Raw genomic sequence first — 56,942 nt, forward strand, 5'->3', positions numbered from 1 at the left:
CCTACGTCGCCATCAACGACCCCAAACAACGAACTCAACAAAACGTCAATCTCTCTCAAACAGGTTGACAGATACCGTTACTGCGCGAGCGTTCGTGAAAAACGCCCCTTTAGTGAGCGGGCGTTGGGGAGGTGGGGCGTCAGGGGGATGTTGCTTCGTCGATGAACCGCGGGGACAGCGCGTAGCGCAACAGCACGGCGTCGCCTAAGGGCAGTGCCGTCACCAGCCGGGCTGGCCTGAGCGAGTTCCAGGGAAAATGCCCGTCGCCGGTCAGCCTGGGCGCCCGGGAGTCACCCACGAAAAACGGCGCCACCACCAGCTGAAGCTCGTCGGCCAGCCCTTCTTCCAAGAATTGCGTGTGCACGCTTTCCCCGCCCTCCACCATGAGCCGGCCCACGCCTCTGGCATGCAGGTCCACGCTCAGCTGCGCCATCCGCACCTGCGGACCGCCGTCGACGATGGTGGCCAGCATGCCCAGACGGTTCCGCGCGTCGTCCACGTTCTCAGAGGTGCAGTAAACCAGCTTGCGGGCATCCCCCGTGGTGAAGAAGCTCGCGGACGGGTCCAGCCGGGCTGCGTTACTCACCGTGACCTTCATGGGCGACGGCGCCAGCCCCCGTTCCGCCCGTATCTCTCGCCTGCTGGGGCTGCGGACCAGCAAGCGCGGATCGTCTGCCCTGATGGTGCCGGCACCCACCATGATGGCGTCGCAGGAGGCACGCACGGCATCCACCCGGTCAAAATCTGCGTCGTTGGAGAGCAGCAACCGCTCCGCGGAGGCGTCGTTGATGTAACCATCAATGGACATGCAACAACTGAGCAGCGTGTACGGGCGCTCACGCATGGGGCTCCCCCTGCTTGTCGGGGCTGCGCACCCATCCCACAGCCAAAACGACCGCCCCCGGCACTACGGAGGCAAACGTCAAAACGCCATAGACGACGGCGGCACTGACGCCCTGCGCTGCTCCCAGGCCGGCTGCACCAAACGCCCAGGCGGCCGCACCTTCGCGGGGACCCCATCCGGCAATGTTGGCCGGCACCGACATGGCCAGCAGCACCAACACGGCCAGCGGCAGGAGTTGGCCCAGCGGAGCCGTGATGCCTGCGGTGCGGGCTGCGATCAGAAAGATGGCCGTGTAGCCTCCCACGGCTGCCACGGATGCCACCACCACCCCGGGCGCAGTGCTCCAATTAAGCACACCGCTGCGGATATCGGCGGCCGAAGCTCGCAGGGCCCGGGCCCACCACCGGGTTCCCGCCACGGAGCGCCAGTGCAGCGCGAACAGGGTTGCGGACACCACCGCCAGAAGCACCACGGCCAGGAATGCGCTGAGTTGGTGGACGGCTGATGGGAGCAGTGCAAGAAGCCCCACGGCCAGAATCAGCTGCACTGTTTGCCCTGCGGCACGCTCCCACACAACTGCCCGAAGCCCGCGGCCCGCCTGCCCCGACTCCTGGCCGTGCTTCACGCCGCGATGCACATCCCCGAGTACGCCGCCGGGAAGAACGGAATTCAGAAACTGCGATCGGTAGTAGGCGGCAATGGCGCCGCCTAGCGGAATCTCAAACCCCAGTCCCCGTGCAACCAGGCGCCAGCGCCAGGCACAGCACACGGTGGTGGCAAGGGTGATGGCTGCCGCCGCAACCAGGGCCTGCACATTGACTGCCTTGAAGCCGTCAAGGAATGGCCCGGCCCCCATTTTCCAGACCAGCGCCGCGAGCACGGCTGCCCCCGCCAGCGGCTCCAACCACCTCCATACTCCCGCCCGTCCCACCATCTCAGAACCTGTTCCTGGCTGGGGCCCTCGTGGCAAGGCGTCCCAGCGCCTCAGAAAACGTGGCAGCTGCAGATCCCCACTCGCCGACGGTTTGCCGGCTTTCGCGGGCGGCCGAGCGCAGCCTCGCCCGAAGCGCAGCGTCGCCCAGCCAGGCCCGCAGGGCAGCGGCAAGGGCAACGGGGTCATTGCTCGGCACCAGCAGCCCTGGTGCGCGGGAGCCCGTACCCAGCGCCTCCGGCACGCCCCCAACGCTCGTGGCGATCACGGGTATCCCCCGTGCCAGCGCCTCGGCCACCACCATGCCGTACGTTTCGCCCCGGGATGCCAGCACCAGCACATCCGCGGACGCGTGCTCGGCGGCCAGCTCTGTTGATGCCAGCGCGCCCAGGAATTGGACCCGGCTGGCAATGCCTCCGGCCACCGCCTGCCGGCGCAGATTTTCGGTGAAGTTCTTCTCAAGGTCCAGGGCTCCTGCGCAGCGGCACGTCCAGTCAAGGGCGGAGATGCTCACCAGGGCGTGGAGCAGGACGTCGTAGCCTTTGGCCTCGGTGACGGCAGCAACACACAGCAATGCGCCGCCGCTGGCCGTCCCATCCGCCACCGCGGCGACGTCCGCACCGGGTTCAACCACGGAAACGTGCTCCGGGGGAAGCCCATACCTCGCCACCACCTGGTTCTTGGTCCAGTGGCTGGTGGTTATGACCCCAAGGGCGCTGGACAGCACCGAACCCTCCACAGCACTGCCGAGGCCATGGCTGTCTCCTTCCGTCAGTAACATATGGACAAGAACCACCAGGCGCAGCCTGGTTGCTTGTTCCGCCAGCGCAGGTGAGCAGAGGGCGATCAGCCCATCAATCAAGACCAGGGAACCGTCGGCAAGACCATCCAGCAGGCCTGTTAGCGCGGCGTAATCAGCGGGTGCCGGGTGGGGCCAGCCTCCGGGCATCGGATGCTCCACCACCTGCCATCCCAGGACCCCCAGCCCGCGACTCATCCGCCGGTCGTAGACGTTGCCGCCGCTGGGCCGGCTCGGGCTGTCAATGCCTGCCGGGACCACAAAGTGCACTCTGGGGCGGGCCTGACGTGCTGGTGTCACAGCGGACGCTCGTAGCTGGCCCAGGCAACGTGCGACTCGTGCAGGGTGACGGCGATGCTGGCCAGCTGCAGTGCCGCCGGGCCAAAAGCGCCAGCGCGCACGCGATCCGCCAGTCTGTCGGCAATGGCCTTCGCCAGCACCTCGGTGGTCGTGTTGATTCCGGCAAACTCGGGATCGTCGTCCAAGTTGCTGTAGCCCAGCGCGGCTGCGATGGTGCGTAGTTCCGCCGCCGCCACCCCAATATCCAGCACCGTGTTGTTTTCGTCCAAGGCATCGCGCTTGAACGTGGCATCGATGATGTACGTGGCCCCGTGTAGGCGCTGGGCAGGGCCAAACGCTGCACCGCTGAAGCTGTGGGCAACCATCATGTGGTCGCGGACGTTCACACTGAACATGCGTCTCACCTACTCCTGTGCCGAAAGCGGTTGGTGGCCCACACCGTTGTAGCTGATGGTGTGGCACAGCGCCGGCAGCCGCCCGTCAGCCAGCGCCGCCATGACCTCCGGGAGCTGTGCAAAGGGCGATGTGCCCGTCAAGACTGCGTCGAAGGCCGGGTCTTTGAGCAACTCCAGGGCAAGGTCCAGCCGCTGCCCGGCGGTGCGGTTGCGCCGGCGGGACGGGGCCACGGCCCCCACCTGGCTGGAGCGGATGGCCAGCCGCAGGGAGTGGAAGTTGGCCCCGAGCGCCAGCGTCACGCCGTCGTCGCCGTACCAGCTCAGGTCCACCACCTCGCCCTCCGGGGCAAGCAGCTCAAGGGAGAGCTGGAGGCCAGCTGAGGTCCCGCTCGTGTGAAAGACAAGGTCACAACCGGCTGTGGTGTTCACGGCATCCGATGCTAGGGAGAATCCTGCCCCCATCGCTTGTGCCACGGTTTGTTTTGCCGGATCGGTGTCAACAATAGTCACCTGAATTCCCGGAATGCGGCTCAACAAGCGGGCAACACAGCAACCCACCATGCCCGCCCCCACCACGGCAATCCTGTCCCCCACCAGCGGTGCCGCGTCCCACAGCGCATTGATAGCCGTCTCCACGGTGCCGGCGAGCACAGCCCGCCTGGCAGGCACGCCGTCGGGCACCACGTGGACTGCAGGAACCGGCACAACATAGGCACTCTGATGCGGAAACAACGCGAAGACCGTGCGTCCCAACAGGGCGTCGGGGCCGGCTTCCACCACCCCCACATTGAGGTAGCCGTATTTAACCGGCCAGGGAAAATCACCCGCTTGGAAGGGCGCACGCATCAAGGTGTGCTGGCTGGCAGGAACTCCCCCGCGGTAGACCAGGGACTCACTGGCCCTGCTCACGCCCGTGAACAGGGTCCGCACCAGGACCTCCCCCGGCCCCGGCGCGGGCAGCTTTTCCGCGCGAATTTCACTACGCCCGGGCCCACAAAGCCAGAAGGCGAATGCGTCATGGTCCACAGAACTCACATCCCCGGCTCAGATCCACGGGCTATACCCGTCAATTGCACCTATCCTAATACTGTTGCGGATCTCACATTGGAGGCGCCGTGCGATGGCATCTCTTGGGCCCCATGGCCGGGCTGGTTTCCCAGCTGGCGCTGCTCGCCGTGCTGGCCAGCTCCGGCGGCCTGGGTGGCCTCGGCTGGGGCATCGGGGTGGTGTACGCCGTCACCGTGTGCGCGTTGCTGGCCAACGGCATCACCCGCCGTGGCAGTGGCGGCTTTGGCCCGGCCGACTGGATCACGCAACTCCGGGCCCTGCTAACTGGCGGAGCAGCCGCGCTCGTGGCTGATTCCTTCAGCGGGGACGTCCCAGTGGCCCTGCTGATTGTGTTTGCCGCCCTGACCATCCTCCTGGATGCCACCGATGGCTGGGTCGCCAGGCGAACAGGCACGACGTCGGCCCTTGGCGCACGTTTTGACATGGAAGTTGACGCTTTTCTCATCTTTGCGCTGAGCGTCTATGTGGCACCTTTGGTGGGTGTCTGGGTGCTCCTCATTGGCCTTGCACGGTATGCGTTTGTCGCCACTGGCTGTTTCCTGCCGTGGCTGCGGGCCAGCGCCCAGGCCCGGTACTGGTCCAAGGTGGTTGCCGTGGTCCAGGGGGTGGTCCTCACGGTGGCTGCTGCCGATGTTCTCCCCCACCCCTTGGCAGCGGCGGCCCTGCTCACCGCCCTGGTGTTGTTGGCTGAGTCCTTTGGCCGTGAAAGCTGGTGGTTGTGGCGCCACCGGAAAGAGCACGGGGGCAAGGTGGTGGTTCCGTCCGGAGTCCGGACTGCAGCTGCCATCGTGGTGATCTGGTGCGTGCTGGTTCTGCCAGCGGATCCCACTCAAATGACGCCCGTGGCTTTTGTCAGCATCCCTGCCGCCGGGCTACTGATAGTTCTTACCGCCCTGCTGTTGCCGCGCCGGTGGGGGCAGGCAGTTGCCGTTGGCTGCGGAATTTTTCTGGGGTGTTTACTCATCCTCAAAGCCCTGAACATGGCTTTTGTGGCCGTTTTTGGGCGGGCGTTTGATCCGGTCAATGACTGGTTTTATCTGGGACCGGGTGCCGACGTGCTGGGCGATTCGATTGGTCAGGCTGGCGCGCTGGCAGTTGCTGTGGCGGCAATTGCGCTTGCCGTTGCCGCACTGGTCCTGCTGCCGCTTGCGGCCCTGCGCCTGAGCCGTGCCGCGTCACACAACCGCCGCCTCTCTGCCCGCGCCGCTGCAGCCATCGGTTTTGTCTGGGTCCTGCTTGCTGTGACAGGCCTGCAATGGAGCCCGGATGTTCCGCTGGCCTCCACCAGCCCTGTGCCGCTGGTGTCCGGACAACTCCGCCAGTTGCAGCTCGACCTCGCCGACAGGAAGGACTTTGCCGCCCAAATTATCCTGGACCCGCTCGATGACGGCCCCCGTGACGGCTTGTTGGAAGGCCTGCGGGGAAAAGACGTCATGTTGGTGTTCGTAGAGAGCTACGGCCGCTCCGCCCTTTCCGACCCGGCCATCTCCCCCGGCGTGAAGGCCGCGCTGAAGGCCGGCACCAAAGAGCTGGAAGCGGCGGGCTTTTCCTCCCTCAGCGCTTTCCTTACGTCCCCCACGTTTGGCGGCGCCAGTTGGCTGGCCCATTCCACCCTGCAGTCAGGGCTTTGGGTGGACAGCCAGCAGCGCTACAACCAACTACTGACCACGGACAGAATGACCTTGAGCGGGGCGTTCTCCCAGGCCGGGTGGCGGACGGTTTTTGATGTACCGGCCAATACTCTCGATTGGCCGCAGGGCCAAGCCTTCTATCACTTCGATGCCCTCTATGACTCCAGAAATGTGGGATACCGGGGGCCGAAGTTCAGCTACGCCACCATGCCGGATCAATATGTCCTTTCGGCGTTCGCACGGTTGGAGTTGGCGAAGCAACCCCGCACACCTGTTATGGCTGAACTGGATTTGGTCTCCAGTCATACTCCGTGGACTCCGCTGCCGAGTCTGGTGCCGTGGGGCCAGGTGGGGGACGGCTCAATCTTCAACCCTATGGCTGCCCTGGGCCCAAGCCCCGAATCGGTGGTCAGCAACCCAGAGCTGGTGAAGACACTGTATGGGAAGTCGATCGAATACTCCCTGGCTGCGCTGTTTTCCTTTGTCAGAAACCACCCTGATCCGAACCTGGTGCTAATAGTGCTGGGCGACCACCAGCCCGCAGCGGCAGTGTCAGGCCAGGGCGCCAGCCACGACGTGCCCATCTCCATCATTGCCCACGACAAATCGGTCCTGGGCCGGATCTCCTCATGGGGCTGGGATGAGGGCGCCTTGCCGGATCCGTCGGCCCCGGTCATGCCCATGAGTGAGTTTCGGGACAGCTTTTTGACGGCCTACAGCCAGGGCGCCTCCGCCCCGGTCACTGGCTCGACGCCGACGCTTTCGCCTGCCGCGGTGCCAGGGGACGACGTCGTTCCATCGCCAGGCCTGCCAAGCCCAGAATGATGGCGGCAATTTCCACAGCTGCCGCGGTGAAGATGATCCAGCCGGTCCAGTGCTCGTGCACCCCAAAGAGTCCCGCCGGGGTGGTGGAAATCAGGAACGCGCCCAGCGTGGATGCCCCAAAGAGGACGGTCAGGACCAGCGGCGCCCAATGGCGCCAGAACAACAGCAGGAAGGTGATCACCACCCCGCCAGCGAAATTGACCAGCATGGCCGGTCCCACAATGGGCTCATCCTGGAACACAACAATCCATTGTTCAAGGTGAATGAGCGCTGAGACGAACACCGCCACAGCAGCCAGGATGCGAATCCACATGGCCCTTCTCCCTAATCTTTTCGGGAAGAGTTCTTTCTGAACAGGTGGGGCTGAACCGCGCCTGACTCAATTTTAGCCGCGGCGGGGCCATCCGGCGGGGCTGGGGCCATCAAGATTTTTCACTGCTTAAAGGAAAATCCCCGCACTCGCGTGAGTACGGGGATTTTCTTGCAAGCTCCTCTGACTGGACTTGAACCAGTAACCCTTCGATTAACAGTCGAATGCTCTGCCAATTGAGCTACAGAGGAATGAAGCAGATTAAATCTTAGCAGAAACAATCAGTAAAAATCAAAACCGATTATTTGTGCCTGCGCAACCATATTTTTTGTCTCCGGCCTCACAACAAGACCGGAGACAAAAAATGTTTTGGCTCCTCTGACTGGACTTGAACCAGTAACCCTTCGATTAACAGTCGAATGCTCTGCCAATTGAGCTACAGAGGATCGCGCAGGAACAACAGTAACAAACCACGGGCAGGATGTGAAATCGAGTGTTTCTTGGGGACTTAGCCGTCTCCGCGCAGCTGCCTGCGGGCTGTTTCCAACTCCATCAGCTCGCGCTGTAGAAGCTGGTAGCTCTCCGGGTCAAGGGCAGGATCCATGCGTTGCAAGGCCCCCAGGCGCTCCTCCTTGAGCCGGGTGATCTGCAGTTCAAAGAGCCTGCGCAAAATATCGCGGCAGTAGCGCATCAACGTGTCTTCCCGCGTGGCGGGCAGAGGACTCAGCGCCAACTCGGCAACCAGCGATTCCAGCTCCGGCGGAACGTTGGAGCGCACAGCCTCCAGCCACTGGGAGGAAGCCTCCGCGGACTCCCCCGCCAGGGCAATGCCCTGCTGGACGGCTTTGTAGGCCGGAACCATAAACTCGGTGGCGGCAAAATGCTGCCAGTTCCCCGCCGTCAACAGCCCGGGATGCTGCAAAACCACTTCCAGCGCCTCCCGCTCCATGCGCCCCTGGGGGTCGCGCGGATCCGGGCGCACCAGGGCAGGCCTGGCGTCTGCAGCTTGCTGCGGCTCTGCTTGGTCGTCGGCAAGCTGCCCCTGTCCCCCGTGGGATGCGGATCCGCGCTGCTGCCCGACGTCGGAACGCCCCTGCGTGTTTGGCTGCCCCTGGCCGGCGGGCTGCGCATGCGCTTGGCCGGGCGCACGCACCCCCGCCTTGGCGTCCGGCTGGCTGTGGGCCCGGCGCTCGGCCGTCTTGACGGCCCGGAGAACCTCGTTCGGGTCGGCCATGCCCAGCCAGCCTGCCAGCTCTTGGCTGTACCCCATTCGGGTGGAGCCGTCGCGGATATCTGCCACGACCGGCGCCGAGGCCCGCAGGCCGTTGACCCGTCCCTCCACCGTGCTCAAGTCAAACTTCGCGAGAGTGGTGCGGATGGCGAATTCGAACAAGGGCCTGCGCGAGCGGATCAAGGCATGAACTGCCTCATCCCCCTTGCGTTGGCGAAGCTCGCAGGGGTCCGCCCCGCTTGGCTCCACTGCCACGAAAGTTTGGGCAATAAAACGTTGGTCCTCATCGAAGGCTTTCAGGGCTGCCTTCTGGCCGGCAGCGTCGCCGTCGAAGGTGAACACCACCTCCCCGCCCGTGCCGTCGTCGGATAGCAGGCGCCGGGCCACCTTGATATGGTCGGCACCAAACGCCGTTCCACACGTGGCCACGGCCGTGTCCACACCGGCCAGGTGGCACGCCATGACGTCGGTGTAGCCCTCCACCACCACCAGCTGGCGCTTGGAGGCAATGCTCTTCTTGGCCAGGTCAATCCCGTACAGCACCTGGGACTTCTTGTAGAGGGTGGTTTCCGGGGTGTTGAGGTATTTGGGGCCCTGGTCGTCGTCAAAGAGTTTCCGGGCACCAAAACCAACAGTGTCCCCGGCAATGTCGCGGATGGGCCAGATGAGGCGGCCCCGGAAACGGTCATAGATTCCGCGATTGCCCTCGGAGAACATGCCTGTGAGCTTGAGTTCCTCCTGGGTGAAACCCTTGGCCGAAAGCTGCTTGAGCAGGGCATCCCAGCCTTGCGGGGCGAAGCCCACACCAAACCGTTCCGCGGCCTCGCGGTCAAAGCCGCGCTCGGACAAGAATGCACGGCCCGTGGCTGCGGCAGGGGTGAGCAACTGCTCACGGAAGAATTCGCCGGCGATCTTGTGTGCGTCAAGGAGGCGCTGGCGCTTGCCCACATCCTCGCGGCGCGGCCCCGTGCCGCCGTCCTCGTAGCGCAGTTCGTAGCCGATGCGGCCGGCCAATTTCTCTACAGCTTCGGAAAAGGAGATGTGATCCATCTTTTGGATGAAGGAAATCACATCGCCGCTCTCCTGGCAGCCAAAACAATGGAAATATCCCATTTGCGGGCGTACATGGAAAGACGGGCTGCGCTCATCGTGAAAAGGACAAAGTCCCTTGTATGAACCAATTCCGGCAGATTTTAAGGTGACGTAGGCGTCAACAATTTCCTTGAGGTCGGTGCGTGTTCGCACCTCGTCAATGTCTTCTCGTTTAATTAGCCCAGCCACACGGCCAGTTTACGTGAGCGCCGGCCTGCCCCTTACCTACAGCAGTGTGCGTTCGGTCCCTACCAGACGCTCGTGCAGCGCCAGGGCCGATACATCCGTTAGCGACGCGATCTGGTCGATGACCACCCGAAGCCGGGCATCGTCGTCGTCCGCGTCCCGCCAATCAGAGGCGAACATGGTCTCCAGATGGGCATCTCCCGTGGCATCAAGCACCGCCACCAGCTCGCTGAGCACATCCTGCTGGCGCTGGTAGATGGGCTGGCGGTGGTCGGTGGTCATGACGAAGGTGGTGGCCAGGCCCTTCATGACAGCAATTTCCAAGGCGGTCTCATGAGGTACGACGACGTCGGCTGCGTAGCGCGCGAGGCGGTGCGTCCCATAGATGGCCTGGGTGGCGCCCACCGCGCTCTGGCAGAAGCGGCCGATCAGCTGGCTTGTCATGTCCTTCAGGGCCGCCATGGACGCACGGCTGCCGTCAGCGTGGCGAACCCACACATCGGTGGCCTCAAGCCTCTGCAGGGCAGCATCGATCTCTGCTGTGTCCACTGTTGGCAGGTACCACTGTTGGGTGTAGCCCAGAACTCTTTTGCGCTGGTCCTGGTTGGCCAGCCATTTGAGCTGCACGTGGCCGGCCACAATGGCATCCTCCACGTCATGGACCGAGTAGGAGATGTCATCGGAGAGGTCCATGACCTGCGCCTCAATGCAGCTCTTGCCCTGGGGCGCTCCCTCCCGCAGCCAGGCGAAGACGGGAAGATCGTCGGCATAGGCGCCAAACTTGCTGGTCCGCAGGCCGTCAATCAAGGGCGCATCCGTAGCAAGCCACGGGTACTTGGACGCCGCATCCAAGGAAGCCCTGCTCAGGTTCAGGCCTGCGGAGCCGCCGGTGGAGGTGAGCACCTTGGACTCAAGCCGGGTCAAAAGGCGCAGCGTCTGCGCGTTGCCCTCGAAGCCGCCAATGGTGTGGGAGAGATCGTTCAGCACGGATTCGCCATTGTGCCCAAAGGGCGGGTGGCCAAGATCGTGCGCGAGGCAGGCGGTGTCGACAACGTCCGGGTCGCAGCCCAGCACGCGGCCAAGTTCGCGGCCAATCTGGGCCACTTCCAGGCTGTGGGTGAGGCGGGTGCGGACAAAGTCATCGGTGTCCGGGGCCACCACCTGCGTCTTGGCACCGAGGCGGCGTAGCGCGGACGAGTGCAGCACCCGGGCCCTGTCCCGCTCAAACACGGTGCGGAAACTGGTTTTTGGTGCCTCTTGCACCCACCGTTGCTCATCATGGGGCAAGTACACTGACTGCGAATCTGAGGACATGTTCCCAAGTTTAGGGCCAACTCCACCGTACTCAGGGACATTGTGCACAGGGCTGAGGGCGCTCACGTCACGCGCGCAGCAACGGTGGGGGCTGGCGGCGTGGCCAACTCGTCACGCGCGCAGCGACGGTGGGGGCTGGCGGCGGGGCTGGTGTTTTCGAAGGCGACGTAAAGGAGACCCCAAAGGCCGCCCGCGGCCGACGGGTCGGATATTCGCCGAGGAAATGCCAGCCCCGCCGCAGGGCGAAGCGCGGGCGACGCGGCGTTAGCCGCCGGAGACGTCCAGTTCTGCGCCCACGAGCTCCACTTTTTGCGAGCCGCTCAGGGTGCGCTCATTGAGCCAACCCTCGGGTAGTGCCGTGCGCTTGGGAGTGCCGGCGCGGCCACGGGGGCCCTCGGCGTCGACGCCCGGGTATGGGGAGTCCATGTCGAGCGTATCGAGCAGTCCGCGCAAAACTTCAAGGGTGGGCACTGCAGACAGTTGCGCGCGGAGCTCGCCGCCCACAACGTAGCCCTTGAAGTACCAGGCCATGTGCTTGCGGATGTCGCGCAGGGCCTTGTTTTCGTCGTCGAACGTGTCAACGAGGAGTTCTGCATGGCGGTACACAGCTGCGGAAACCTCGGCCAGCCCGGGCTTGTGCCGGGTGTCGCTGCCCTCAAAGGCCGCCATCAAATCGGCAAACAACCAGGGACGCCCCTGGCAGCCGCGGCCCACCACCACGCCGTCCACACCTGTCTGGCGGACCATGGCAATAGCATCCTCGGCGCTCCAAATGTCACCATTGCCCAACACGGGAACATCCGGCAGTGCCTCGCGCAACCGCGCAATAGCATCCCAGTCGGCTTTGCCCGAGTAGAACTGGTTGGCCGTGCGCCCGTGCAAGGCCACTGCGGCAACACCGGAGTCGCGGGCTATGCGGCCGGCTTCCAAATAGGTTAGGTGGTCATCGTCGATGCCCTTGCGCATCTTGATGGTCAAGGGGATGCCACCCTTGGAGGCCTCCCGGACAGCCGTCTGCACAATGGCGGTGAACAGATCGATCTTCCACGGCAGCGCCGCGCCGCCACCACGGCGGGTTACCTTGGCCACGGGGCAGCCAAAGTTCAAGTCAATGTGGTCCGCATGGTCTTCCTCGACCAGCATACGCACGGCCTTGCCCACTGTTTCGGGGTCCACGCCATACAGCTGAACGGAGCGAATCTTCTCATCCTCGTCATGGCTGATCAGGCGCATGGACTCGGGTGTGCGCTCCACCAGGGCACGTGAGGTGACCATTTCGGAGACAAAAACGCCACCACCGTGCTCGCGGCAGAGGCGGCGGAAGGCGGTGTTGGTGATCCCGGCCATGGGGGCAAGCACTACCGGGGTGTTCACGGTGATGTTGCCAAGTTTCAGGGGCGGGAGGTCCAGTTTGGTGTCGCTGGTGGGGATATCTGTAACAGTCACCGTTCAATTCTCTCAAATCCGTGCAAATTAAGCGCCCGCGCTCCGGCGAGCGATGCATCACCCTCGATTCCCGGGCCGCCGCCCGCTCCCGAGCGCACCGATTCCGTCCACTCCCGAGTGCGCAGATAGTGCGAGTTGCGGCGCTTGAAGTCGCAGTATCTGCGCTCTCATCTTGGCGGCCGCCCCCAGACTCGATCCCTCCTCTCAGTGAACAAGCTCACGCCGCCACGAGTAAATTCTGCCCTCACATTATTGCTAGACTGACTGGTCAGTACAAAGAATTGCGATGAACCGGATTAACCTCAACAACAACGGCTGGCCGGATCCGGAGTTCAGATTCGTAATTCGCCACGAATTCAGTTCCGTCCGGGATCAGCACGATCCCGAACGGAACACCGAAAAAATTGCCTCACACGAAGGAACCCCTGTGCAGATTCACGCCAACAACCTTGCGCTGTCAGCAGGCCGCGGCCCTGTTTACGGCCCTCTCACCTTTGAACTTGACGGCGGCCTCAACGTGCTCCGCGGCGACGCCGGAAGCGGGCGGACATCACTGCTGCTGACCTTGGCTGGCCGCATGAAGCACCAGGACGGAAGCCTCCAGGTGGGCGGACATGAACTGCCCCAGAAACTGCGCGCAGTCCAAAAGATCAGTTCGGTTGCCGGTTTCGACGGCATTGACGAGCTCGAGGAGTCGGTCACAGTAGGCGCGGCCCTGAAAGAACGCCTCGCGTGGATCTCCCCCTGGTGGTCCCGGGTGCGCAAACTCAACGATGTGGACGTGGCAGAAATCTGCGCCCCCACCTTTGGCGGCGAGCCCATCCCCCATGCCAACACCGTCATCTGGGATCTGAGCGACACGCAGGCGTTCCTGCTTCGCATTGCCCTGGCCATGATGAGCAACCCCTCCGTCCTCTTGGTGGATGATCTGGAACAAATCCGCAACAGTGACTCCCGCACCATCATCTGGGACCGTCTGGCCCACCTTGCCGGCGCTGGCACGGACGTGGTGGTTTCCGCCTCTTCCCTGGACGCGCAGCTCTGGGACCAACTGGACATCGCGCCGAACGTGGTGGACATCAGCACCCACCAAAGCGCCCCCGGACCCCAGGAATCCGCAGAATCAGTAACACCATCACAGCAAGAATTGATCGAGGAGACCGTCTAAATGTTTGCCTTTTTATCCTCCGGCACTGAACTGAGCCGGTTCAAGCGCGGCAAGATGCCCAAGATTGCCGTTGCCGTGATGCTGTTCATTCCGCTGATCTACGGCGCCCTGTACCTGTGGGCGTTCCAAGCACCGGACAAGCACATGGATGGGCTACCCGTGGCCCTGGTCAACCAAGACGTGGGTGCCACCAATGGCGGCGAATCCGTGCATGCCGGCCAGGACCTGACCACCAAGCTGCTCGATGGCATGGACCTGAAGTGGGAGCAGACGGACTCCGACGGTGCCGCGCAGGGCGTGGCCAGCGGCAAGTACTACTTCGCCCTGACCATCCCCCGCGAATTCTCCGCCAACGCCGTCTCTGTGGGCACCGACAAGCCAGCCCAGACCATGCTGGATGTCCAGTTCAACGATTCCAACAACTTCCTCTCCAGCGTCTTGGGCAAGCAGGCCATGGCCCAGGTCCGTGACGCCGTCTCCGAGCAGCTGGGCGAGCAAACCTCCTCCACACTGCTGGTGGGCTTGCACGACGCCGGAGCCGGGCTGCGTGCCGCGGCCGATGGTTCCGCTGAAGTCACCGAGGGCATCGGCACGGCCAAGGACGGTGCCGGGAAGCTGGTGGTTGGCATGAAGGCGTTGGCCAGCGGCTCGGTGACCCTGAACAATGGTGCGCTTGCGCTCTCCGACGGCGCCTCTGCCCTCTCCAACGGCGTCAACACGCTGGCCGGCGGGGCAGCAACCTTGAACACCGGGGCGTCATCTCTTTCGGCGGGAGCCGGTTCGCTGGCGGCAGGGATGGGACAGCTGAACACCGGTGCCACCCAGCTGGCAGCCGGCAGCAACACCCTTGCAGTCGGAACCGGCCAGCTGGCCACCAGTTTGACCGGTTCCATCCCGGATGCGCAGAAATTGGATCAGGGCGCGGCCTCCCTGTCGGCCAGTGCGGGAACCCTGTCCGCGAGCGCAGCCAAACTGTCCGGATCAGCAAACACTTTGGCCACGAGTGCCGATGCTGTGGCTGCCGGTGCCGCCCAAACCTCAGCCCAGCTGGCCAAACTGATCGCCAGTACTGAAAGTCTGCCGCCGGGAACCCCAGCGAGCGCACTGCTGGACAGCCTGAAGCAACTCCAGTCCGATGCTGCCTCCCCCGTAGCGGCAGGTGCCGGCACCTTGGCGGCAGGTGCGCAAGCACTCTCAGCCGATGGGACCACTCCCCTGTCCGCGGGCGCTGCCAAGCTGTCCGCCGGTGCGGATGCGGTTTCTGTAGGCGTCACCAAGCTCTCCACGGGTGTCAGCGATGCGGCGGCAGGTGCCGACAAGCTCGCCAAGGGCGCCACCACGCTGAATACGGGTGCGGCCACGCTGGCCAAGGGCGTCCAAAGCGCGGCAACGGGTTCTACCGATGTGGCTGACGGTGCCGCCAAGGTTTCCGGCGGAGCGGCAGCCCTCTCCACGGGCGCCGGCACTGCCAAGGACGGCGCCGCGGCGCTGGCCACCGGTGCAGGCACGTTGAGCAACGGCACCTCTGAGCTGTCAACAGGCACCGGGACGCTGCTGGAGGGTGGAACTTCACTGTCCGCAGGCGCCGAGAAGCTCGCCGCCGGCAGCCAGCAGCTCACTGACAAACTGGACGACGGCGGCAAGGCCATCCCCAACGATTCAGCCGATCTGCTGGAACAAAAGTCGCAGGTTTTGGCGGCCCCCGTGGCCGTGAACTCGCAGTGGTCCAATGAGTCCAAGAGTTTTGGTGAGGGTTTTGCCCCGTTCTTCATTGCGCTGGCCACCTTTGTGGGCGCCTTGATTTCCTGGCTGTTGCTGCGCGCCTTGCCCACCAGGGCCCTGGCCGCCGGAGCTAATGGCCTGCGGAGCGTTTTGACGGGCCTGCTGCCTGCCTTGGCCATTGGCTTGGGCCAAGTGTTGATCATGATGGCCGTGCTGCTGTGGGGCCTGGACATGAAACCGGTCTACCCCGTGGCCATGGCTGCGTTCATCTACCTGACAACCGTGGCGTTCCTTGCTTTGCAGCAAATGTTCATCATTGTTTTTGGCACGGCTACAGGGCGTGTGGTCAGCCTGGTGCTCCTGATGCTGCAGCTGAGCTCCTCCGGTGGAACCTACCCGGTGGAAACCACGCCCGGTTTCTTCCAGGCACTTCACCCCTTCATGCCGGCCACGTATGTGGTGAGTGGACTTAGGGAGCTGATGACTGGTGGAATAGACTCCCGGTTGTGGATCTCGGTGGCATTCCTTGCTGCACTTGCACTGGGATCGGTGGCTGTCAGCTCGTTCTGTGCCGGCCGCCAGCGTGTCTTCTCCATCAAGCGCCTGCATCCTGAGCTGGAGATGTAAGTAACCGCGTTGGCCTCCGGCCCACGTACCAGCCACGCCCGTGCCAGCCCAAGAAAACTAAGGAACCCCCGTGCCCCGCATATCTGCCACTAAACAGGCCATTCTGGCTGCCGCACTGGAATTGGGTGCGCTGCACGGGATTTCTGGCACCACCATGGAAGAGGTGGCCGAACGGGCAGGGGTGGCCAAGGGCAGCGTGTATTACAACTTTGCCTCCAAGGACAAGCTGTTTGAGGAGTTGCTGACGGCGGGGGTCAGCTCGCTGTCAGCAACTCTGCGCACGGCCCGCGAGCAAGCAAGCGGCTTTGGCGCCATCGAGGCCATGGTCATGCAGATGCTGACGTTGATTGCGGAGAACCGGGCCTTGGCAAAGTTGATGGCTGCGGAAATTTTCCGCACCGACAGGGTCTGGCAGCACACCGTCAGCGGGCTGCGCCGTGAAGGGGTTTCCGAGATTGGCACGGCGCTTGCCCCCCTGGTTCCGGCGGAGACTCCGGAGGCCACCCGCTTGTTGATGGCCGGCGGCATTTTCGGGGCAACGCTCATGGGCGGGCTGGAATGGCTGCTGTTCACCCCGGAGACGCCCGTTGAGGACGTTGCTGCCGCCATTCTCTTTACTTATTCGGGGCGCCTGGCCCAATAGGGGCAGGCTCGGGCAACGGCAAAAAATGCCCGGACGGGCGCACGCATACTTTGCTGATATTCTCAGCCTTGAGAGTTTCAAACGCCCGGGAGGGCGCAAGCCGTGGAAAGAGGTGGTCAGTGCCATGATGGCCGAACCCCCAAGTATGTATTCCATGGCCCCCTCCTACCCCGCCTAAGGCATTCTGCACTGCGCTTTCGCGCTTTGACGCGCATGCGCACTATGCGGCGGCACATCGAGGCTGGCCATGCATGACTGGCCCTTTCCCTCACTGCTGTTTGGAATCCCCATGAACACCCGCCGCACTGCCTTGCGCCTGCAAAACCTTGTCCCCCTCAAGCCCCGCGAATCCCCTGCCCCGGCCGGCCCAGGCACGGCTGGCAGGGCGGGCAACGACGTCGAACGCGTCCTCCCGCAAAAGAGCAACAGCATGGTTGACGCCGGCATTTACCTTCACGGTAAGCGAATTTCCTCCCCCAGCACACTGCCCGATACTTTTCGGGAGCTGAACAAGGCCCCCGGATCCATGGCCTGGATTGGCTTGGTCCGCCCTGAAGAGGCGGAGCTGCAGGAACTGGCCGCCGAATTTGACCTGCACGAGCTGGCCGTGGAGGACGCTGTCATGGCCCACCAGCGCTCCAAGATTGAACGCTACGGAACCACCCTCTTCGCGGTGCTGCGGGCCACCCGCTACCTGGAATCACAGGAGGAGGTGGAGTTTGGTGAGCTGCACATTTTTGTTGGCCCCAACTTCATCATCACCGTCCGGCACGGCCACTCCCCCGATCTGGCCACCGTGCGCCGTCGCATGGAACAGGATCAAACACTGCTGCGGCTGGGCCCTGAGGCTGTGCTGTACGCCATTTTGGACACCGTGGTGGACGGCTTTGCGCCCGTGGTGACGGGTCTTGAAAATGACATTGACGAGATTGAGACCGAAGTGTTCAGTGGTGATCCTCAAGTGTCACGACGCATCTACGAGCTCTCCCGCGAAGTCATTGAATTCCAGCGTTCCACCAAGCCCATGGTGGGAATTCTGGAATCGCTGGCCGGCGGCTTCACCAAATACGGCATCAACGAAGATCTGCAGCAGTACCTGCGCGACGTGGATGACCACGTCAAACAGGTCAACGAGAAGATTGACGGTTTCCGGTTCATGCTCCGGGACATCCTGACCGTTAACGCCACGCTGGTGGCGCAGCGCCAGAACGAGGAAATGAAGCACCTGGCGGAGGCGAGCAATGACCAGAATGAGGAGGTCAAAAAGATCTCGGCCTGGGCTGCCATCCTGTTCGCCCCCACCCTGGTGGGCACCGTCTACGGCATGAACTTTGATTCCATGCCAGAACTGCATTGGGAGTGGGGCTACCCCCTGGCCCTGATAGCCATGTTCGGGGTCAGCGTGGTGCTTTTTGGCATCTTCAAGAACCGCAAATGGATCTAGCCAGCACTCCGTCATAGTCCTTAGATAGTCGCGTCTTTTGTACTGCCCCCATTGTGCACAAGCACGGGCCGCCCTAAGAATGGACTATGACAGTCACGTTGCGAGCCCTAGAAACTGCAGTTCCAGCCACCATCTTGATCCAGCATCAGGCCCGGGACGTGTTTGCCGCCCAGCCGGGGCTGACCCGGCTGGGCCAACGCCTGGTGCGCACCTGCTTTGATTCGGCAGCCATCGACACCAGACACACGGCGGTTGCCGAAATGAGCCTGGACTTCCACAGCCCCGACCCCATGTTTTACGACGGCGCAACCGGGCTGCTGCTGAACCCCACCACCAAGCAACGCAACGACTTGTTTGCGGCAGAGGCCACGGCCTTGTTCATTGAAGCCGCAGCCAAGGCACTTGCGGCCTGCCGCGAGCTGGGCGCCGCAGACATCACGCACGTCGTGACAGTTTCCTGCACGGGTTTCTTCAACCCGGGCCCCGACTACAAGATTGTCCGTGCCCTGGGGCTCAACCCTTCGGTGCAGCGCTACCACCTGGGATTCATGGGCTGTTACGCGGCGTTCCCTGCATTGCGGGCGGCCAAGGCGTTTTGTGAAGCGGATCCGAACGCCGTGGTGCTGGTGGTTTCGGTGGAACTCTGTTCGCTGCATGTGCGGACCTCCAACGATCCCGACACCATCATGGGTTCCTCCTTGTTTGCAGATGGCGCCGGAGCTGCCATTGTTAGCGCCCGTGAACTGCCCTACTCCGGCCCTGTTCTGGAACTGGACCATTTTGAAACTGTTCTCACCCCCGTGGGGGAAGACTCCATGGCCTGGAACATTGGTGACCACGGCTTTGAAATGGTGCTGGACACGTATGTTCCCAGGATCATTGATGACCACATTGTGGGCGCACTGGAGCCGTTACTTGCCCGGGCGCCCGCGTTGGCGGGAATCCCCTACGGCGACATCGCGCACTGGGCCATCCACCCCGGCGGGCGGAGCATCCTGGACAAGGTCCAGGCCAAGCTGGAACTCAGCGACGAACAACTTGTTCCGGCCAGGGAAACCCTGCGCAACTTCGGCAACATGAGCAGCGCCACCGTGCTCTTTGTGCTCAAACACATTCTGGACCAACCCTCCATGGAGGAACGGGAGAGCATTTGCGGCATGGCCTTTGGCCCGGGACTCACGGTGGAAACATCGCTGTTCACCAAGGTCTCAGAACTGCCCAGCCTTGACGGCCAGGGCGCAGGGAACCAGTTTGACCACGTTGTCAGGGTCTAGTTCCGGCCGGTTCTTGCGCACCCGGGACCAACACGTGGTGGAGGAAATGGACAAGCCGGACTGTGATCCTGGCAAACTCCAACGGACCTACGCCCAGTTTCCGCGGATCAACGCGGTGGTTTCGGGCTGGCGCAGCAACTACCGGCACCGCATCCGGCCGCTGCTCTCCGCTACGGGCAAAACCACCCTGCTCGACATCGGCTGTGGAGGCGGCGACGTAGCGCGCAGCCTGGCCCGTTGGGCTGCGGCGGACGGCTTGTGGCTGGAAGTCACCGCCATTGACCCGGACGATCGGGCCTTTACGTTTGCCCAGGCCCAGACGCCGGCGCCGCGCCTCTCGTTCAGGAAGGCCTTCAGCTCCGAACTGGTCGCCGAAGGTGCCGTGTTCGACGTGGTCATTTCCAACCACATACTCCACCACCTCACCGCGGAGGAGTTTGCAGGGTTGTTGGCTGACTCCGCCGACCTGGCCACGGTGGCCGTGATCCACAGCGACATTGCCCGCAGCCCCCTTGCCTACGCCCTGTTCGCTGCCGGGACGCTGCCCTTCTTCCCGGGGTCGTTCATTCGCCGCGACGGGCTCACCTCCATCAGGCGCAGTTACACAGCGGACGAATTGCGCGCCCAGGCTCCCCCGAACTGGGTTGTCGCCTCCGAGCGGCCCTACCGGAATTTGTTGCTCCACACCCCGGAAACTGATGCGCAGCGCCATGCTTGACGTGCTGATTGTGGGGGCCGGGCCGGTGGGCCTACATTTGGGCGCGCTCCTGCTCCAGCAGGGTGTGGACGTGCGCATCCTGGAGCAGCGCACCGAACGCAGCGACCATTCGCGCGCCATAGGCATCCATCCCCCGGGCCTTGCCGCCCTCGCCCAGGTGGGGATCGGCCCCGCATTGATCCGCGCCGGCGTTCACATCACCGCCGGCGCGGCCCGCAGCGCCGGGAAGGACGTGAGCGAACTGCGCTTCGATCGCATCGGAAATGCATACCCGTTCATCCTTGCCCTGCCGCAGGCACGGACCGAGGCCCTGCTTGAGGCGCGGGTGGCCGAACTGTGCCCGGGCGCCTTGCTCCGTGGCCTGGCAGTCACAGCCGTGCACGACGCCGGAACGCATGTCACGCTGACAGCCGCCCCGAGTGCCGGGGCAGGGTCGGGAGGGGTTGAGAACCAGACTTTCACCGCCCGGCTGGTGGTGGGTGCCGACGGGGCCAAATCCATGCTGCGGCGGGAGCTGGGCATCGCTACGCGGGGGCGCAACTACCCCGACACCTACTTGATGGGTGACTTTCCGGACACGGGATCCGACGGTTCAGCGGCCGTGCTGTATTTGGAACCCGGCGGCATTGTGGAGTCGTTTCCGCTGCCGGGCGGGCTGCGGCGCTGGGTGGTGCACACCGACACCCTGCTCGATGACGCTGGCGCGGCGGAACTGGCCGGGCTGATTGCCGAACGCACTGGCGTGGTGGTGCCTGCGGCAGAAAACAGCATGCTCAGCGCGTTCGATGTGCGCTCCCGGCTGGCCACCCGCATGGTGGCCGGAAGGGTTGCGCTGATTGGCGACGCCGCCCATGAGATCAGCCCCATCGGAGGCCAGGGCATGAATCTGGGCTGGCTGGACGCCGCAGCCCTGGCCCCCATCATGGTGGCCGCCCTGCGCGGGGAGCGCACGGGGCGCCGACTGGAAGCGTTTGAACATGCGCGCCTGGCCGCGGCAGCCCAAGCCTCGGCCCAGGCGTGGCTGAACATGGTGCTGGGACGCCCGGGCCCGGCGTCGTACCTGGACATACGCCACCAGCTGGTCCGGGCGGTGTTCGGCGCCCAATGGCCCAGGGACGTGGTGGCGCGGCGTTTCAGCATGGCTCCGTGGCGGGCGCCCTAGAGCAAATAGGGTGTGGTGGGCAGCGTGAGGAAATCGTCGGGGTGCGTGACGGGCGCGGCGAGCATGCCCGTGCATGAGTCGATGAAGAAGTAGCCCACACCGGCCCAGTTGGGTTCTTGGGTGCCGTCCTGGATTCGTTGCTCGTATTCGGCGCAAACGCCCAAAACCATGGGTCCCAGGATCATGGAACGGCCCTGCACAACGCGCGGCGGAATGTCCCCCAAGGCTGCTTGGAGGCGGCGGATCAGCTCCTCCACTTCGGGGTTGCGCACGGCCGATCCTGCGAGCTCATCGCCCATCGAGGGAATGGAGCGCACCTGGAACAGGAAGCGGGCGCGCCAACTGGGGACTGGCAGCGAGGCCAGATGATCTATCCAGGGCAGGATCAGGGCGGCCAGCAGGTCCCGCACTGTGGCGTCAGGAGCAAGTCCGGCAACCAGGGCCACCCGGCGCCTGTCCATCTCCTCCAGATGGCGATTTAGCAATGCCCGCAGGAGCTCGTCACGGCCACCAAAGTGGTAGGCGATGGCGGAGTGGTTGGCGGTGCCGGCATGCTCGGTGATCCGCCGGTTGGATACCGCGTCAATGCCGTGGAGGGCAAAGAGTTCCTCGGCGGCATCCAACAACGTTTCGCGTGCCTTGTCGCTGTGCAGCCCCATGCGGCCCCTTTCCTCAACTCCCAACGGTACCGTGTTCGCCCCGTCGTTGCGGTCTCCGCCTAGCCTATTCGCATTTTTACGCCACGTGGCGTAAATTTAACATCTGAGGCCCATCACCGCCACTTTTCACGCCACCCACAGGAGCAAGAGCTTGAGTAAAAAGTCCCACACCCACATCGAGAATCCCCCGGGCGGGGATTCCCCGGACCTCGACGCCGTCGAACTCTCCCCTGAAGACGCTGCCGAAGCTGCCGCCGCGAAGCGGGCCAAGGCCGAGACGATCGGGCGCTACGTGGCCATGTTCATGATGCCCCTGATCATGGTCGGCATGATGGTCACCGGTTACTTGGGCACCATGCACGCACCCTCACCGAATAACATGCCGATCGCCGTCGTCGGCTCCTCAGCGCAGGCCGATCAGTTCGTTGGCGCGCTTGTCGCCTCGAACCCGGATGCCGTGAATGTCCGTAACGTCGACTCCGCCGCGTCCGCCCGCCAGCTGGTCATAGACCGGGACGTCTCCGGAGCCGTCTACATCGCCGACGGCTCCGCCACCGTGTTCACCGCCAGTGCCGCTGGTTCCTCCCAGGCCTCAGTGGTCAAAGCGATGCTGGCCCCGCACGTATTGGCCGAGGGTTTGACATTACAGACCGAGGATCTAGTCCCACTGCCGGCCACCGACGCCGCCGGTTTGGGTGCCATGTTCCTGGCCACCGCCTTGGTCATGGCCGGCTATCTGCCCTTCAGCATGGTGCTCTCCAATTCCCCCGAACTCTTGCGCTTCCGCCGTGCCATCCCGTTGCTGGCCGGCTGGGCGGCACTGGTCGCGGCCTTGGTCTGGACCGTCACCGGGCCGATACTTGGGGTGGTGCAGGGACACGCGATGGCCGTGCTGGGCATCGCGTGGCTGGGCGTTTTCGCCATTGGTTCCGTGCAACTGCTCCTCACCCGCTTCCTCGGCCCGATGGCAACAATTGCTGCCATGCTCTTCCTCACGGTGCTGGGCATGCCAGCCTCCAATATGAGCATGTCCGTTTACACCATGCCCGGGTTCTTTACCTTCCTGCATTCAATCCTGCCCACCCCGGCCATTGGCGAGGCCCTGCGCTCGGCCCTGTACTTTGACGGTGCAGGGGTTTGGCCTCACCTGCTGGTCCTGATCATCGGCGGAGTCCTTGCCTTGATGTTGACTCTGGCAGTTGATGCCCGCAAACGGCGCAGCAATCCCAACGCCACCGGTCCCAAGCCGAGCATTCCCTCGCTGCACGGCGGACCCCGCCCCAAGAGCCGTTTCTGGCGCTACGGCGCACTGCTCCTGTTCCCCTTGGGAATGGTCACCATGATGATTTCAGTGATGCTCGGCGCCATGTCCGCTCCGATGCCGCAAAACATGCCCATCGCGATCGTGGGGACCACCGTCGCTCAAGCGCAGCAGGCAGTAGACGGACTTGATGAGAACATGCCCGGCCTGTTTGAGCTGAGGGCCGTTGATTCCACCGAGGAGGCACATGCCCAGGTACAGGACCGCACAGTCACGGCGGCCTTCGTGCTCCCCTCGGCAGAGAAGCCGGCAGCAACGCTGGTGACCAATCAGGCTGGCGGCTCCAGCGCACAGCAGGTGGTCACAGCTGTCTTTGGACAGGTTGCCGCTGGACTGAAGGTGGACATGGTGGGCGATGAAATTGCGCCACTGCATTCAAATGACACGATGGGCTCGGTGAGCATGTACATCGCCATGGGTTGGATTCTGGCCGGCTTCATGATCATCATCGTCGGCGCGAACGCCGCCCCGAAGTCCCGCCCGTTGCCCAAGCTCGTGCCCATTGTCGCGGCATGGTCGGTGTTTATTTCAGCAGTCCTGTGGCTGATTGCCGGACCCATCACGGGCAGCGTTGACGGCCATTTCTGGCAACTGTGGGGTGTTGGCGCCATCGCGGTCTTCGCCGTGGCCATGTTCTCCGCTGTAGTTGAGCGTCTCATCGGAATGCTCTCCATAATTCCGGTGATCGGGCTCATGATGCTCGTCGGCGTTCCTGCCTCCGGTGGCGGCCTGTCGGTCTACATGGAGCCGGAGATTTTCCGTGTTCTTCATGGGATCCTGCCCATGCCCGCGGCGGTGGAATCCGTCCGCTCAATCCTGTACTTTGGTGCCGACACGGTAGGGCATCACTTGCTCACGTTGGGTTTCTGGGGCGTAGGGTCCCTGATCGTGCTCATGATGATCGACAAGATCAAGCCCCCGCGCACCGAGCTGCATCCCATCGATCCGGACGAGGCTCAGCCTGCCGTGGCGCCTGTCAGGGAAGCTGTCTCGGCGTAGCTTTTCCTGTGGGCTGAGCGCCGTCACGGCGGTCAGCCCACAGGCATGTCCACAGGCTCAGACGTTGTCGCGGCCTTGTCCACAGCGGTTTCGTCCCCCGCGGACTTGTCCATCGCGGCCTTCCGCCCCGTTGATTTCACCACGGCAACCGCCACAGCCGTCGTCACGGGCACTGCCAGCACCAAGCCAATGGAGCCCACCAGAATGCGCACCACTTCCTCGGCAAGTTCGGCACTGGTCAATGCGTTCATCAGGGGCTGATCATAGAGGGAAACCATCAGCAGCACCGGCAGGGCGCTTCCTGCGTAGGCGAAGGCGATGGTGTAAACGGTGGAGGCGATATGGTCGCGCCCAATGCGCATGGCGGAGGTGAACAGCTCGCGGGTGCTGGTGTGCGGGGCAAGTTCGTACAGTTCCCAGACGGCCGAGGACTGGGTGATGGTGACGTCGTTCAGCACGCCCAAGCCGGAAATGACCAGCCCGCACAGGATCATCCCGGACAGTGACATTCCCTGGGTGAGGCTCAACAACTGATACGAGTTGTGATCTGAGGTGCCGGTCAGTGCCGCCGCGTCCACCGCCCAGTAGGCCATTCCCGCGGTGACGGCCAGCCCAAACAATGTTCCCAACAATGCCGTGGATGTGCGGGCGGAGAAACCATGGGCAAAGTAGAGCACGCCAAACATAATGGCCGAGGATCCCACCAAAGCCACCAGCAGCGGCGGCTGTCCCTGGGCCAGGGCGGGCAGAATGAACCAGGCCAGCACGGCAAAGGCCCCGCCCAGTCCTACGATGGCCCGCAGCCCGCGCCACCTGGCCACGGCTATGACCACCACCGCGTACAGTGCAGCAAGCAGTCCCATGGGCATGGTGCGGACAAAATCCATGAACACGTACTGGGTGCCGGGATTCTGGTTCCCGGTCATGCCCGGCAGTTCGGAAAGGTTCAGGAAGGTGATCTTGTCACCGGCGTTCACGCCGCGGGCCTGGATAATGTCGGGGCTGACCACAACTGGCACCTCGGCGCCTCCGTCCACCGACGTGTAGGCGATGAAGCAGCTACTCGCCGGCATGCCTGCGGCGCTGCCGGGACAGTCCTGGGTGGCTGTGCGCTGCACAACCCCGGTCTCGATGCTCGCCCCCGGCGCGGCGGCATACGGGTTCCCGGCAGCCGGCGTCTCGTTGCCACCTCCGGGCCACATGAACGCCATGGCCACCAGTGTCAGCACCGCCAGTGGCGCCAGTATCCAGCTCAGCAGAACCACAGCCCGGCGCCGCACAGCATTGCGGCTGCGCAGCTCGGCCCGGCTCAGCAATGAATCGTCAGTGTCACCGTGCGAATGCGAGTGTCCCATAGGCGGCGTGCGCCCCTTCTGTGGTTGCGTGCGTCTGGAGGTGTTTATCGAGTATCTCAACAATCCGCGACGGTGGGGGGCCCACTGAGGCGGCGGAGCGCAGCGACGGTGGGGGGCCCACTGAGGCGGCGGAGCGCAGCGACGGTGGGGGCTGGCGCCCCGCTGAGGCGGCGGAGCCGGCATTTTTGTAGGCGACGTAAAGGAGACGCCAAAGGCCGCCCGCGGCCGACGCGTCGGGGCCCCGAGCGCGAGGGGCCCGCTGCGAGCTTGCGAGCAGTGGGAGCGCTTGGGGAATAGTCGCCGGAAAATGCCGGTCCGCCGCCGGAGGTGAGCCCGGCGGCGGACCGATTGGTGCTACTCCCCGACGACGAGTGTTTCGTTGCCGCGAACCTTGGCAGCGCCCACGGCAATCATCGGATTGACCACGGCAGCAAGGGCTTCCATGGAGTCATCCAATTCAAGCAGCACGGGGTACTGGTGCGTGATGAGTGCCAGGAGGTCGTAGACCGCCTGCACGGCTTCATCATGGCCCAACGTTGGCTCCACACCCACGAACACCTCGGAGGCGCTGGCGGGAATGTCCTCGTTCGTCTCGATGCTGCCTTGCGAGTAGCTCAAGGCGAAGGCCTGGATCTTGCCCTTCTTGCTGGGGGCAACATCGGCACCAAAGGCGCTGGCCGGCTCGGCCCGCAGCACCAGGGCACCGTGGGCACCCGTGAGGTCATCCAGGAACATCCGCTGTACAACACCGGGGCTCAGGGGTCCGGTTGGATCCCACTGGTTCACGGACTCGTAGTAGCGGCCCACAACATCCGTCAGCTCAACGGAACCCGTGGCCAGGTCCTGAAGACGGGCAGTGGCCTCCTCCTCGGTGCCTTCACCAAAGCTGGGGAGCTTCAGTGCACCGGGGCCCACCTCAATGACCCTGTTGCGCTGCAGCACGCCCAAGCCCATGGCCTGCGCAAACGCAGCCCCGGAAGTCTCCGGGGCAACCTTGGTGCGCAACGCCGTCGTACTGACCAAGCCAGCCTCAAGCGCGCCTTGGGCTTCACGGCGCAACATGGTCAGCAAGGTGGCAGCAACGCCGGCACGGCGGTGGTCCTTGGCAACCTCCACGTAGGCCCACAATCGGGCCGGGTGAAGTTTGGTGGAGTACACGACGCCGGCAGCGACCGGGATGCCCTGGTCTTCGGCCACGATGGTGCGCCGCCACGGATTGGCGTCCTGCTCCGGCGCCAGCGCGGCACGGAACTGCCCGGCCGGGGCGGAGTCAGCGTCTCCCCAAATCTCCAAAAGAGTCAGGTCGTCGCCGTCGCGCCAGGGCCGGTATGTCAGCTCAGCCATGCTTAGGCACCCAGGAGGCGGGTGGCCAGGTACGCCTGCACCTGATCCAGGGGCACGCGCTCCTGGCTCATGGTGTCGCGCTCACGGATGGTCACGGCGTTGTCCTCGAGGGTTTCAAAGTCAACGGTGATGCAGAACGGGGTGCCGATCTCGTCCTGGCGGCGGTAGCGGCGGCCAATGGCGCCGGCGTCGTCGAACTCGATGTTCCAGTGCTTGCGCAGGGTGTTGGCAAGCTCCTTGGCCTTCGGGGACAGGTCCTCGTTGCGGCTCAGCGGCAGGACCGCAGCCTTGACGGGGGCCAGTCGCGGATCCAGCTTCAGGACAGTGCGCTTGTCCACGCCGCCCTTGGCGTTGGGTGCCTCGTCCTCAACGAATGCGTCCACCAGGAACGCCATCATGGAACGGGTCAGGCCGAAGGAAGGCTCAATGACGTAGGGGGTGAACCGCTCGCCCGTGGCCTGGTTGAAGTAGCTCAGGTCCGTGCCGGAGCCCTTGGTGTGCGAGCCCAGGTCGTAGTCGGTGCGGTTGGCGACGCCCATGAGCTCGCCCCACTTGGAGCCCTGGAAACCGAAGTTGTACTCAAAGTCGATGGTGCCGGCGGAGTAGTGGGCGCGCTCGTCCTCGGGGACGTCAAAGCGGCGCATGTTCTCCGGGTTGATGCCCAAATCGATGAACCAGTCCCAGCACAGTTCAACCCATTCCTTGAACCACTTCTCGGCGTCTTCGCCGGGCACAAAGAACTCGATTTCCATCTGCTCGAATTCACGGGTGCGGAAGATGAAGTTTCCGGGTGTGATCTCGTTCCGGAAGGCCTTGCCGATCTGGCCAATGCCGAACGGGGGCTTCTTGCGGGACGTGGTGAGCACGTTGTTGAAGTTCACAAAGATGCCCTGCGCGGTTTCCGGGCGCATGTAGGCCATGCCGGCCTCACTGTCGACCGGGCCCAGGAACGTCTTCATCAGGCCGGAGAAGAGCTGCGGCTCGGTCCACTGGCCCTTGGTGCCACAGTCGGGGCACACGATGTCATCCATGCCGTTTTCCGGCTGGCGGCCCTTCTTGGCCTCAAAGGCTTCGGTGAGGTGGTCCTGGCGGTGGCGCTTGTGGCACTGGGTGCACTCGACCAGCGGGTCGGTGAATGTTGCCACGTGGCCTGAGGCTTCCCAGACGGCCTTGGGCAAGATGATGGAGGAATCCAGTCCCACCATGTCCTCGCGCCCGCGCACAAACGACTGCCACCATTCGCGCTTGATGTTTTCCTTCAGCTCAACGCCGAGGGGGCCGTAATCCCAGGCCGACCGTGAACCGCCGTAAATCTCACCGGCCTGAAAAACAAAGCCGCGACGTTTCGCGAGTGAAATGACCTGGTCAAGCTTGGACTGAGGCGCCACTGTTTACTCCTATTAATTACGAGGCCGCTGGGTGCGGTCCGTCCGTGGACAATGCTACCGGTGGGTTAGTGTTTGGGTGAATTATTCCGGGCTGCATGTTCTGATTGACACATCTGCGCGCCATTAACGGTCAGGCAACGACACCGTTGCCATAAACTGTAGGAAAGGGACTCCGCGCCCGGCGAGCACAAGGCCCTCCGGGCGAGGGGGTCCTCTTCGGTCGGTCCAGGGTTTCGCCGGACCTTCGGCTTCCAACAGCTGATGAGCTACCCGTCGACGAAGACCCAAACCGAGGCAGTATCAGGAGACTCTTGAATGATCGAACTTAACGAATGGTTCGACAGCGATGATCCAGAGGTCATTCACCGAATGGCTGAAGGGAAAGCGCTGCGTGATGGGTTGGCACGCTTCCTGCTCAACTATCAGTTCGCGATAGAGGAGATCATGACAAAGATCAACATCCTCAAAACTGAGTTCGAGCATCTGCACGACTACAGTCCAATAGAACACGTCAGTTCTCGTCTCAAGTCTCCCGAAAGCCTTTTGGACAAGGCGCGGCGCCGAGAAATACCCCTAAGCTTTGAGTCGCTGAGCAAGAACGTGCTCGATGTGGCTGGTGTTCGGATTGTGTGCAGTTTCCAGTCGGACGCCTACTGGCTTGCCAAGATGATCAGCTCGCAGCAAGACATCACTGTAGTGGCGACTAAGGATTACATCGCCAACCCCAAACCCAACGGATATAAGAGCCTTCACCTCATCGTCCGGGTGCCGATCTTCCTGTCGGAATCCATTCAGAACATGCATGTTGAATTACAGATCCGCACCGTGGCCATGGACTTCTGGGCAAGTCTCGAACACAAGATCTACTACAAATACGATCACGCCATACCGGCATCCATACTCGCGGAACTCCAGGAAGCAGCTGTCGTGGCCAGCCGGCTCGACACAAAGATGGAACGCATTCACGATGATGTCCAAGGCAAGATTCCTCGGAGCACATCAGACTAGCCGGGGAACTTCCGCAAGGCTGCCCCGGACGTTGTGGCGCATGAAGGTCTGGCTCTAGGCGAGCAAAATGCAGGTGGGGCTGCCGTAATCCAGGGATTGCACAGCACCGGCAACCGGTACGCCGTCGGGCCCCAGCTCAAAGACGGCCACATTGTTGGAGAGCTGATTGGCCACATAGATCTTGTTGTGGCCCACGGCAAAGTGCCGCGGCCAGGTGCCGGCAGATGAAATCTCGGCCAGGAAACGTGGCGGCGTGGGTGCTGCCTCGTTGTCGGCGTCCTCATCCGTGCCAGAGCCAGCCAGGCCCGTCACATCCAGCGTCACCAGTGTGTCAGGGCCGCGGACAGCCGCATACAACTTATTGCCATCCTCGGAGAGCTGGATGTGTGAGGGATAAAACTGCTCCGCGGCCTGGACTTCCGCAACTGTTGGTGCCAACGGGGTTTTGAAGAGCCAGTGCCAAAAGTAGTCATCCCGGGCGGTTGGGCTTGTTGCGCGGCTCGGGGTCCTTTGCAACACGTGCACGCAGCCATCGAGTTCACCGGCCACCAGCAGAAAATCGCCTTTGAGGGCCACATGGCGCGGACCCGTTCCCGGCGGCAGTTGCGCCGATCGCAGCAAGGTGCGCGTATCGCCGGCCTGGGCGTATTCATCCACCCGGTCAGCCCCAAGGTCTGCCACCAACACGCTGCCCCACGGCGTGGGAGTGACCTGATGGGCGTGGGATTCGCCTTGGCGCTCCACCACGGGGCCACTGCCTGAATGTGACAAAAGTTGCGGGGCGGAGGCATCATTTCCGAGCAAGCCATCCAGTGCCAGCACGGTCGCTGTGCCCGAGGAGTAGTTGGCCACCCAGACCTGACCATCGACAAGGGCAACGTGGCAGGGATCGGCCCCCAGGGTTGGCGCGCGGCCCAGCACGTCCAGGGTTAGCGGATCAACGGCAATGACGTTGCCCTCCGGCAGTTCTTCAACAGCCAGCAGAAGCCAGCCGCCGGCACTGAGAAAGGAGGGATTTAGCACAGCAGAGCTTTTTCGGAGCATCTCCCCCACGGTGCCGTCGGCCAGCACCTCAAACAAGGACAGCCCCGGTCCGGCACCATAGCCTTCTTCGGTGTAGCCGCTGAGCAGAATGGCAGGTGTGGATGGCATGGCTGATTCTCCTTGTGATGAAAGACCCTGGCTCCAAGCTACCCGCCTGCGCAGCGGCATTGCCATCCATGCGGCACAATTAAGCCATGAGTTCACACGAGATCATTGACATCCCCATCCGCGACGACATGATCCGACTGGGACAACTGCTCAAACTGGCCAGCCTGGTGGAGGACGGCGTGGAAGCCGCCGACCTCATCAAGGCCGGCTTGGTGAAGGTCAACGGCGAGATCGACGAGCGCCGCGGCCGCCAATTGCACCACGGCGACACCGTGACCGTTAACGGAGAAACTGTTCGCATCACCACGGGCGGATAGTCCAGCACCCAAGCACGACGGCGGGCACCCAGGCTTAGGTGCCCGCCGTCGTACTTTAAGTGGTGCGCCTACTTGGCGGCCAAAACCTTGTACTGCAGGAACTCGCCCACATGGGAGATCTCCTGGGCGTTGATGCCGTGCCAGATCCCCGTGTAGAGAACCTTCGTCAGCTGAACGTTGGCCCGCATCCACACATTGGTGGACTCAATGGCCGTCTCCGGAATGACCGGGTCAGCCTGGTCGCGGCCCCAGAAAACCTCCGGCTTGAGGGCAGCCACGGCGGAATCGTCAAAGAACGCATCGCCTTCGGCATCAACCACAAAACCCGAAAGCCCCACCACTGCCGCATAATCGGCAGGCCTGTGCCGCAACAGGGTTGTGGCCATGCACATGCCCTGGGAGAAGCCCAACAAGCTCACGGAGCTGTGGTTGGCGCGCACCGAGTCAATCCACTCCTCAAGAGCCGTCGCAGCAGTTCTCACAGAAGCCACCGAGTAGCTCAAGTCGTTGCGCAGCGGGAACCAGGAGTAGCCCGGACCTGCCTGCAGGGGGCCACGCACCGAGGCCACGGTGAACTCGGCCGGCAGCTGGCCGGCGAGTGAAAAGAGGTCGGCCTCATCGGCACCGTAGCCGTGAAGGATGACCAGCAGGGGTGTGCCGCTGCGCTCGGATTCGGGACGTGACCATAGGACTGTGGGGGATTCGCTCATTGGTTCATCTTTCCATGAGGCGCACCGGGTCCAAAAAACATGGGTGGCGGAACTGGCCACCCACGGGGCAGGATGGGATGGTGAAAGAATCTACGGCACAGAATCTCCAGTCAACGGCCAACACCGTACAGTCCACTCCTCGCCACCCGTGGAACCGCTATGTGGCCATGGGCGACTCCTTTACCGAGGGCATTGGGGATCCCGACCCGAGCAGCCCCGGCGGCTCCCGCGGCTGGGCCGACAGGCTGGCCGAGGAGCTGAGCCGCGATCACGAAGATTTCCGCTACGCCAACCTGGCCGTCCGCGGCAGGCTGCTGGGGCAGATCCTGGGCCAACAACTGGAGCCGGCGCTGGAACTCAAACCGGATCTCATCAGCATTTCAGCTGGCGGCAACGACCTGATCCGGCCGGGCTCTGATCCCGATGCCCTGGCCGAATCGCTGGATGTGGCGGTGGGAAAGATGACGGCCGCCGGAGCAACCGTGCTGCTCTTCAACGGCCCGGATATTAGGGAAACCCCCGTGCTCGGCATGGTGCGTGGACGGGTGGCCATTTACAACGAGAATCTGCGCACCATCGCCTCCCGGCATGACGCCGTGGTGGCCGACATGTGGTCCCTGCGCCAACTGTCGGACCCTCAAATGTGGGCCGGGGACCGGCTGCACTTTGCCCCGCTGGGCCACCACACCATCGCGATCATGGCCTTGAACGCCCTCAACGTCCCCCACTCGCTGGTTCCGCAACGGCCCAAGCCGCTGCCGGCCCAGAAGTGGCAGACGGCGCGCGTTGAAGACTTCGTGTGGGCTAGGGAGTTCTTGTTCCCTTGGGTGTTGCGCAGGCTGCGCCATCAGTCCTCCGGCGACGGCATATCCCCCAAGCGCCCCACCCCGGGGCCAGTTTTTGGTCCTGATGTTGGCACTATTCCTGGCGCCGGGCTTCCCGAGACCACCAAGTAGCTCAACAGCAGTGGCTAAGCGGGCAGCCCGGCAGCAAGCGGACTAGGATGAGAAGAGGCGTTGGATTCAGCGGCCTAATCGTAGAAGAGGTGCGTTGTGCCCATCATGCTCGAACCATTGGCGACGAGTATTGTTGCTGCCTCGTCCAGCAGCTCCTCCGGCTTTTCACCGCTGTTCATGCTGGCAGTTGTGGGTGTGATCCTGCTCAGCATTTTCACCAGGTCAGCCAACCGCAAACGTCGCGCCTCCCGGGATAACATCTACAACCCGGCAAATCCAACGGGCAGGGCTGGCGTTGCCCACCAGCCGGGCGGTGCCCCCTATGTGGGGACCCTGCTCAATGGTGTCCCACTGCGCAACTACGACACATCCCATGGCCACCAAACAACAGGTTTCGCCAATGAACGCATGAAGGCGGAGGCTGAGTTGAAGCGTCAACTGGACGCCTTGGACACGGCGCGCCGCAATGGCCAGGTCACGGCAGAACAGTACGCCGTCCACCGCGAGGCCATTTTCAAGAATTTCTAAGCAGCAGAAAACTGGCCCGCAGAAAACGCCGAAAATCGCGCTAAAAGCGCGAATTTTCGGCGTTTTCTGCGGGCCAGTTCCTCTTCGGAGCTAGACGGTGAAGAAGGACTCCCGCAGGAGCTCCCCCACGACGGCCACCTCGGTGAGGAAACCGTCATGGCCAATGGCTGAGTCAATGTGGTGGACAGCCACATCCCCGGGCAGCGCAGCCGCCAGGGCGTCAGACTGGGCTGGGAAGTACAGGCGGTCACTGCTGACCGCGGCCACCAGAAACTCCACCGAAGCTGTGGCTGCCAAGGCTTGCGACAGGGTGCCACGGCCCCGGCTGACATCGTGGCTCATCAACGCCTCAGTAATGGCAATGTAGCTGTTGGCATCAAAGCGCCCCACCAGTTTGCGGGCCTGGTGGTCAAGATAGCTCTCCACCTGGTATCTGCTGCCGCTGGCGCCCAAAGCCGCCAGCCGATCATGGCTGATGGTGTCCTCGCCGCTTTGGGCCTGACGGCCAAAACGTGACTCCATCTCAGTTTCTGAACGGTAGTTGATGTGGGCAATCCGACGCGCCAGCCCCAAGCCTGAGGTGGGGGCTGCGCCGTCGTAATAGTCCCCGCCGGCAAAGTTCGGGTCCTGGCGGATGGCGAGAGTCTGCGTCTGGGCAAAGGCAATTTGCTCAGCCGTGCTGGCGGCGCAGGCAGCCACCACGGCGCAGCGGCGCACCCGCTCCGGATAGCTTGCCGCCCACTCCAAGGCACGGGCACCGCCCATGGAACCGCCCACGACGGCGTGCCACAGCTTGATGCCGAGCTTGTCAGCCAGGCGCGCCTCGGCGTGGACCGAGTCGCGGATGGTGACGAAGGGGAAACGGGACCCGTAAGGTTTTCCGTCGCTGGCGATGCTGGACGGGCCGGTGGTGCCGTAGCAGCCGCCCAGCATGTTGGCGCACACCACAAAGTACTTGTTGGTGTCGATGACGTCCCCGGGCCCCACCAAGCCTTCCCACCAGCCGTCTTCCTCTGAATCGCCGCGGCTCACGTGGGTGCTGCCGGTCAGGGCGTGCTGGATGAGCACGGCATTGTCGCCGGCCTCATTCAGCGTGCCCCAGCATTCAAAGGCCATGGTCACCGAGGGCAGCGAGCCCCCCGCTTCCAGCGGCAATGCGCCGATCTCAAGGGAACGCAGCACACCGCCGCCCCGTCCTACGGCCGCGGAAAATTCTTCACCCACCGCGGTGGCCGCCACGGAGGCAGACCCCGTGGCAAGAATACTTTTTTCCTCCGTGTGTCCCACCGAAATCACGCTTGTTTTGCCGCGCGGAATCCGGCTTCGAGGTCGGCCAGAATGTCAGCAATATTCTCAAGGCCCACCGAGAGTCGGACCAGTCCCGGGCGCACACCGGCAGCCAACTGCTGCTCCGGTGAAAGCTGTGCATGGGTGGTCGACGCCGGGTGGATGACCAGGGAGCGCACGTCGCCAATGTTGGCCACATGTGAGTGCAGTTCCAGGCCGTCCACGAATCGCTTGCCAGCCTCGGCGCCGCCCAAGATGTCAAAGGCGATGACGGCGCCGGTGCCCTTGGGACCGTACTTGCGGCCACGCTCGAACCAGGGGCTGGAGGGGATGCCTGCGTAGGCCACAGCCTCCACGTTCTCGTTCGTCTCGAGCCATTCGGCAACGGCAACCGCGTTGCTCACGTGGCGCTCCACACGCAAGCTCAGGGTTTCGATGCCCTGGGCAATGAGGAAGGCGTTGAACGGTGCCACGGCCGAGCCAAGGTCGCGCAGCAACTGCACGCGTGCCTTGAGGATGTAGGCCAGGTTGGCGCCCAAGGCGCTGCCCACACCCAAATCGCGGGCGTACACCAAACCGTTGTAGGTGACATCCGGGGTGTTGAAGCCGGGGAACTTCTCCGGGTTGGTGGCGAAGTCGAACTTGCCGCCGTCGACAATCACTCCGGCGATGGCGCTGCCGTGGCCGCCCAGGTACTTGGTGGCGGAGTGGATGACAATGTCGGCACCCCATTCCAGCGGTCGGATCAGGTACGGGGTTGCCAGGGTGTTGTCCACCAGCAGCGGCACCCCTGCCTCGTGGGCGATGGCGCTGATGTTCTCAATGTCCAGCACGTCTTGGCGCGGGTTTGACACAACCTCACCGAAGAAGGCCTTGGTGTTGGGACGGACCGCAGCACGCCATTCATCCAGGTTGTCGGGGTCGGAGACGAACGTGACCTCGATGCCGAGCTTCTTCAGGCTGTGGGCAAACAGATTGTAGGTGCCGCCGTAGATGCTGGGGCTGGAAACAATGTGGTCGCCTGCTTCTGCCAGGTTCAAGATGGCGAAGGTGGTTGCCGCCTGGCCGGAGGCGAGCAGGAGTGCTGCCACGCCGCCTTCCAGACTGGCAATGCGCTGTTCGACGGCGTCCTGGGTGGGGTTGCCGATGCGGGTGTAAATCGGTTCCAGCTCTGCCAACGCGAACCGGGCAGCGGCGCTCTCGGCCGAGGGAAAAACAAAGGATGTTGTCTGGTAGATCGGCAGGGCGCGTGCCCCTGTGGTGACGTCCGGCTCCTGGCCTGCGTGGATCTGACGGGTTTCAAATGACCAACCGTTGCTCATGGTTGAATTCCTTCACACTAGAGGCCTGCGGTAAAAAACCCTCCAACGCAGCATGCGTGAAGGGCCTTCGACTCGATGGCCCGCGCTTGCACTGGAACCGGGCGGCTCAGTGCCAGGTCTTCACCCGGGGCACCCCACCGCGGAAGGAGGGTTGCCGGTCAGCGAGCCGGGGCTTGTCGCTGACACTCATGACCTACATCCAGTGTGAAAGATCCCTTCAGGCGCCGCAAGATTGTGACGAGTTTATGACCTTGGCCGAAGATTTGCTTGAAATATGCGCCGAAAAGTGGCACTGGCTGAATTTATGAACCATTCCACCACCGTGAGTGCGCAGCTGATGAGACTTGGAGCCCCACACGTCGCATCAGCTGCGCACTCACCGAGTTACCAGGACCTGGAACTACTTTCCCAGGCCCGCGCGGCGCAGAGCCTCGGCCATGGCGGTGTTGGCCGTTGGTTGAGGCGTTGCGGGGCGTGCTGGACGGTCGCCGCCTTGTCGGGCGGAGTCCTGACCCGGGGTGCGCCTCTGCCCCGCACCCCGTGACTCTGCCGCACCCTGCTTGGGAGTCGGCCGCCCGGGGGTGCGGGCGGCGGGGGTGCGGGAGTCGGCGTCGAACTTCCTCGAAGACGTATCGGCGGCGTCATCCAGACGCAGCGTGAGGGAGATGCGCTTGCGTTCGGGCTCCACTTCCAGAACCTTCACGCGGACCACCTGGCCGGACTTGACCACAGTATGAGGGTCCGAGACGAAGGAGTTGCTCATGGCCGAGACGTGCACCAGCCCGTCCTGGTGCACGCCAATGTCCACGAACGCGCCAAACGCCGCTACATTGGAGACGGTTCCTTCCAGGATCATGCCGGGGCGAAGATCGGTGATCTTCTCAATGCCGTCCGTGAACGTGGCTGTTTCAAAGCGGGGCCGGGGATCGCGGCCAGGCTTTTGCAGCTCGGTCACAATGTCGGCAACTGTGGGCAGGCCAAAGGTGCCGTCCACGAAGTCGGCCGGGTTGACCGAGGACACAGCCCCAACGCCGGCAGAAATCTCGGCTGATGTGGCACCCACCGTGGCAAGGATCTTGCGGGCCACGCCGTACGCTTCGGGGTGCACGCTGGAGGCATCCAACGGTTCCGCTCCCCCGGTGATGCGCAGGAATCCCGCACATTGTTCAAACGCCTTGGGACCAAGCCGGGCCACCTTGAGCAGTTCGCGGCGCTTGTTGAACGGGCCGTGCTCGTTCCTGTGCGCCACAATGTTCTCGCTCAACAGCGGTCCGACGCCGGCCACCCTCGCCAGCAGTGCCGGGGAGGCGGTGTTCAGGTCCACGCCCACGGCGTTCACACAGTCTTCCACCACCGCGTCCAGGGACCGTTCCAGTTTGGCCGGGGTGAGGTCGTGCTGGTACTGGCCCACGCCAATGGATTTGGGATCGATCTTCACCAGTTCCGCCAGCGGATCCTGCAACCGGCGGGCGATGGACACGGCCCCACGCAAGGACACATCCATGCCGGGCAGTTCGGCACTGGCCAGGGCCGACGCCGAGTACACCGAGGCTCCCGCTTCGGAGACAACAAGCTTGATGACTTGGCGGTCCGGGGCTGTGCGCTTGAGCTCGGCGACAAGTTCGGCGGCCAATTTGTCCGTCTCCCGGCTGGCTGTTCCGTTGCCAATGGCAATCAGCTCAACGCCATGCTTGTTGGCCAGGGCCACGAGGGTGGCAAGGGATTCGTTCCATTTCCGGGCGGGCGCGTGCGGGTAGATGGTTTCCGTTGCGGCAACCTTGCCGGTGCCATCCACCACGGCAACCTTGACGCCGGTGCGCAGTCCCGGATCCAGACCCAGGGTTGCGCGGTTTCCGGCCGGTGCCGCCAACAAGACGTCTCGGAGGTTTGCCGCGAAGACGCGCACCGATTCCTCCTCGGCGCTTTGGAACAGCCGCACGCGCAGGTCAACCGAAAGGCGGGTCAGGATGCGCGTGCGCCAGGCAAGTCGGGCGCTGGTCATGAGCCAGCTGTCCGCTGCCCGGCCGGATTCGGCGATGCCCAGGGAGTGCGCCACGGCATTTTCGTAGCGGGAACGTGCCAGGGCGGCGGCGTCGGCGTCACGGGTGTCGGCCTCGGCCAAATCCAGGCCCAGCACGCCGTCTTTTTCGCCGCGCAGCAGCGCCAGGACACGGTGGCTGGGCAGCGTGTGTGGCGGTTGGGAGAAGTCAAAGTAGTCCTTGAACTTTTCGCCCGCCGCATCCTTGCCCGTTTTGACAGTTGAGCGCAGGCGCCCAGTTTTCCAGAGCCGCTCGCGCAACTCCCCCACCAGCGCAGCGTCCTGGCCGGCACGTTCAATGAGAATGGCCCGTGCTCCGGCCAGGGCGTCATCCGCCGAGGGAACACCGCGGGCCGCATCAACGAAGGTGTCCGCCTCCACGGACGGGAAGCGGGAGGGATCGGCCAGCAAGGCGTCCAGCAGGGGCTCCAAACCAGCCTCACGGGCGGCGTCGGCCTTGGTTTTGCGCGTGGATTTGTACGGCAGGTAGAGATCTTCCAACTCCGACTTGGTGGCGGCGGCATCGATGGTGCGGCGCAGGGCGGGAGTGAGCTTGCCGAGCCCGTGGATGGTCTCCAGCACTGTCAGGCGCCGGGCCTCCAGTTCGCGCAGGTAGCGCAGCCGCTCCTCAAGGTCGCGGAGCTGGGTGTCATCCAGGGTGCCGGTGACTTCTTTTCTGTACCGGGCAATAAAGGGGACGCTGGCGCCGTCGTCCATCAGGCCAATCGCAGCGCGAACCTGGGCCGGGCGGACTCCCAACTCGGCAGCGATCCCTGCGCTGATTCGTTCAGCAAGGGCAGCGGCGGTGGGCAGGGTCAGCGGGGCGTTTCCAGTATCAGTCACACCCCAATTCTGCCCCACCCGCGGGGACACCAAACACCCTTGAGATGGTACGTCCCATGTGCCTTAGGTAACGCTAAGTCGAGACACCGATCACAAAGTGCCAAGATGAAGTCATGCGAATGGATCATGTTTCTTACGCCAGTGAATCAGACGGATTGGCTGCCACTACGGAGCGAATCGCGACCGCCCTCGGGGTCGATGCAGTGCGCGGAGGAATTCATCCGCGCTTCGGCACCCGCAATATGATTATTCCCCTCACCGACCACCATTATGTGGAAATTGTTGAGTGCCTTAATCACCCCGCTTCGGACAAGGCGCCGTTCGGCCAGGCCGTCAAGGCGCGGTCAGCGGCCGGAGGAGGCTGGATGGGGTGGTGCGTCGCCGTTGACGATCTCACCCCCTTCGAAGAACGCCTGGGCCGCAGCGCCGTCCCCGGCAACAGGAAGTTCCCCGACGGCCAGGAATTGGTGTGGCAGCAGATTGGTATCAAGGGCCTCATTGCCGACCCCCAGGTGCCGTACATGCTCAAATGGGAGGGCGATCCCAGCTTGCACCCGTCGCTGGCACGCGAATCCACGGTGAGGCTCTCCTCGCTGACCATCGCCGGCAGCGCCGAACGCGTCACCGAGTGGCTGGGCGAACCCGTCGAGGCACCCCTGGATGACGTCGCCGTGGAGTGGATTGCCCCGCGCGGCACCCCCGGCATCATGAGCGTCACCTTCGAGACAGCTCACGGCCCGGTCACCATCTAGCACTTCTTGTTCAAGCACGACTGGGCCCACAGCCGCAGGGTTCCCTGACCGAGGTACGAGGTGAGGGAGCGGCTGGGGAGGCACCCTCCCCTTGGGGGCGGGTGCCGTTTGCGTTTGCATCATGGGGGCACGGCGCCTGGCTAGCCGCCGAAGCCCAGGGCCGGACCCAGCGTGAACGCGGCAATGTCCACCAGGGCGTGGGCCACCACCAGCGGCGCCACCCGGCCGTACTTTTTGTACACCCAACCAAACAGCAGGCCCATCAGGACGTTGCCAAGGAACGGGCCAAAGCCTTGATACAGGTGGTAACTGCCGCGCAGCAGAGCGCTGAGCGTGATCGCCGCCCAGGGCCCGAGCCCGATCTTCTCCAGCCGGCCCAGCAGATACCCGTTGAGGATGACTTCCTCCAGCACGCCGGCACGAATGGCGGAGAGCACCAGCACGGGAATGGTCCACCAATACTGGTTCAAGGCGCTGGGAATGATCTCAGTGGTGATGCCCATGGCCCGCCCGGCCGCGTAGATCCCCAGCGACGGTACGCCAATGATGACCAGCAGCGCCAGCGCCCCGAACCCGTCGCGGAAGGGATGGCGCCAATCAAGCCCGATGCTCCGAAACACCGACTTCCCGGGCTCGGCCAGCAGGTAAAACACCAGCATGACGGGCACCAGCGCAAAGAAGATGTCCAGCAGCTGATACGTCAGGTCAAAGAATTCGCGGTTGTTGCGCACCACGTTCAGCGTTGAGGTGCCCTGCGCAATGGGGGCGCGGCTCATCTTCTCCAGCAGCGACACCACCGAGTACACGGCCGACTGCCCCACCGAGACACCCAGCACCAGCAGCACCTCGGTGATCAGCCGCCGCCGCGACTTCACGCCCCATCCCTGATGGTCTGACCCTTGATGCTCGACGCCGGGCACGGCACCTGGGGATGTTGGGGCTGGGACGGCTGGTCCGGCGTCGTGCGTGGCAGCTGTGGACGGGCGTTCGCTCATGCACTCCATCATGCCCCCGCCGGCTGCTTTCAGCCATACGGCGTGGCCGCTGTAGGGCTGGGTCCTGCTTGGTTCAGCGAAGGTCGCAGGCGGCCATGGCACGTTCGACGGCTGCCAGCGCGGCTTGCACATCGTGCTCGTCGGTGGAGAAGTTGCTGACCGAAATGCGCAAGATGTCCCTGCCGGCCCAATGCGAGCCCGACATCCATGCCGTGCCGTCGGCAATAATGTGCTCGGTGATGCGCCGGGTCCGTTCATCGGAGCCAAAACCAACGCACACCTGGGTGAAGACCACCTCGTTGACCACCTCGACGCCGGGCATGGCAGCGAGCGCTTGGGCGAAGGACTGGGCCCGCGCCACCAGCCCGTCAACCAGATCTTCAACCCCTGAAGTACCCAAGGAACGCAGCGCCGCCCAGACCGGCACGCCACGGGCACGGCGGGAAAATTCGGGCACCTTCTCAAACGGGTCACCCGGTCCGTGGTCGTCCCTGACCAAGTAGCTGGTGTGCACACCAAAGACTGAACGCACGACCTGCGGACGCGAAACAATGGCCACACCGCAGTCATAGGGCACATTGAGGGTCTTGTGGGCATCCGTGGCCCACGAGTCGCAATCCGCCAATCCTTCCACCAGATGGCGGTGTGTGCGGCTCGCCGCCGCCCACAAGCCAAATGCCCCGTCCACATGCACCCAGGCACCACGGCCGTGGGCAAGGGCAGCGGCCTCCGTGAAGGGGTCACTGGCCCCCGAATGCAGATTTCCGGCCTGAAGGCACACAATGGCCGGACCCGATACAGCATCCATAGTCTCGGCCAGTGCGCCGGGAATCAGACACCCCTGCGCGTCGGCGGCAACCTCGATGGGCCTGCCCAGTCCCAGGTACTTCAGCACCAAGTCCACGGAGGCGTGGCGGTCCCGGCCGACAAAAACGTTGATGCGCGGGGATCCGCTCAAACCCTCGGCCGCGATGTCCCAACCCACCCCATCCAGGACGAATTGTCTGGCAGCGGCCAGCCCCACAAAATTTGATCCGGTGGCGCCGGTGGTGAACCCCACATCCGCACCGGCGGGAAGTCCCAGCAGGTCCAGGAGCCACCGACCCGCGATCTCTTCCGCCGCAGCAGTTGCCGGCGTGGCATAACGCAGTGCGGCGTTTTGGTCCCAGGCGCTGACAAGCCAGTCCGCAGCCATGGCGGCCGGGAGCGTCCCGCCCATGACCCAGCCAAAGAAGCGCCCGGCAGGAATCGCCATGAGGCCCGGTTCTGCGAGCCGGGCCAATTCGTCCACGACGGCGGCCGCATCGATGGGCAGTTCCTGCAGGGGCATCGAGAAGCGGGCAAGCAACTGCTCGGCGTCCTGCCGGGGCCCGATGGGGCGGCTGGGCAGGGAATCAATCCAGCGATTTGCATGCTCTTGTGCACGTGCAAGGGCTGGCGCATATTCACCGGGTCGAGCTGGCATGCTCACAGTGTACGCTCCCGAAAAGCAGGACTTAAGGGTTCCGCCGAAGTAGTTTGCCGAGCTTGCGAGGTTGGGCTTGCGAGGCTGGAGAGGACGTGGGGATAGGCTCTAGGGCATGAGCGCGCCACGCAAGATCATCATGATCCGCCACGGACAGTCGGCAGCCAATGTTGACCAAACGCTGTACAACAGGATTCCCGATTACCGGATCCCGCTGACCGAGCTGGGCGTGGCCCAGGCCAGGGCGGCCGGGGAAAGGGTGCGGCGGCAATTGGACGGGCAAAAGGTGTGCGTCTACGTCTCCCCCTACCTGCGGGCCTATCAAACGCTTGAAGCCCTGAACTTGGGTGACCTGGTGGAACGGACCATCGAGGAGCCGCGGCTGCGTGAACAGGACTGGGCCAACTTTCAAAACCCGGCGGAGATTGCCGATCAAAAGGAACTTCGCAACGCCTACGGCCACTTCTTCTACCGGTTCCGTGAGGGCGAATCGGGCTCGGATGTGTACGACAGGGTGTCCTCCTTCATGGAGACCCTGTACAGGCATTGGTCCAAGCCGGACTACGCCCCCAACACCTTGCTGGTCACGCACGGGTTGACGATGCGTTTGTTTTGCATGCGCTGGTTCCACTGGTCGGTGGAGTACTTTGAGTCCTTGAACAATCCGGAGAACGCCGAGGTCCGCACACTCATCCGGACCGGGCAGCAGTACGCCCTGGACAGCAACTTTGCGCAGTGGACCCAGGCCGATCCGTCCAAGACGGTGCTGGACGCCCCGGACCACATTTGGTGAGCCGCCCCGGACCATTACGCAACACTTCGCTGGCCTAATTGGCATCAGACGGCAACCTTAGGGTAGCCTTGCCCGAGAGCTGAGGCACACCTCAGCTTTTTACGTCTTTGGAACACCGGAGTATTTGGGTGCTTGCAACACTTGTCATCGGCCTGCGTGAAGGTCTTGAGGCCGCACTGATAGTGGGCATGATTGCTGCTTTTCTGCGCCGCAATGGCCAGCCCCTCAAGCCCATGTGGCTCGGTGTTGGCGCAGCAGTACTCCTGAGCGCCCTGGTGGGCATCACCTTGGAACTGATCTCCGCGGCACTCCCCCAGCAGCAGCAAGAAGCCATGGAAACGGTCATCGGCGCCGTGGCGGTGGTGATTGTGACCTTCATGATCCTGTGGATGAGCAAGAATTCGCGCTCCATGAAATCCACCCTGGAGGCCCATGCCGGCTCTGCCTTGAAGGGCGGCTCGGTGTTTGCCTTGGCCGGCATGGCCTTTTTGGCAGTGCTGCGCGAGGGTATTGAAACGGCTGTCTTCATGGTGGCCGCTTTCCAGTCATCGTTGAACCCGCTGAGCGCCGGGCTGGGTGCGCTGCTGGGCCTGGCCATCGCCTCCGGTGTGGGGTTCCTGCTGTTCCGCGGGGCCATCAAGCTCAACCTCGCCAAGTTCTTCAAGGCCACGGGCGTGTTCCTGGTGTTCGTCGCCGCCGGGCTCGTCATGAAGTCCCTGCGCACCGCCCACGAAGCCGGCTGGATCAACATCGGCCAGGACATCACCGTCAACCTCGCCTGGCTGGCCCCCAACGGCAGCGCCCGGGCAGCCATCCTCACCGGTGTGTTCGGCATCCCGAACGATCCCCGCGTGGTGGAGCTGCTGGGCTGGGCCCTGTACTTGATCCCCATGCTGGCCTTCATCCTGTGGCCGCGCACCTGGCGCCCCAGCGCCGCCTCCTTGCCGCGCCTGCAATTCATCGCTGCCGGAACGCTCACCGTTGCCGCCCTGGTGCTGGTTTTGGCCGCCCCTGTGGCCATTCCCAGCGCCCCCTCGGCAACAAGTACGACGCCGTTACGTTCGTCTGCGGGGCAACCGGCGGGTTCGCTGCGGCTCGCCCCAGGGGACGGAAAAACCCTCGTGGTGACCTCCGCGGACGGCACCGAAGCCAGCTACGAGCTGACCAGCCACGGCACCGAGTCCCATGCCGGACGCACCGCCACCGTCTCCACAGCAGCCGCCTCCAACGCGACGGAGGCCGAGCCTGCCAAGGTATCAGCAGACATGCTGAGCGAGCTCAACGGCGGCAGGATGCCGGTGGGCATCAGCCCCGCCAAGAACCCCGGCCCCTTCGCCGCAAGCTGGAACCACAAGGGCAGCATCACCGTGTGGCTCGTCAACCACCAAGTGATCGACGCCGTGAACACCCAGGGCGCAACCCTGACATTGAGCGGGGGCGGCTTGGCCACCTCCCGCACCATTGCCGTTGCGGGCGAAGGCGGCTGGCATGTGCCCGAAAAGCATGTCACCGCCGCCGTCACCGAACTGAGCAGTTTTGAATCCGCTGCGGCTGAGAACGTCCTGTGGTCTCGCTACCTGCCTGCAGTGTTCCTGGTGGCCGCCCTGATGCTGCTTGTCACGGCCCGGCGCAACCGCCGCCAGCTGCTCATCACGGCACCCTCACCCTAATTCCGTACCACCCACCCCTGGCGCCCCGCGCGCCAGCCACTTGGTGCTCCCCTTTTTTGCACACACCCTCCCCTCCCCTCTTGCCAAAGGACACACATGTCTTCCTTGCCCACCCGCACCCTGCGCTCCAAGACTGCAGTACTGCTCACCGGGGCAACAGTGCTCGCCCTCTCCCTGGTCGCGTGCGGCAGCGCAACACCCCAGGGCCAGGCCGGTGCCGCCAAGGGTGGCGCCGCACCCGTCAGCAATGGCGCCGCCCAGATCGCTGTCAGCGTTGAAAAGGTCAACGGCGACGAGCAGTGCGTCCCGGACTTCTCCAACGCCCCTGCGGGACCCGTCACCTTCACCATCTCCAACAAGGACGCCTCCGGTGTCAGCGAGGTGGAGCTGCTCAGCGACAAGCGCATCCTGGGCGAACGTGAAAACGTCATTCCGGGCCTGAAGGCCGTCAGCTTTACCGTGACGCTGGCAGGTGGCGAGTACCAGCTGTACTGCCCAGGCGCCGTCACCGAGTCCAAGGCGTTTACCGTCAGCGGTGGCGCCGCAACGGCAGCCGCCAATGGTGTCAGCGAAAAGTTGATGGAGGGCACCGACGGCTACGCCAAGTACGTTTCCGGCCAGGTGGACAGCCTGGTGCTGGCCGTCGCAGCCCTGCAAAAGGCCGTTGACTCCGGCGATGTTGCCGCCAGCCAGAAGGCTTATGCCCAGGCGCGCCCGTTCTTTGAGCGCATCGAACCGGTGGCGGAGAGCTTCCCCGATCTGGACCCCGCCCTTGACTTGCGCGTGGCCGACGTCGAGCCCGGGACCGAATGGACAGGTTTCCACCCACTGGAAAAGGACCTCTTTGAGGCCAAGGCCATCACGGAGAAGTCAAAGGCCCTTGCCGCCGGCATTGTGAAGAACGTGGGCACCCTGAAGACGCTCACGGCCGAGCTGGAAACCAAGGGCTCCTACAAGCCCGAGGAACTGGCCAACGGTGCCAGCGGCCTGCTCGAGGAAGTCCAGTCCTCCAAGATCACCGGTGAGGAAGAGGCCTACTCCAAGCTGGACCTGGTCGATTTCGCCGCCAACATTGAGGGCTCGCAGCAGGCGTTTGAGTACTTGAAGCCGGCCCTGAAAGACATTGACGCAACGCTGAGCGAGCAGATCACCACCCAGTTCGAGACCGTCAACACCGCCCTGGCCGGGTACAAGGATGCTGGTGCCCTGGGTGGTTTCAAGGCGTACACGGAAGAGCTGAAGAAGTCCGACGCCGCCAAGCTCACGCAGTTGATCCAGTCGCTGCAGGCACCGTTGGCGAAGATTTCCGAGAAAGTGGCGACTGTCTGATGACCGAGCCCACGGAGCCGACGGCTGGGGTTTCACGCCGGAAATTCTTTAGCGGATCCGCAGCCCTGGCCGGTGCGGGCGGTATGGCCCTGGGGGTGGCCGGCGCCCTGGCATCAGGTGCCGCCGCCTCCGCACCCACCGAGCCCGTGTCCGATGTGGAACGCATGGCGGCGCGGGCCAACCTGTCCTACCCGTTTTATGGGGAGCACCAAGGCGGGATCGACACTCCCCCGCAGGACCATCTGGTGTTTACGGCCTTTGACGTGACCGCCACGAGCCCCACCGAGCTGCAATTGGTGCTGGCCAAGTGGTCGGCGGCCATGGCCGAGATGACATCCGGTGCGCCCGTGGGCAAGGTGGAGCCGGGCCGGGAACAGGCCATTCCCGGGGACACCGGTGAGGCCACCGACATGGGGCCGCAGGGCCTGACCCTCACCTTGGGTTTTGGGCCGTCCCTCTTCGATGAGAGATTTGGCCTGGCCCCGTTCAAGCCCGCCGACTTTGCCCAGCTGCCAGCCATGGCCGGGGAGTCGCTCGACCCGGCCCTGACCGGCGGGGACCTGTGCATCCAGGCCTGTGCCAACGATCCGCAGGTGGCGTACCATGCGGTGCGCAATCTGGCGCGCATGGCACGAACCATGGTCAAGACCAAGTGGACTGTCCTAGGTTTTGGGCGCGCCTCCGCCGGAGCAAACCAAACCACGCCACGGAATTTGATGGGTTTCAAGGACGGCACCCGCAATGTCAAGGACGTCGTGGATCTTGATGCGCATGTGTGGGTGGGCGAGGAAGCCGGTCAGCCGTGGATGGTGGGCGGAAGTTACCTGGTGGCCCGCAAGATCCACATGCTCATTGAGACCTGGGATGAGGACACTATTGGGGATCAGCAGAGCATCTTTGGCCGCACCAAAGGCGAGGGCGCACCGCTGTCAGGGACCAGGGAACACGACGTGCCCGACTTTCACGCGACGGTTGCCGGGGCGCCGGCCATTGCACCGGATTCCCACATTGCCTTGGTGGCCCATGAAAACAATGGGGGCACCAAGATCCTGCGCCGCGGCTATAACTTCACCGACGGGCTCGACGCCGTGGGCCGGTTGGACGCCGGGTTGATGTTCCTGAGTTTCCAAAAGAACCCCATACAATTCGCCACTTTACAGCGCAAATTGGGCAGTTCCGACAGGCTCAATGAGTACATCCGCCACGTGGGATCGGGTGTTTTTGCCGTTCCGGCAGGGCTCCCCGCGGCAGGAAGCTACTACGGCAAGGAATTCTTCGCCTAGGCCGCAAGCACCAAAAGCTGCGGCACCCCAACCTGATGGTTGGGGTGCCGCAGCTTTTTTGTGCGGATCTACAGTTGTGGCGCCACAATCACGTTGGTGCCAGCTTCGGTGAACGCGGTGAGCTGCTCCGGGGTGATGCGGGAATCCGTAATCAGGTTGCGGAAATCGTGCTCCTCCATGGTGGCGAAGGCACGCTTGCCGATCTTGGAGGCGTCAGCCAGGATGTAGGCCTCCGAGGCCCGCCGGGCCATGCGGGAATTCACCGAAGCCTCGCCCTCATCATTGGTGGTGGGGCCGGCACCGGGCTCAATGCCGTTCACACCAATGAAGGCGAAGTCCAGGGCCACCCGCTGCAAAATCGAGTCGGCGTAGGGTCCCACCAGCTCGTAGGAGCGCGGGTTGACAATGCCACCGGTGACCATGATCTTAAAGTTGGGCCTGATGGCCAGCTGCGCCGCAATGTTAATGGCGTTGGTGACCACAGTCAGTGTTGGCCTGTTGGATTGCACCATCAAGTCTTCGCGGGTGGAGAGCACCTGCGCCAGCGCTGTGCTGGTGGTTCCACCACACAGCCCAATAACTGCACCCTTGGGGATCAGGGCACTCGCGGCGTGCGCAATCTGCTGCTTTTCCTCGGCAAAATCGTCACGGTTGTACCGGCCCGGCAAGTCATAAGAAACAGAACCACTCGTTGCACCGCCACGGGTACGCGTCAGCAGGCGCTCGTTGGCCAAGGAGTCCAAATCGCGCCGTGCCGTTGCCGGGGAAACGCCCAGCTTCTCCACAATCTCATCGACCTCCACATGGCCGTCGGCGGCCAGGATGTCCAAGATTGCAGTGAGTCGTTCAGTTCTGTTCATGTGTTTCTCCCCGTGACGGCCAGCGGCCATCGCGTTTAGTTATCCGATTTCCCGGCGCCGGCAAACAAGTCCAGCAACCGTGCAACTTCAGGGACCAGGGCCGTGCGTCCGGCACCCAAGTACTTACGTGAATCTACTACAGCCGGGTTGGCATCTAGGTACTCGCGAACGGCGCGCGTAAAGAAACCGTTCAGGTGGGTGGAGACGTTGATCTTGGTCATGCCTGCTGCGATGGCTGCCGCGATCATCTCATCCGCCACGCCGGAGGAGCCGTGGAGCACCAACGGCACATCCAAAGCTGCCTTCAACTCGGCAATGCGCAGCAAATTCAAGGCCGCGCTGCGCTCCGTCATGGCGTGCGAGGAGCCCACGGCAACAGCTAGGGCATCCACACCGGTTGCTGCCACAAAGGCTGCCGCTTCGGTGGGATCCGTCAGCACGCCCGGCGCATGGGCACCATCCTTGCCGCCGACCTTGCCCAGCTCGGCTTCAACGTAGACGCCGCGCGCATGGGCGTAGGCTGCCACGCGGGCCGTGACCTCAACGTTTTGCTCGTACTCAAAGTGCGCGCCGTCATACATGATGGAGCCAAAACCCAAGTCCACGGCCTCGTAGGCCAGCGCCTCATCCTCGGCATGGTCCAGGTGCACGGCCACCGGAACGCTCGCCCGCCGGGCTGCCGCCAAGGTTGCCGCAGCCACCGGCTCCAGTCCGCCATGGAACTTGGCGCAGTTCTCCGAGATCTGCAAGATGACCGGGCGGCCCGCAGCCTCGGCTCCGCCAATCAATCCCTCAATAGTTTCCAAGTGGATCACGTTGAACGCGCCCTGGCCAATGCCGGCCGCAGCCGCCAGGTTCATGATGTCGCGGGTGTTTGTCAAAGCCATGAAAGATGTTCCTTAGTGGTCTGTGATGATGAGTTGTTGGGCCAGCTCGTTGTACTGCGGGGAAATCTCCCCGGCGCCTGGCATGAGCACAGCTGCTGCGCTCCACGAGGTGGCGGCGCGCAAAATCTCGCGCAAGTCTTCAACCCCGTTGGCAAGGGCGACGGCGGCAGCACTCACCGCTGCGTCGCCGGCACCTGTGGGGTTGCCGCTCAACGGTGCGGGCAATTTTGCCTGGATGTACCGGCTCGGGGCGTCGGCACTGAAGGCGAGCATGCCTTCCTCACCAACACTGACCAGCACGCGCTTGGCACCCAAATCCATCAGTTTGCGGGCGGCACTGACAAGGTTGCTCTCGCCAACGGCTTCCATCAACTCGTGGTTGTTGGGTTTGAGCAGGTCTGCACCGGCCTTGGCCGCGGCCAGAATGCCGCTTCCGGAGGTGTCAACGATGGCCGGCACTCCCGCGGCGTGGGCCAGGGCCACCAGGGCCGGGTAGAAGTCGGCGGGCGCCTGCTCCGGGAGGGAGCCCGAGCCGACCAGCACGCCCGGCTTGCGCACGCCGTCGGCCGTCTGAACGCCGGCCAGGTTATCCACGACGGCGGCGGCAAGCGCCTGCCATTCGGCGCCGCTCAGGGCAGGACCCACCTCGTTGAAAATGCTGGTGGTGTTGCCGTGCGCGGTGTCCACGAGGGCAATGGTGCGCCTCGTGGCAGCGCTTACCGGGACAAGGTGGTGCAGGATCCCGGCTGCCAGCAGGTCCGCACGCAACTGCTCCCCCGCCGGGCCGCCAGCCGTGGCAATCGCGAGCGTTGGGTGCCCCAGCTGGTGCGCCACGCGGGAAACGTTCAGGCCCTTGCCGCCGGCCCGGTACAGCGGGGTGGGAACACGGTGGGAGGAGCCCAGATGTACGCCATCCACCGTGTACGTGACGTCAACAGCCGGGTTGGGGGTGACGGTGAGGACTACATTGTTGGCGCTCACGCCTGCTTCTTCCCCGGCGCCAGGGATCCGGCACTGAGGCTGCGTGCCTTCAACGCTGATCCAATGAGTCCGGCATTTTCACCCAGGGCAGCATGAACATAGCCGGGGCGGCGGTGGAAGGTCAGGAGTTCATCCACACGTGCCGCCAGCGGCTCAAAGAGTGCAGGGCCGGCCATGGACAGGCCGCCGCCGAGGACTACTGTTTCGGTGCCCAGGATGGAAACGCATTGCGCAATGCTGAAGGCCAGTGCGTGGATGGCGTCATGCCAGATGGTTTTTGCCGCTACATCCCCTGCCGCAGCGAGGGCGATGACTTCGCGTGCACCGGGCACAGCTTCTCCCGTAACTTCTCCATACCGGCGCGCAATGGCACCGGCGGAACCCAGAGATTCCATGATCACGAGGCTGCCATCCGGGCCTGGCACCATGGCGTGGCCGATCTCCCCTGCGTAACCACCACCGGCGATTCGCTTGCCGTCACACAAAATCGCTCCGGCAATACCGGTGCCGATGACCAGGATGAGCACGTCTTTTTCGCCCGCGGCTGCCCCCAAATGGAATTCAGCTTCACCGGCCATGCTGACGTCGTGGCCAAAACCGACGGGCAGGCCCAGGGCCTGCTCCAACGTTGCCGTGAAGGGGAAGTCGCGCCAGCCCAGGTTGGAAGAGTAGATGCCGATGCCGGCATCCTCGTCCACAATGCCCGGAACGGTAACGCCCACGGCGCCGATAGTCAGCTCCGGGTGGGCTGCCCGGTACTCGGCCGTCAGCTCAACAATCCTGGCGCAGACGCTCTCCCCGGAGCGGGCGCCGTCGAGCGGTGTTGGATGGCGTTGCAGATCGCGCACCTCAACCTCACCGTGGCTTGGATCGCCCAAGATCATGCCCACCTTCATGTCGGTGCCGCCCACGTCAAAGGCCAGTACGGCGTCGAGCATAGGCACGTCGGTGGCAGCGTTGGCGGGCAGCGTTTCGGATTCGCCCGCACGGTTTATCAAAGTATTCATGAAGGTAATTTCTTTGTAGAAGGCAAATACCGGTGGCACTATCTGGTGCGGACCCGCTGTTCATGGACAAACATCAGGCACGCCACTTCGCAGGGAGGTGGCGTGCCTAACATTTTAGCCAGAAATCCGGCCAGACCGGCGATTGGGCCCACAAGCCCGAGGGCCCCGTTTCAAGTCGCGTCAGCGGCTTGAAACGGGAGGACTTGGGGACTAGTCGCCCAGGATGACCGAGCGGGTGAGGTTGCGCGGCAGGTCCGGGTTCATGCCGCGGGCACGTGCGCGCTCCAGGGTGACGCGGTGGACGCGGGCCAGTTCGGCCAGCGGGTGCACGGTGGTGTTGATGTACAGCGCGCCGGTCTTGACCATGTCGCGGTCCAGGCCCTCGGGCTGCTCGCCAAACATCCAGGTGACGCGGTTCGGGGCGGCGATGGAGATGGGGCCGTGGCGGTATTCCTTGGCGGGGTAGGACTCGGTCCAGCCCTGCACGGCTTCACGCATCTTCAGGCCGGCCTCGTGCGCCAGGCCTACGGTCCAGCCGGTGCCCAGGAAGGTGAACTGCTCGGCGTCGATCAGTTCCTGCTCCACGGGAGCGATAACACTGACCTTGGCATCCTCGACGGCGTCGCTGAGGTCAACGCCAATGCTCGTCAACAGGTAGGTCAGTGCCGTGGTGGCGAAGCGGGTCTGCACCACTGACTGCTCATCGGCGTACGGCAGTTCCACAATGGCGTCTGCCAGGGTCATGATCGGGGAGGTGATGTCACCAACCAGGGCAACTGTGCGCACAGTGCCCTTGATGGCCGTGAGGATTTCCAGCACCTCTGTGGTGGTGCCCGAACGGGTAATGGCAACCACTGCGTCGTAGCCGCGCTCGGCGCCAAGGAATGCCTCAGAAGCGGCGAACGCGTCGGTGACGCCTTTTCCTGCCGCCTCACGGGCTGTGGCGTAGCTCTGGGCCATGAACCACGATGTACCGCAACCAATCACTGCCACGCGCTGCCCATCGGCAGGCAACAGGTTCTCACTCTTTGCCTGGGCAATTGCCTGAGCCCATACTTCGGGCTGGCTGGTGAGCTCAGCATCCATAAAGGGGCCAAGTTGGGTGTTTTCGCTCATGCTGCGCATTCTCCTTGTTTAGCGGCTTCTGGTGACACATTCTTCTGGCCTCCAGAAGCTCTCCGGGTTGTGCACCAGCCTAGCACATAATGATTACAACGACCATGAAAACGTCACTATCAATCACTTGTACTCCAGCGGCGGATGAGCCACCTCGGGCCGGGGGTCACATTATTTCCACCCTCGAAATAGAGAGTGCCCACTGGACACGATCATGTAATGTTATCCATAACAGTGTGAGCTGGATCATGTTTAGTCCAATAAACGCTGAAATTCGCATCACCAATCAAGTGCGCAGACCGCCACTTGGACCGCAAAAAGTTATTCAAGGAGCTCTTGATGTCACTCGCTCGACACCAACGCAAGTGGTTGGGGATAGGGATCGCCGGCGCCGTCATGGCTGGCACCATCGTCCCCCTCGCTGCGGCCATTCCTGCCGTCGCGGCAGACGGAACGGCGGTGATCTCCTCGGCAACACTCTCCGTTGAGGTCTCCACCGCGTTCCCCCAGGCGTTGAAATACACGCTCGCTGGAAAGACCATGACAGGCGCCACCGCCGTCGCCACCAAAATGCGCATCAATGGCACTGACCAGAACGTCACCGTGACATCCGCGCTCAACGTCAGCGGCAAGTCGATCGACTACAACATCACGGTGCCCGGCATGGACGGCGTGACCATGTTGGCCAGGCTCTCCGTGGATAAGAACGTACTGACGTTCAACATCACCGAAATCAAGGAAACCGGCACTGGGCGGGTCAACCGCATCCAGATCATGGATCAGGACCTGGTCACCCTCTCCTCCACCGAGGCCGGAGCCTCCGTGGCCTCGGCAGTGATCTCCACCGATCGCGCCATCTCCGGTGACACCATCACCGCCGTGAACGCCGCAACAGCAATTGACGCAGCCGCGAAGACGTCCATGATGGCCATTGCCAACAACGCCAATCTGGCCGCCGGCTTTGAGAGCAACTCGCTGTACGACGGCGCATGGTCCCCCGAGGACAACGCCCTGGCAGCCACCGAGAAGGGCCGCTTTTGGCGCCAGGTCAAGGCCGACGGCGTCAACAAGAAGGTGGGTATCTCCTCCGGTGCCTGGCTGTACCGAGCCAAGGACTCCACCGAAACCGAGCCCCTGCCCGAGGCCAAGGTCATCATCACTCTTGACGCCAACGCTGATGGAACTGTCAACTGGCAAGACGGCGCCATCGCCTCCCGCGATGTTCAATACAAGCCCAAGGGTTGGGAAGATGTGAAGAACCGCGTGGTTCAGAACATCCCGTTCAACTTTGCCAGCCAGGCCACCAACCCGTTCCTGCGCACCCTTGACGACGTCAAGCACACCGCTTTGGCCACGGACGGCCTGGGCCAGTACTCCCTGTTGAAGGGTTTCACCTCGGAAGGCCACGACTCGGCCAACACCGACTTCAGCGGCAACTGGAACGAACGCGCCGGCGGCATCAAGGACATGAACTCGCTCCTGGTGCAGGCCAAAGAATACGGCGCAACGTTCACGGTGCACATGAACAACACCGAGGCGTACCCGGAATCCAAGGCCTTTAGTGACACCTTCATCAAGCAGCCTCCCGGAAAAGGCTGGAACTGGCTCGAACAGTCCTACTACATCGACCAGCGTCGCGATGTCCTCTCCGGTGACCAGAACGCGCGCATTGCCGGTCTCGATGAAGCCGCCGACGACAACCTGACCGCGAACTACATTGACGTGTACTACGAGTCCGGCTGGATCGGTGAGCGCCTCCAGCGCAACATCATGGACAACGGTTTCTCTGTTTCCTCCGAGTTCGCCAACTCCATGGTGCGCAACAACACCTGGTCCCACTGGGCAGTTGATGAAAAATACGGTGGATCCACGCTCAAGGGCTGGAACTCGGAAATCATCCGCTTCGCCCAGAACACCCAGCGAGACATCTGGAACCCGGACCCCCGCCTGGGCACCCAACACATCATTGAGTGGCAGGGCTGGACCGGCCAGAACGACTACAACGCGTTCCTGAAAAACGTGTGGGACAACAACGTCCCGGTAAAGTTCCTCCAGCAGCAGGAAATCAAGACGTGGACGCCCGCGGCGATCACGCTCGAGAACAACCTGAGCGTGACGGGAACATCGCTGGAGAACCGCATCATCACCCAGAAGGGTGTGAAGGTCCTTGAAGGACACAACTACCTCCTGCCGTGGGCCAGCGAACTGGTGGAGTTCGGCGAAACCGCCACCAATGACACCAACAAGCAGACCAAGCTGTACAACTACAGCCTCGCCGGTGGAGCCCAGACATGGACCCTGCTGCCGGAGTTTGCGAACCAGACCACTTTGAAGCTCTACGAGCTCACGGACCAGGGCCGCAAGTTGGTCGGCGACGTGGCCGTCACCGGGGGCAAGGTCAACTTGAACCCGAAGGCCAACACGGCCTACGTTTTGGTACCCACCACACCGTTGGCCACCACGCCCGCCATTTCCGCCTCTGAAACTGTTCTCCCCAACGCAAGCACCAACTGGGGTTACGGCATCGGAGTCAACGACCCCGGCTTCAACTCCGGCACCCTGGCCGCATGGAACCCGCAGGGCAATGTGACCCTGGAGCGTTCCGCCAAGGGCCTGACGACCGCCCGCTTGGGGGACGGTGCTTCCAGCGTCACCCAGACTCTGGGCGCGCTCACCAAGGGCACCTATTCCGTCAGCGCATGGATTGAAATCGATCCAACACTGGCCAGCGTGGAGAAGTTCCCGCGCGGCAAACGTGACACCACGCTCAGCGCCACTGTTTCCGGCTCTCCGGCAGTCACCAACACGCTCACCTCTTCGAGCCTGTTCAACACTGTTGCCGCAGACCAGAAGAACCGCACCTACAGCCAACGCGTGAGCGTTCTGGTTGATGTGAAGAACGACGGCGACAAGCCCGTTCTGAAGATCTCCACCGGTGCGGGCACCACTGCCGTCCTGGTTGATGATATTCGTGTGGTCAAGACCGCCAAGGTCACGGCAGCCAACGTGGGCCAGGGTGGCGCCACTGGTGTGGTTCTTGCCGAAGACTTTGAAAACGTTGACCAGGGCTGGGGCCCGTTCGTCAAGGGCAATGCAGGCGGCAACACCGACCCGCGCACCCACCTGGCCCCGATTCATGCACCGTTCACTCAAAAGGGCTGGAACGGCAAGGTCATGGATGACGTTTTGAACGGCAACTTCTCCTTGCACGCCCATGAGGAAAACAGCGGCCTGGTGTACCGGACCACTCCGGCAACAGTGAAGTTCACCCCCGGCCACGATTACGAAATCGCCTTCAACTACCAGTCAACCAAGGCCAATGAGTACTCCTGGGTTGGTGGCTACGACGGCGCAGCCGGAGCGGTCCAGACCCAGTCCACCCCGTTCCCGGCACAGTTTACAACCACCCGCTGGGTGCAGAAATTCACGGCCAGCGCTTGTGGCGACAGCTACGTTGGTTTGCTGCGCACAGGTTCCACAGCATCAGATCTGTCTCTGGACAATCTGCTGGTCCGCGACCTGGGTGTATCAACAACCACCCCGGCCTGCGCCCAACTGTCGCTGGGTCAAACCGGACCCATCATTGAACAGGGCACTGACAACGAGTTCACCACTACCCTGGTGTCCAACGAGCCGGCACCCGTCTCCAACGCTGCGGTCTCCCTGAATCTGCCGGCGGGCTGGACGGCAACGCCCACCACCTCGGCAACCGCCGCAACACTGGCACCAGGAGCAAAGCTCATCACCAAGTGGAATGTTTTGGCGCCGGCCTCCGCCGACGGCAACTACAACATCACGGCCAACTCCGTGTACACCACCACTGTTGATCCGATCGGTGTGCGCAAGGCTGAATCCATCCTGGGTGTTTACACCATGCCGCACCCGCCCACCGTTGACACCTTTGCCTCCGACATGCAGTGGATCGGCACCCCCGCCAACGGTTGGGGACCTGCCGAGAAGGATCTGACCAACGGTGAGCAGGGCGAGAAGGACGGCCCGGCCCTCATGCTTGACGGCAAGCCCTATGCCAAGGGCCTGGGCGTTCACGCAGCGTCAACCATCAAGTACTTTGTTGGTGCACAGTGCTCAAGGTTCACTGCCGTCATTGGCATTGATGATTTCCAGGCAACCCGCGGATCTGTGATCTTCAAGGTTCTTGGCGACGGCACTGAACTCTACAACTCCGGCATCTTGACAGGCGCCTCGGCGGCGCTGCCGATCAACGTTGACCTGAAGGGCGCCAAGTACATCGACCTGGTGGTTGACGCCAACGGCAGCAACGGAAATGACTGGGCTGACTGGGCAGATGCCAAGTTTGCGTGCTCCGATGATGCACCCGCGATCGCTCTGGCCCCCGTGGTCAGCCCCGCCGGACCTCTGGAGCAGGGCAAGTCCTACACAGTCACCGTTGGTGATTTGAAGGCCGCCACGGAGGCCACGTTCTCCCTGGGCACCACCGTGCTGGGCAAGGCCACAGCAACTGCGGCTGGCGTTGCCACCTACACCTACAAGGTTGCCGCCGATGCAGCTTTGGGTGCCGGCACCATCAACGTTGCAGGCACTGACAGCAACGGGAAAGCAGCCACAGGTTCTGTGGCTGTCAGCACTGTGGGCGCTCCGCCTGCTGCGCCCACCAAGGACAGCTTCGCGTCCGACCTTCAGTTCGTGGGCACGCCCGTGAATGAATGGGGACCTGTTGAGCGCGACCTGAACAACGGTGAAGATGCCGCCGGTGACGGAACTCCCATCACCATTGACACCAAGGTCTATGCGAAGGGACTTGGCGTTCACGCCGATTCCAGCATCAGCTACTACCTTGGCGCCCAGTGCACCACCTTCAGTGCAGTGGTTGGCATTGATGATGCGAAGCTGACCAAGGCCCACCGCGGCAACGTGGTCTTCACAGTGGTGGGAGACGGCAAGACCCTTGCCACCTCACCGCAGCTGACTGTTGACAGCGAAGGCTACAAGTTCAATGTTGATGTCACGGGTGTCCGCTACATCGATTTGAACGCTGCCAAGATCAAGGTTGCCGGTTTGAACGGTGACGAGTGGGCTGACTGGGCAGATGCCAAGTTCAGCTGCAGCACAACGGTTCCGACCGCTACGCCGTCAGCAACACCGTCGGCCACACCGAGTGCGACGCCTTCGGCCACGCCGAGTGCTACGCCGTCAGCAACACCGTCGGCCACACCGAGTGCGACGCCTTCAGCCACGCCGAGCGCAACGCCTTCGGCCACACCGAGTGCGACGCCTTCGGCAACAGCCAGCGGCACGCCGTCGACCGTTCCCACCAGCACCGCCAGTGGCAGCGTTAGCGATGCAACTGTGGCAGCGGGCGGGAACCTGACCATCACGGGGAAGAACTTTAAGCCCGGCACCAAGGCAACGTTCACGCTGCACTCGGAGCCGGTCCTGTTGGGCACTTCGGTGGTTGCGGCAGATGG

Annotated in this window: 44 protein-coding genes, 2 tRNA genes and 1 riboswitch; of the genes, 19 read left to right on the top strand and 27 right to left on the bottom strand. The window is 63.4% G+C overall.

Annotated features, from left to right (window positions below; all coding sequences use genetic code 11):
* Window positions 1-139: 139 nt before the first annotated feature.
* From CVS27_RS18935 to CVS27_RS18955, 5 genes are read right to left on the bottom strand one after another with little or no spacing between them, the layout of a single operon-like run.
* Complete coding sequence (locus tag CVS27_RS18935) at window positions 140-844, bottom strand: RibD family protein (RefSeq protein WP_103467410.1); 705 nt, start codon at window positions 842-844, stop codon at window positions 140-142.
* Complete coding sequence (locus tag CVS27_RS18940; protein ID WP_243400279.1) at window positions 837-1,748, bottom strand: lysylphosphatidylglycerol synthase transmembrane domain-containing protein; 912 nt, start codon at window positions 1,746-1,748, stop codon at window positions 837-839. Before CVS27_RS18940 ends, CVS27_RS18935 begins: the two co-directional genes overlap by 8 nt.
* Window positions 1,749-1,779: 31 nt before the next feature.
* Window positions 1,780-2,874: a glycosyltransferase family 4 protein gene (locus tag CVS27_RS18945; protein WP_207767577.1), complete on the bottom strand. Its 1,095-nt coding sequence runs from the start codon at window positions 2,872-2,874 to the stop codon at window positions 1,780-1,782.
* Window positions 2,871-3,269, bottom strand: coding sequence for a 6-pyruvoyl trahydropterin synthase family protein (locus tag CVS27_RS18950; protein WP_103467412.1), 399 nt, complete (start codon window positions 3,267-3,269; stop codon window positions 2,871-2,873). Before CVS27_RS18950 ends, CVS27_RS18945 begins: the two co-directional genes overlap by 4 nt.
* Before the next feature lie 9 nt (window positions 3,270-3,278).
* Window positions 3,279-4,295 (bottom strand): zinc-dependent alcohol dehydrogenase, encoded by a 1,017-nt coding sequence (locus tag CVS27_RS18955; RefSeq protein WP_103467444.1) that lies wholly within the window; start codon window positions 4,293-4,295, stop codon window positions 3,279-3,281.
* Between the two features lie 89 nt (window positions 4,296-4,384).
* On the opposite strand from CVS27_RS18955, the gene CVS27_RS18960 reads away from it, so the two are divergent.
* Entirely contained in the window at window positions 4,385-6,793 is a 2,409-nt protein-coding gene (locus CVS27_RS18960) for a CDP-alcohol phosphatidyltransferase family protein (RefSeq protein ID WP_207767578.1), read from the top strand.
* Here the strand turns inward: CVS27_RS18960 and CVS27_RS18965 are convergent.
* The 6 genes from CVS27_RS18965 to dusB form a co-directional block, all read right to left on the bottom strand.
* Window positions 6,708-7,106: a hypothetical protein gene (locus CVS27_RS18965; protein WP_207767579.1), complete on the bottom strand. Its 399-nt coding sequence runs from the start codon at window positions 7,104-7,106 to the stop codon at window positions 6,708-6,710. The two genes, CVS27_RS18960 and CVS27_RS18965, sit on opposite strands and share 86 nt — an antisense overlap.
* Before the next feature lie 175 nt (window positions 7,107-7,281).
* Window positions 7,282-7,354 (bottom strand) — tRNA-Asn (locus CVS27_RS18970).
* Window positions 7,355-7,473: 119 nt separating this feature from the next.
* Window positions 7,474-7,549: transfer RNA gene (locus CVS27_RS18975), tRNA-Asn, on the bottom strand.
* Window positions 7,550-7,611: 62 nt separating this feature from the next.
* Window positions 7,612-9,615 (bottom strand): DNA primase, encoded by a 2,004-nt coding sequence (dnaG, locus tag CVS27_RS18980; protein ID WP_103467414.1) that lies wholly within the window; start codon window positions 9,613-9,615, stop codon window positions 7,612-7,614.
* Between the two features lie 36 nt (window positions 9,616-9,651).
* Window positions 9,652-10,926 carry a deoxyguanosinetriphosphate triphosphohydrolase gene (locus CVS27_RS18985; protein WP_103467415.1) on the bottom strand — a complete coding sequence of 425 codons (1,275 nt, stop codon included), beginning with the start codon at window positions 10,924-10,926 and terminating at the stop codon, window positions 9,652-9,654.
* 264 nt (window positions 10,927-11,190) lie between these two features.
* Window positions 11,191-12,372 (bottom strand): tRNA dihydrouridine synthase DusB, encoded by a 1,182-nt coding sequence (gene dusB, locus CVS27_RS18990; protein ID WP_207767580.1) that lies wholly within the window; start codon window positions 12,370-12,372, stop codon window positions 11,191-11,193.
* 286 nt (window positions 12,373-12,658) lie between these two features.
* On the opposite strand from dusB, the gene CVS27_RS18995 reads away from it, so the two are divergent.
* The 7 genes from CVS27_RS18995 (at window position 12,659) to CVS27_RS19025 (ending at window position 21,130) form a co-directional block, all read left to right on the top strand.
* Entirely contained in the window at window positions 12,659-13,540 is an 882-nt protein-coding gene (locus tag CVS27_RS18995) for an ATP-binding cassette domain-containing protein (protein ID WP_103467416.1), read from the top strand.
* Complete coding sequence (locus CVS27_RS19000; protein ID WP_103467417.1) at window positions 13,541-15,889, top strand: YhgE/Pip family protein; 2,349 nt, start codon at window positions 13,541-13,543, stop codon at window positions 15,887-15,889. It abuts the gene before it with no gap.
* Window positions 15,890-15,959: 70 nt separating this feature from the next.
* Entirely contained in the window at window positions 15,960-16,532 is a 573-nt protein-coding gene (locus CVS27_RS19005; protein ID WP_103467418.1) for a TetR/AcrR family transcriptional regulator, read from the top strand.
* A 289-nt stretch (window positions 16,533-16,821) separates the two neighbouring features.
* Complete coding sequence (locus CVS27_RS19010) at window positions 16,822-17,976, top strand: magnesium and cobalt transport protein CorA (protein ID WP_103467446.1); 1,155 nt, start codon at window positions 16,822-16,824, stop codon at window positions 17,974-17,976.
* Window positions 17,977-18,062: 86 nt separating this feature from the next.
* On the top strand, window positions 18,063-19,250 hold the full coding sequence (locus CVS27_RS19015; RefSeq protein ID WP_103467419.1) for a type III polyketide synthase: 1,188 nt from the start codon (window positions 18,063-18,065) through the stop codon (window positions 19,248-19,250).
* Complete coding sequence (locus CVS27_RS19020; protein WP_103467420.1) at window positions 19,228-19,968, top strand: class I SAM-dependent methyltransferase; 741 nt, start codon at window positions 19,228-19,230, stop codon at window positions 19,966-19,968. Before CVS27_RS19015 ends, CVS27_RS19020 begins: the two co-directional genes overlap by 23 nt.
* Window positions 19,949-21,130, top strand: a complete 1,182-nt coding sequence (locus tag CVS27_RS19025; RefSeq protein ID WP_103467421.1) for an FAD-dependent oxidoreductase — start codon at window positions 19,949-19,951, stop codon at window positions 21,128-21,130. The genes CVS27_RS19020 and CVS27_RS19025 overlap by 20 nt, the downstream gene beginning before the upstream one ends.
* Here the strand turns inward: CVS27_RS19025 and CVS27_RS19030 are convergent.
* Window positions 21,127-21,789, bottom strand: a complete 663-nt coding sequence (locus tag CVS27_RS19030) for a TetR/AcrR family transcriptional regulator (RefSeq protein WP_103467422.1) — start codon at window positions 21,787-21,789, stop codon at window positions 21,127-21,129. The two genes, CVS27_RS19025 and CVS27_RS19030, sit on opposite strands and share 4 nt — an antisense overlap.
* Window positions 21,790-21,940: 151 nt before the next feature.
* On the opposite strand from CVS27_RS19030, the gene CVS27_RS19035 reads away from it, so the two are divergent.
* Window positions 21,941-24,109, top strand: a complete 2,169-nt coding sequence (locus tag CVS27_RS19035; RefSeq protein ID WP_207767581.1) for an ABC transporter permease — start codon at window positions 21,941-21,943, stop codon at window positions 24,107-24,109.
* 32 nt (window positions 24,110-24,141) lie between these two features.
* Here the strand turns inward: CVS27_RS19035 and CVS27_RS19040 are convergent, their stop codons facing one another.
* From CVS27_RS19040 to CVS27_RS19050, 3 genes are all read right to left on the bottom strand, one after another.
* Complete coding sequence (locus CVS27_RS19040) at window positions 24,142-25,464, bottom strand: YibE/F family protein (protein ID WP_103467423.1); 1,323 nt, start codon at window positions 25,462-25,464, stop codon at window positions 24,142-24,144.
* 354 nt (window positions 25,465-25,818) lie between these two features.
* Entirely contained in the window at window positions 25,819-26,808 is a 990-nt protein-coding gene (locus CVS27_RS19045) for a GNAT family N-acetyltransferase (RefSeq protein WP_103467424.1), read from the bottom strand.
* A gap of 2 nt (window positions 26,809-26,810) precedes the next feature.
* Window positions 26,811-28,196, bottom strand: a complete 1,386-nt coding sequence (locus CVS27_RS19050; RefSeq protein ID WP_103467425.1) for a glycine--tRNA ligase — start codon at window positions 28,194-28,196, stop codon at window positions 26,811-26,813.
* A 315-nt stretch (window positions 28,197-28,511) separates the two neighbouring features.
* Between CVS27_RS19050 and CVS27_RS19055 the strand changes: the two genes are divergently transcribed.
* Window positions 28,512-29,204 (top strand): GTP pyrophosphokinase, encoded by a 693-nt coding sequence (locus CVS27_RS19055; protein WP_243400280.1) that lies wholly within the window; start codon window positions 28,512-28,514, stop codon window positions 29,202-29,204.
* A 54-nt stretch (window positions 29,205-29,258) separates the two neighbouring features.
* On the opposite strand, the gene CVS27_RS19060 is transcribed toward CVS27_RS19055, so the two are convergent.
* Window positions 29,259-30,356, bottom strand: a complete 1,098-nt coding sequence (locus CVS27_RS19060; RefSeq protein WP_165788353.1) for a lactonase family protein — start codon at window positions 30,354-30,356, stop codon at window positions 29,259-29,261.
* 86 nt (window positions 30,357-30,442) lie between these two features.
* Here CVS27_RS19060 and CVS27_RS19065 point away from each other — a divergent pair, with 86 nt between their 5' ends.
* Entirely contained in the window at window positions 30,443-30,673 is a 231-nt protein-coding gene (locus tag CVS27_RS19065) for an RNA-binding S4 domain-containing protein (RefSeq protein ID WP_103467427.1), read from the top strand.
* 68 nt (window positions 30,674-30,741) lie between these two features.
* Here CVS27_RS19065 and CVS27_RS19070 read toward each other — a convergent pair whose 3' ends face one another.
* The gene (locus CVS27_RS19070; RefSeq protein ID WP_103467428.1) at window positions 30,742-31,383 is read right to left on the bottom strand and encodes an alpha/beta hydrolase; all 642 of its coding nucleotides are present in this window, start codon (window positions 31,381-31,383) and stop codon (window positions 30,742-30,744) included.
* A 77-nt stretch (window positions 31,384-31,460) separates the two neighbouring features.
* Between CVS27_RS19070 and CVS27_RS19075 the strand changes: the two genes are divergently transcribed.
* Both CVS27_RS19075 and CVS27_RS19080 read left to right on the top strand, forming a co-directional pair.
* Window positions 31,461-32,339 carry an SGNH/GDSL hydrolase family protein gene (locus tag CVS27_RS19075; RefSeq protein ID WP_103467429.1) on the top strand — a complete coding sequence of 293 codons (879 nt, stop codon included), beginning with the start codon at window positions 31,461-31,463 and terminating at the stop codon, window positions 32,337-32,339.
* Between the two features lie 105 nt (window positions 32,340-32,444).
* On the top strand, window positions 32,445-32,867 hold the full coding sequence (locus CVS27_RS19080; RefSeq protein ID WP_133162997.1) for a hypothetical protein: 423 nt from the start codon (window positions 32,445-32,447) through the stop codon (window positions 32,865-32,867).
* A 90-nt stretch (window positions 32,868-32,957) separates the two neighbouring features.
* Here CVS27_RS19080 and metX read toward each other — a convergent pair whose 3' ends face one another.
* The 3 genes from metX to CVS27_RS19095 form a co-directional block, all read right to left on the bottom strand.
* Window positions 32,958-34,091 carry a homoserine O-acetyltransferase MetX gene (gene metX / locus CVS27_RS19085; protein ID WP_103467448.1) on the bottom strand — a complete coding sequence of 378 codons (1,134 nt, stop codon included), beginning with the start codon at window positions 34,089-34,091 and terminating at the stop codon, window positions 32,958-32,960.
* A gap of 68 nt (window positions 34,092-34,159) precedes the next feature.
* Entirely contained in the window at window positions 34,160-35,476 is a 1,317-nt protein-coding gene (locus tag CVS27_RS19090) for a bifunctional o-acetylhomoserine/o-acetylserine sulfhydrylase (RefSeq protein WP_103467431.1), read from the bottom strand.
* Window positions 35,477-35,553: 77 nt separating this feature from the next.
* Window positions 35,554-35,670: riboswitch (SAM riboswitch) on the bottom strand.
* Between the two features lie 206 nt (window positions 35,671-35,876).
* Window positions 35,877-38,357, bottom strand: coding sequence for a Tex family protein (locus CVS27_RS19095; protein WP_103467449.1), 2,481 nt, complete (start codon window positions 38,355-38,357; stop codon window positions 35,877-35,879).
* Between the two features lie 113 nt (window positions 38,358-38,470).
* Between CVS27_RS19095 and CVS27_RS19100 the strand changes: the two genes are divergently transcribed.
* Window positions 38,471-39,109 (top strand): VOC family protein, encoded by a 639-nt coding sequence (locus CVS27_RS19100; protein ID WP_103467432.1) that lies wholly within the window; start codon window positions 38,471-38,473, stop codon window positions 39,107-39,109.
* A gap of 140 nt (window positions 39,110-39,249) precedes the next feature.
* Here the strand turns inward: CVS27_RS19100 and CVS27_RS19105 are convergent, their stop codons facing one another.
* Together CVS27_RS19105 and CVS27_RS19110 are read right to left on the bottom strand one after the other, a co-directional pair.
* On the bottom strand, window positions 39,250-40,104 hold the full coding sequence (locus CVS27_RS19105) for a CPBP family intramembrane glutamic endopeptidase (protein ID WP_103467433.1): 855 nt from the start codon (window positions 40,102-40,104) through the stop codon (window positions 39,250-39,252).
* 73 nt (window positions 40,105-40,177) lie between these two features.
* Window positions 40,178-41,569 (bottom strand): pyridoxal phosphate-dependent decarboxylase family protein, encoded by a 1,392-nt coding sequence (locus CVS27_RS19110; protein ID WP_103467450.1) that lies wholly within the window; start codon window positions 41,567-41,569, stop codon window positions 40,178-40,180.
* Between the two features lie 115 nt (window positions 41,570-41,684).
* Between CVS27_RS19110 and CVS27_RS19115 the strand changes: the two genes are divergently transcribed.
* From CVS27_RS19115 to efeB, 4 genes are all read left to right on the top strand, one after another.
* Window positions 41,685-42,362, top strand: coding sequence for a histidine phosphatase family protein (locus tag CVS27_RS19115; protein WP_103467434.1), 678 nt, complete (start codon window positions 41,685-41,687; stop codon window positions 42,360-42,362).
* A 128-nt stretch (window positions 42,363-42,490) separates the two neighbouring features.
* On the top strand, window positions 42,491-44,032 hold the full coding sequence (gene efeU, locus CVS27_RS19120) for an iron uptake transporter permease EfeU (RefSeq protein ID WP_103467435.1): 1,542 nt from the start codon (window positions 42,491-42,493) through the stop codon (window positions 44,030-44,032).
* Between the two features lie 96 nt (window positions 44,033-44,128).
* Window positions 44,129-45,361, top strand: coding sequence for an iron uptake system protein EfeO (efeO, locus tag CVS27_RS19125; RefSeq protein WP_103467436.1), 1,233 nt, complete (start codon window positions 44,129-44,131; stop codon window positions 45,359-45,361).
* Entirely contained in the window at window positions 45,361-46,644 is a 1,284-nt protein-coding gene (gene efeB / locus CVS27_RS19130) for an iron uptake transporter deferrochelatase/peroxidase subunit (RefSeq protein ID WP_103467437.1), read from the top strand. Before efeO ends, efeB begins: the two co-directional genes overlap by 1 nt.
* Before the next feature lie 68 nt (window positions 46,645-46,712).
* On the opposite strand, the gene CVS27_RS19135 is transcribed toward efeB, so the two are convergent.
* The 5 genes from CVS27_RS19135 to CVS27_RS19155 all read right to left on the bottom strand — a co-directional run bounded on the left by CVS27_RS19135 (window position 46,713) and on the right by CVS27_RS19155 (window position 51,495).
* On the bottom strand, window positions 46,713-47,504 hold the full coding sequence (locus CVS27_RS19135; RefSeq protein ID WP_103467438.1) for a DeoR/GlpR family DNA-binding transcription regulator: 792 nt from the start codon (window positions 47,502-47,504) through the stop codon (window positions 46,713-46,715).
* Between the two features lie 35 nt (window positions 47,505-47,539).
* Window positions 47,540-48,391, bottom strand: coding sequence for a class II fructose-bisphosphate aldolase (locus tag CVS27_RS19140; protein WP_103467439.1), 852 nt, complete (start codon window positions 48,389-48,391; stop codon window positions 47,540-47,542).
* Between the two features lie 12 nt (window positions 48,392-48,403).
* Window positions 48,404-49,372, bottom strand: coding sequence for a 1-phosphofructokinase family hexose kinase (locus tag CVS27_RS19145; protein ID WP_103467440.1), 969 nt, complete (start codon window positions 49,370-49,372; stop codon window positions 48,404-48,406).
* Window positions 49,369-50,379 carry an ROK family protein gene (locus CVS27_RS19150; protein ID WP_243400281.1) on the bottom strand — a complete coding sequence of 337 codons (1,011 nt, stop codon included), beginning with the start codon at window positions 50,377-50,379 and terminating at the stop codon, window positions 49,369-49,371. The genes CVS27_RS19145 and CVS27_RS19150 overlap by 4 nt, the downstream gene beginning before the upstream one ends.
* Window positions 50,380-50,589: 210 nt before the next feature.
* Window positions 50,590-51,495, bottom strand: a complete 906-nt coding sequence (locus CVS27_RS19155; protein ID WP_103467441.1) for an SIS domain-containing protein — start codon at window positions 51,493-51,495, stop codon at window positions 50,590-50,592.
* A gap of 339 nt (window positions 51,496-51,834) precedes the next feature.
* Between CVS27_RS19155 and CVS27_RS19160 the strand changes: the two genes are divergently transcribed.
* Window positions 51,835-56,942, top strand: a 5,108-nt coding sequence (locus CVS27_RS19160; protein ID WP_103467442.1) for an endo-alpha-N-acetylgalactosaminidase family protein, incomplete at its 3' end; no start/stop codon positions are given.

The organism is Arthrobacter glacialis, from assembly GCF_002909445.1.
GTDB classification, from domain to species: Bacteria; Actinomycetota; Actinomycetes; order Actinomycetales; family Micrococcaceae; genus Specibacter; species Specibacter glacialis.

Coding starts and splice junctions, on each gene's coding strand:
- CVS27_RS18935 (WP_103467410.1), bottom strand. CDS start 844: ATGCGTGAGCGCCCGTACACGCTGCTCAGTTGTTGCATGTCCATTGAT.
- CVS27_RS18950 (WP_103467412.1), bottom strand. CDS start 3,269: ATGTTCAGTGTGAACGTCCGCGACCACATGATGGTTGCCCACAGCTTC.
- CVS27_RS18965 (WP_207767579.1), bottom strand. CDS start 7,106: ATGTGGATTCGCATCCTGGCTGCTGTGGCGGTGTTCGTCTCAGCGCTC.
- CVS27_RS18985 (WP_103467415.1), bottom strand. CDS start 10,926: ATGTCCTCAGATTCGCAGTCAGTGTACTTGCCCCATGATGAGCAACGG.
- CVS27_RS18995 (WP_103467416.1), top strand. CDS start 12,659: ATGAACCGGATTAACCTCAACAACAACGGCTGGCCGGATCCGGAGTTC.
- CVS27_RS19000 (WP_103467417.1), top strand. CDS start 13,541: ATGTTTGCCTTTTTATCCTCCGGCACTGAACTGAGCCGGTTCAAGCGC.
- CVS27_RS19010 (WP_103467446.1), top strand. CDS start 16,822: ATGAACACCCGCCGCACTGCCTTGCGCCTGCAAAACCTTGTCCCCCTC.
- CVS27_RS19015 (WP_103467419.1), top strand. CDS start 18,063: ATGACAGTCACGTTGCGAGCCCTAGAAACTGCAGTTCCAGCCACCATC.
- CVS27_RS19025 (WP_103467421.1), top strand. CDS start 19,949: ATGCGCAGCGCCATGCTTGACGTGCTGATTGTGGGGGCCGGGCCGGTG.
- CVS27_RS19030 (WP_103467422.1), bottom strand. CDS start 21,789: ATGGGGCTGCACAGCGACAAGGCACGCGAAACGTTGTTGGATGCCGCC.
- CVS27_RS19040 (WP_103467423.1), bottom strand. CDS start 25,464: ATGGGACACTCGCATTCGCACGGTGACACTGACGATTCATTGCTGAGC.
- CVS27_RS19045 (WP_103467424.1), bottom strand. CDS start 26,808: ATGGCTGAGCTGACATACCGGCCCTGGCGCGACGGCGACGACCTGACT.
- CVS27_RS19055 (WP_243400280.1), top strand. CDS start 28,512: ATGATCGAACTTAACGAATGGTTCGACAGCGATGATCCAGAGGTCATT.
- CVS27_RS19060 (WP_165788353.1), bottom strand. CDS start 30,356: ATGCCATCCACACCTGCCATTCTGCTCAGCGGCTACACCGAAGAAGGC.
- CVS27_RS19065 (WP_103467427.1), top strand. CDS start 30,443: ATGAGTTCACACGAGATCATTGACATCCCCATCCGCGACGACATGATC.
- CVS27_RS19070 (WP_103467428.1), bottom strand. CDS start 31,383: ATGAGCGAATCCCCCACAGTCCTATGGTCACGTCCCGAATCCGAGCGC.
- CVS27_RS19075 (WP_103467429.1), top strand. CDS start 31,461: ATGGTGAAAGAATCTACGGCACAGAATCTCCAGTCAACGGCCAACACC.
- CVS27_RS19080 (WP_133162997.1), top strand. CDS start 32,445: ATGCTCGAACCATTGGCGACGAGTATTGTTGCTGCCTCGTCCAGCAGC.
- CVS27_RS19090 (WP_103467431.1), bottom strand. CDS start 35,476: ATGAGCAACGGTTGGTCATTTGAAACCCGTCAGATCCACGCAGGCCAG.
- CVS27_RS19100 (WP_103467432.1), top strand. CDS start 38,471: ATGCGAATGGATCATGTTTCTTACGCCAGTGAATCAGACGGATTGGCT.
- CVS27_RS19105 (WP_103467433.1), bottom strand. CDS start 40,104: ATGAGCGAACGCCCGTCCACAGCTGCCACGCACGACGCCGGACCAGCC.
- CVS27_RS19110 (WP_103467450.1), bottom strand. CDS start 41,569: ATGCCAGCTCGACCCGGTGAATATGCGCCAGCCCTTGCACGTGCACAA.
- CVS27_RS19115 (WP_103467434.1), top strand. CDS start 41,685: ATGAGCGCGCCACGCAAGATCATCATGATCCGCCACGGACAGTCGGCA.
- efeO (WP_103467436.1), top strand. CDS start 44,129: ATGTCTTCCTTGCCCACCCGCACCCTGCGCTCCAAGACTGCAGTACTG.
- efeB (WP_103467437.1), top strand. CDS start 45,361: ATGACCGAGCCCACGGAGCCGACGGCTGGGGTTTCACGCCGGAAATTC.
- CVS27_RS19135 (WP_103467438.1), bottom strand. CDS start 47,504: ATGAACAGAACTGAACGACTCACTGCAATCTTGGACATCCTGGCCGCC.
- CVS27_RS19140 (WP_103467439.1), bottom strand. CDS start 48,391: ATGGCTTTGACAAACACCCGCGACATCATGAACCTGGCGGCTGCGGCC.
- CVS27_RS19150 (WP_243400281.1), bottom strand. CDS start 50,379: ATGAATACTTTGATAAACCGTGCGGGCGAATCCGAAACGCTGCCCGCC.
- CVS27_RS19155 (WP_103467441.1), bottom strand. CDS start 51,495: ATGAGCGAAAACACCCAACTTGGCCCCTTTATGGATGCTGAGCTCACC.